Consider the following 57,671-nt stretch of genomic DNA (forward strand, 5'->3'; position numbering starts at 1 on the left):
CAATGCTGTACAGCAAAACTGAGCAGCATTGCTGTAGTGTTTGCGCTGTCGGGCTCAGCGCCAGCGCTGTCGCAGCCGGGCCACGGCACACGACAACGGGAAGGAACTCCCATGTCCGCAGAGGCAGTCGGAACCGTCGACACCACCATCGAGACCGTCACCGCCCGCCGGATTATCGACAGCCGGGGCAACCCCACGGTCGAGGTCGACGTCGTCCTCGTGGACGGGTCGCTGGGGCGCGCGGCGGTCCCCTCCGGCGCCTCCACCGGTGCCCGGGAAGCCGTAGAACTGCGTGACGGAGACTCCGCGCGGTGGCACGGCAAGGGCGTCGACCGCGCGGTGGCCCACGTCAACGGGGAGATCGCGGCGTCCGTGCGCGACCGGGACGCGGCGGACCAGGCGGGTCTCGACGCCGCGCTGGTCGCCCTCGACGGCACCGCCACGAAGTCCCGGCTCGGCGCCAACGCGATCCTCGGCGTCTCCCTCGCCGCTGCCAAGGCGGCCGCTGCGGCCCATCGCCGGCCCCTCTACCGCTACCTCGGCGGCGCCGACGCCCACCTGCTGCCGCTGCCGATGATGAACATCGTCAACGGCGGCGCCCACGCCGACAATCCGCTGGATTTCCAGGAGTTCATGATCGTGCCCGTGGGCGCGGACTCCTTCGCGGAAGCCGTCCGCATGGGCAGCGAGGTCTTCCACACGCTGCGCCGCGATCTGCTGGCCGCCGGGCACTCCACCGGCGTCGGTGACGAGGGTGGTTTCGCGCCCGCGCTGCGTACCGCCGAGGAGGCGCTCGACTTCGTGATGACCGCCATCGAGCGCACCGGTTACCGCCCCGGCACGGACATCGGCCTGGTCATGGACCCGGCGTCGTCGGAGTTCTTCCGCGACGGCGTGTACGACTACGCTGGCGAGGGGGTGCGCCGCACCCCATCCGAGCACGCCGACTACCTGGCCGAGCTCATCGACGCCTACCCGGTCGTCTCCATCGAGGACCCGATGGCGGAGAACGACCTGGACGGCTGGCGCGAGCTGACCGCACGCGTCGGCGACCGCTGTCAGCTCACCGGCGACGACGTGTTCTGCACCAACGAGGCGCTGCTGCGCGAGGGCATCCGCACCGGCGTCGGCAACTCGGTGCTGGTCAAGGTCAATCAGATCGGCACCCTGACGGAGGCGCTGGCCGCGGTGGCGACGGCCCACCAGGCGGGCTGGACGGCGGTCATGTCGCACCGCTCGGGCGAGACGGAGGACACCACCATCGCGGATCTGGCGGTGGCGACCGGCTGCGGTCAGATCAAGACCGGTTCGCTCTCCCGCTCCGACCGCACGGCGAAGTACAACCAACTGATCCGGATCGAAGAGGAGTTGGGCGACTCGGCGCGCTTCGCGGGCCGCGCCGCACTCCGCCGGGCGTGAACGGCAGGCTGAGCTGGAGACCTTGCGGGCCCCCTATCGGTTGGGGGCCCGCACGCGTACCTCGCACCATCCCTGGCGCGGCTTCGGGCGCAACGGCATCGCCCGTTACTTGAAATGTGGCGTGCCGGTCGCGGAGTTGTTGCGGGTGCTCGGGTGCTCGGGCGCTCCGTGCAGCGGATGCGATCCTGTGATCGCCGCCCGGCCCCTGGGGCGGACAAGTGTTACGCCCGCGGGCTGTCGTCGGCGGTGACCGCTGCGGCGACCTCCTCGGCGGGGAGGACCAGGCGCAGGGCTGCGTAGTAGACGGCCAGGCTGAAGGCGGTCACGGCGACCATGTCCCACCAGTCGGGGAGCAGGTTGGTGCCGCCGTAGCGGCCGATGGCGCCGAGGAGCGTCAGCCCGGTGAGCCAGGGCCATACCCACAGGGCGGACCTCGACCGGAGTGCCGGGCGCTCCTGGCGGGGGAGCCGGGCCCGGGTCAGGCCGAACACGGCGAGTCCCAGGAGCAGACTGGCGTTGATCTTCCACTCCGCCTGGAAGCCGGACCAGTAGATGATGAGGTTCGCGCAGACGAAGGCGGACGGGCAGAGCAGTCGCCAGGCGGGCAGTTGATAGGGGCGTGGGCGGTCCGGGTTCCGCAGCCGGAGGGCGTGCAGGGCGACGGGTGCGTATCCGTACATCATCACGGTGGCGGAGCTCACCAGGCTCACCAGCGACTGCCAGCTCGGGAACGGAAGGATGGCGAGTTCGCCGACCACGAGGGCGAGGATGACGGATACCAAGGGCACGCCGCGCAGGCTGACCCGGCCGAGGGACCTGGGCAGTGCCTTGTCGGTGGCCATCGCGTAGGAGATGCGGGAGGAGGTTCCGAGGTAGACGAGTCCGGTGGCGCTCGGGGAGATCACGGCGTCGATGTAGAGCGTCACGGCCAGCCATCCGGCGCCTGCCGCGCTGGCGAGTTGGGCGTAGGGGCCAAAACCGCCGGCGCCGATCGGGCTGGCCCAGCCGTGGAGGAGTTGGCCCGGGTCCAGGGCTCCGATGAAGGCGACCTCGAGGGCGAGGTAGATGATGGTGCCGATCACGGTCGAGACGATGACGGCCCGGGAGATGTCCTTCTGCGGGTTGCGGGCCTCACCCGCCATCTGGATGGCCTGTTCGAAGCCTTGCAGGGCGAAGACCACTCCTGCGGGCAGGGCCGCGAAGACGCCGTGCGCGCCGTACGGGGCGAAGCCTCCGCCGGCGGTGAAGTTGCCGGCGTGGAAGGTCAAGAGCAGCAGGACGACCACGGTCAGGAGCGGGACGAGGGTCTTCCACAGCATGGCGACCGTGTTGGAGTCGGCCAGCAGGCTGACGCCCGCGATGTTGACCAGGGTGAACAGCAGCATGAAGACGCTGGCGATGCCGATGCCCGACGTGGTGAGTGTTCCGTCGGAGTGAAGGATCGTCACATTACGGCTGACCCAGCTGAGGTGGGCGGTGTAGGAGAGGGTCGCCTCGACCTCGATGGGGGCGATCGTGACGGCCTGCAGCCAGGACATCCAGCCCGCGGTGAAGCCGGCGAGCGGTCCGAAGGCGAAGTGCGGGTAGCGGGCCGTGCCGCCCGCCATCGGGTAGGCGGCGCCGAGTTCGGCGTGGACCAGCGCGAGCAGGAGCAGCATTCCTGCCGCGAGGACCCAGGAGACGATCGAGGCGGGGCCGGCGATGCTCGCGGCGGTCAGCGCGCCCAGCAGCCAGCCGGAGCCGATGATCGAGCCCAGGGAGACGAACATCAGTCCCCAGAAGCCGACGTCGCGTTGCAGAACTCTCGACCCGGTGGTGCCCGTGGTCGAGGTGGATGCCAGTGTCATGTGTGCTCCTGCCCGTGTGCTGTGGGTGGTGGGTGTGCCGTGGGGGCTCGTGTGGGTTCTGTTGGGGTCACCACCAGCGGACGTCCCTGCGCAGGAGGTCGTCGTAGGTCTCTCGGCGCACGGCCACGCGGGCCTCGCCGTCGCGGCACAGGACCACCGGGGGGCGGCGGGCGCCGTTGTAGTTGCTGGAGACGGAGTAGGAGTAGGCCCCGGTCACCGGGACGGCCACCAGGTCTCCGGGTCGGGGGTCGCGCAGTGCGACGCCCGCGATCAGCCGGTCGCCGGACTCGCAGTGTCGGCCGACCAGGTCGCAGAGCTCGCCGCCGCCCACGCGGTCAGTGATGGTGGCCTCGAAACGCTGGCCGTAGACCATGGGTTCGAGGTTGTCGGCCATGCCGCCGTCGACGGCCACGAAGGTCTTCACCCCGCGCTTGACCGTGACCACCCGGTACAGGCTCAGCGCCGAGGTGGCCACCAGGGAGCGTCCCGGTTCGATCAGGAGCTTGGCGTCGGCGGGAAGGTGGCGGCGTGCCGCGTCGGTCAGGGTGTCGAGGTACTCGTCGAGGGAGGGCGGCTGCTCCTTGTAGGTGTAGCGCACGCCGAGGCCGCCGCCCAGGTCGTAGACGGCGAACTCGCCGAGTGCGGCGATGGCCTCCACCGCCCGTGCGAACGGATCGGTGTGCAGGACCTGCGAGCCCACGTGCATGTGCACGCCGTCCAGGCGCAGCCGGTCGCTGCCGCGCATCCGGGCGATGGCCTTGCGCGCCTGTGCGAGCGGCAGGCCGAACTTGGAGTCGTCCTGGCCGGTGGCCACCGCGTCGTGGGTGCCGGGGTGCACTCCGGGGATGACCCGGACCAGGACGCCCTGCTCGTCGGTCACGATCCGTTCGAGCCGGTCGATGTCGTCGAAGTTGTCGATGACGACCGTGCCGACGCCGGCGCGGACGGCCATCTCGATCTCTTCGTCGGTCTTGGCGTTGCCGTGCAGGACGATCCGTGCCGGGTCCGCCTGAGCCGCCAGTGCGGCGGCCAGTTCACCGCCGCCGGCGACGTCGATCGACAGGCCCTCTTCGGCGGCGATCCGGCAGATCGCGGTGGAGGGGAATGCCTTGGAGGCGAACGCGACATCGGCCAGTGGCCAGCGCGAGCGCAGCCCCTGCAGGTAGGCGCGCGCCTGGGCGCGCAGCGCGGTCTCGTTCACGACGAGCGTGGGTGTGCCGTGCGCCTCGGCGATGTCGCTGAGGCGCACGCCCGCGGTGACCAGTTCGCCGTCGTCGGTGAGCCCGGTGCCGGGCGGGAAGAGGCCCAGAAGGTCTTGCCGGTTGGCCTGGAGGGCAATGGTGTTCGTCACGGGAGCTCCGGTCGAGGAGGGGTGCGGGCTTGGCGGCTTCAGCGCCGAGGGCACGATGGTCCACGTTTCGGGCGGTTCTGATCTGAGGGAAAGCGCCTAAGCTGACTCAATGACCTTGGCCGATCGGACAAAGACGGCGGACGAGGCGGTGACCCTCGGCACGCTCGTGGACGCGGTGGGACCGACCGCCGTGTCGGTACTCGTGGCACCCCGCGGGCTCGACGTCCCGGTGCGCGCGATCAGCCTGCACGACTGCGCGGACCAGCTGGCCCTCCCGGAAGCGAACGGGACCGTCCTGCTGGCCGTCGGCGCCCAGGTCGACGGCCCGGAGCTGCTCGACCTGTTCCAGCGCGCCTCCACGTCCGGCTGCTGTGCCGTCGTCCTCAAGCTCCGCGCCGGCAGTTCCGCCGCCGCCGTGGCGGCGGCCGGCGGGCTGGGTCTGGCGCTGCTCGCCGCCCCCGACGCAATGCCCTGGCGGGATCTGGACGCGGCGCTCGCCTCGGCTCTGGCGACGCAGGGCCTGACCATGCTGACTACCGTCGACCCCCGGGACGACCTGTTCGCCATCGCCAACACCATTGCCGTGGCCCTGGGGGGATCGGTCGCGATCGAGGATCTGGGCCAGCGGATCCTGGCCTACTCCTCGGTCCCGGGCCAGCGGGTCGACGAAATCCGCGAACGCGGCATCCTGGACCGGCGGGTGCCCGACGACGACGTCGGGCAGCCGGCCCAGTACCGAGCGGTGCTCGCTGCGTCGGGCGTCGTACGCTTCCCGCAGCACGGCGAGGAACTGCCGCGAGCGGCAGTCGCAGTACGCGCCGGTGCGCTGCCGCTCGGCACCATCTGGGCCATCGAAGCACCGGCGGGCGTCGACCCCGACGGTGAGCAGCTACTGCTCGACGGCGCGCGGATAGCGGCCCGCCACCTGCTGAGCGCAAGCGACGCCGAGGACCGCTCACGGCACATGCGCAACCAGACCCTCCGCGCGCTCCTCGACACCAGCAGGACCGCGCCCGACGCCGCTGAACGGCTCGGCCTGCCGCGTCGCTCCAGCATCACCCTGACCGGCTTCACCTTCACCGGGGCGGACCAGCCCGGCCCGTCGGTGGTGTGCCACCTCGGTACGGCGCTGCGCCAGTGGTACGCGGCCTTCCACCCCCGCGCCACGATCACAACCACCGAGGTCGCTGCCTATGCACTGGTGCCGGGGGACGACCCGGCCGCCACGGTCCGCCTCGCCGCCCGCGCCCTGCAGAGCGTGCGCCGGGTCTTCGCCACGCCCGTCCGCGCCGCAGTCAGCGCTCCCGGCTCGAAGCCGGGCGACATCGCCGCAATGCGTGAGGAGATCGACGAGATCCTGCGTGTACTGGCCACTGCTCCGCAGCGTTCCTTCGATGGAGGCGTGGATGTCGCCACCGTCGAGGACGTGCACAGCCGACTCGTCCTGAGCCGTTTCGGCAGCCTTCTGGCCCAGGACCCCCGCCTGCGACACCCGGGCGTCAACCGTGTCCTCGAGTACGACCGGACTCATCGCACCGACTACGCCGCCACCCTCCTCGCCTGGCTCGACGCCGTCGGCGACATCGCAGACGCCGCCAGGAACCTGCGGCTCCACCCCAACAGCATCCGCTACCGCCTGCGGCGCGCCGAAGAGCTATTCAGCCTCGACCTGGCCGACCCGGACACCCGGCTCTCGGTCTGGCTGCAACTGCGACTGACATCGAGGCGAACGACAGAGAGCGGCTCTGTCAATCGGTGAACGTGCGAGTCCGGCCGATGGTGACAGATTTGGCATGTGCCAGTCGATGAGACGGACTGTCAGTAGTCCATGGATTGCCGGAATATAGGAGTCCGGAAGGGTCGAGGTCACCAGCAGCCGGGAGAGCAGGAAATGCCTACACGTATGACTGGCCAGGCAGATGACATGCCGGGAGCTCCGGAGTCACGGGGGGCTGAACCGCATCCCGCGGGAGCGGTCAGGGAGTCCGAGGAGCTCGCGGCGAACCTGAGGTCCGCACTCGCCCGTCATGACATCACCCTGCCCTCACTGCGCCCCGGCTTTCCCATCGGCAGCGCGCCCCTCATCGACCTCGGTCGCTGCAACCGGGAGACGACACTGAGGCTCACCATGATTCTCAACGCGCTTGCTGATGACCGGCAGTCACCTGCGTGATCAAGGATTCGTGGAGACCGCCGCCTTTTCGTCGATCCATGAGTGAGTCGTAGGTGGGTGCCACGGGGCTCCGGCCCCGCGTGCCCGGGGAGGGGCGGGGCCGGAGGCGTGGAGTGGATCAGCCGGTGTAGGCGGCCATGGTCTGGCCGTACTGTCCGGCTGTCTGGAGGACGGAGGAGCAGGTGGGGTCGGTGTAGGTGATCGCTCCGCCGGAGCACTGGCTGTCGCGGGTGGCGGACCAGAAGGAGAGCCAGGCCAGGTGCTCGGTCTTGGCGAAGTTCACCAGGGTGGTGGCGTCTGCGAGGCTGAAGGTCTCGCTGGTGTCGTCGTTGAGACCGATCATCGGGGTGACCGCGACCATGCTCCAGGCCTGGGCATCGGTCAGATTGGTCCATACCGACTTGATCTGCGCCTGGGTGGCGGTGGCGGCGTCGACGGCGTCCTGGCCCATGTCGCTGGAGAAGGAGGAGCCGTAGTCCATGGCCATGACGTTGACGGCGTCGAGGGTGACGCCGTCCGTCTTCGCGTCGGTGAGGAGGTTGACGCCGTCCTGGGTGAGGCCGGTGGGCAGGACCGGCAGGGTGTAGGAGATCTTCAGGCTCGGGTTGTTCCGCTCCAGGATCGCCAGCGCCTGGTTGCGGCGGTCGATGGTGGCGGTGTCGGCGATCGCGCCGCCTTCGATGTCGAAGTCGATGTGGGTGAGCTGGTACTGGTTGATGACGCTCTGGTAGGCGGCGGCCAGGGTGCTCGGGCTGGAGCAGTTCGCCGCGATCTCGGTGCCGTTCTCGCCGCCGAAGGAGACGCGGACGTCGCCGCCCGCAGCGCGCAGCGCGGCGATGTTGGCACTGGTGGTGGGGTCGTTGACGGCGGTGACGCCGGCCCACTCGGGATCGCAGGTGCCGCCGTCGGTGATGAACGCGAGGTTGAAGTACTTGGTGCCTTCGGTCGTGGCGCCCGTGGCGAGGTTGTAGGGCGGCCATACGGACAGGTCCGCCGAGGGTGGCGACGAGAGCGCCGCCGCTGAGGACGAGCGCAGCTGCGGCCGCGAGGGTGCGGCTGCCGGTGGTGTGGGGGAACGTGCGCTGGGGCATGCCTTGACTCCTGGGTGGGGAGAACAACCCGAATGGGTGGGGGAGCCCCGCCGCCTCCGGAGACGGCTCGGGGCGGTTCCGCGGAGTGGTCGTCACTTTGGTCTGGACCAATGTTCCGTGTCAAGGCCATGTGTCACGAACTCCGGTTGTCTGCAGGAAGTTTGAGCGAGCGCCCAGGGTGTGATGCGCATGGCGGGACGTCGCGCTCTGAGGCGCATCCGAACGTTCTCTGTCGCGGGGCGGGCTGCCGGAGAATGCGATCAGCGAACGATCGTTCGCGTCGGCGGGACAGGTACACAGGTAAGACCCTCTCCCACTGAGTGCCACTTTCATGCAAGAGTGCTTCCGAATGTGCACCACAACGAGCGGGAGCGGCAGTGGTCGGACCAGTGATCATCGGGAGCGAGCGCAGCGGGACAGGGCTACATGCCCGGGTGGTGCTGTGAGGATCTACCTCTCCTCGGACATGGAGGGCGCCGCCGGAGTCGTCGAGTGGGAGCAGTGCCGCCCGACCGGTCCTGACTACCCGTACTACCGTGACCTGCTCCAGCAGGAGGTGAGCGCCGCCATCGAGGGCGCACGCGACGCCGGAGCGACCGAGTTCCTTGTGAACGACTCGCACGGGCGCATGGCCAACCTGCGCCCGGGCGAACTGCCCAGCGGGACCCGGTATCTGTCGGGGCGCCACAAGCCTCTGTACATGATGCAGGGGCTGGACGCCTCCTTCGACGCCGTCTTCCTCATCTCCTACCACGGCTCGATGTCCGGCTGCGCGGCCACCCTCTCCCACACCTACAACCCGCTTGCGATCGCCGAGGTCAGGCTGAACGGTGTGGTCGCCGGCGAGAGCGCGATCAACGCGCTGGTCGCACTGGGCCACCGAGTTCCGGTCGTACTCATCACCGGTGACCGCACCACGGCGGAGGAGCTGCGTCCCTTCTGCCCGCAGGCGCGCGCTGCGGTGGTCAAGGAGTCGGTCAACCGCTTCGCGGCGGAGAGCCTGCACCCGCAGGACGCACGGGAGCTGATCCGGGAACAGGCCCGTCTCGCGGTCGCGGCACTGGCCGCCGACCCCGGCACGTGGGAGCTCCCCGCGATCGACCTTCCGGCCACGCTCACAGTCCGGTTCCGCAACCCCGATCTGGCGGAGATGGCGACCTGGATCACCGGAGTGGAGCGCGGCGGCATCGGCACGGACAAGGACGACCCGTCCATGGTCCGGCTCACGGATGACGACCCCATCCGCCTGTACCGGACCTTCGTCACCCTCGTACTCCTGACCCGCGGCATCGCGGAGTAGGAGGAGCATGAGCGGAAGGCCGGTACCCGCCATGCGCGCAGGCCGTACCCGACGTCACGTCGTGACGGGAGCTCCGCCGCCTGATCCGCCTCAGGCGGTGTCGGCCGGACCGGCTCGATGGTCCCCGGTGAACGCGACGCCGTCACCGGAACGCCACGGCCACTGCTGCCCACTGGGCGGTGGTGGTTCCGGTGGCGGCGCACGACTGCGCGGCGGGGACCACGCGGTAGGCGGTCGAGAGTCGGTAGGAGGAGAGTTTCAGTTCCGGGAGCTGGTGCCACTCGGCGGTGAAGTCGGGTTCGCTGCCGGTGTTGGCGCCCACGGCCCCCACCAGCAGCTCGCCCGCCGTGCAGTCGAGCTGGACCGAGTCGGTGCTGAACGCGGTGTGGCCGGATTCGCCATACGCCTGGGCATGGCCGGTGGCCGCGCTGATCCCGCGGTACTCGTCGACCGCCACGTGGTACTTGCTCGCGTGGGGGTACACGACGTGGATCGAGTCGGCCGTGCCGAGGGCGTGGACGTGGAAGGCCGCGATGACCAGGGTTCGGTGGTGGCTGGAGTCGGTCTCGTCGCCCACCACGTTGTAGGCGTCCCCCTGACTGTCGGTCACGGTGACCCGGCCGGGACAGGTGGCGGTCAGCATGATGCTGACGACGAGCGAGTCTCCCGCCTTCACGGGGTTCAGGATCGGCAGGACCACGTCGGTGCCGGAGAGGATCTGCGCGTCCGAGGTGGCCCGGCCCACCCAGCTGGGCAGTTGACCGCTCGGGGTGGGACTCCCGACCTCGGGCCCGGTGACCGGACTCTGGCCTGCGGGGAGCGACGGGCAGACCTGCTCCTCGACCGGGTAGCCGATCTGCACGCCGCTCTGCGGCCGTGCCACCGGTACGCCGTGAGCGATCCCGTGAGCGATCCCGAGCGTGATACCGACGGCCAGCGCGACTCCGTGCGTCAGCACCAGGAGCGCCGAGCGCACGCCCCGTCTGCGGAATGCGCCGCGCAGACGCGTCAGCCGTGCGCCGGTCACAGCGGCTGCCCCCAGCGGGCTTCCGGTCGCGTCGCCGGACGGCGGTCGCACACCGAGGTCCGCAGCCGGATGCCCGGCCGGGGGCAGGTCGGCGTCGCCTACCGGGCCCGGTTCAGCGGCGGCGCCGGGCGTGTCCGTTTCCCCGAGCGCCGAGACCGGGCTCGGGTTCGCGCCCAGCACGATCCGGGCCCACGCCCGCTGCCACGACGGAAGTGAAGCCTCGGGCACACCGCAGGCCGGCAACAGGGCCGCGACGCGCTCCCACGGCGGCAGCGTCGCCCGCTTCGCGTCGAGGGCGTGCGCGATGGTGCTCCTCGGCAGCCCGCTGAGCCGTTGCAGTTCACGCAGGGAAAGGCCGGAGACCGCCTTGAGGTCCCGCAGCGCCCCGACGAACTCCGAAGCAGTGGTCAACGACTGGGGCTCCATACGAGCACGAGGGCCCCCACTCGATCTGCCCGCTTCCACGCCGACCACCACCCCCGTTGCTCGGGCCGCCTCGGCCCGGACCGTCCGAGAGTGTCCCACGGCGTCCAATATTGGCCAAGATTCCCGATGGCGCAGGCCCGCAGGGCCCAGGCGAACTGTCGATCCCACGGAGGCGGCCACGAAGCCGCAGTTCACGTTCGTCCCGGCTTGTCCAAAGACGTTGCCGCCGCGGCGGTGGACCTCGAAACTCGGGCGGGGCGTCAACCGCCGTGTCACCGCCGGAGTTGCAGACGACAACGTCGGTTCGCCCCCAGGTCTGGCTCCTTGCCGGGGAGGGAGCCAGACCGAAGCGTTCCTGCGGGCGAAGCGTCCCTGCGGGGCGGGGGTACCCGCGGACGGAACGGCCTCACGCGAGGCCCATCGGCGCAGCTGCCCCCGGTTGTCGGTCTTGTTCCGCACGCGACGGCGGAGGCGACGAAGAGAAAGTTGACGGGAGCAGGCGTGGAGCCACTGGAAGCTGACGATCCGGCAGTGATCGGTCCCTACCGGCTCGTCGCCCGACTGGGCGCCGGGGGCATGGGGCGGGTCTACCTGGCGCGCAGCGCGGGCGGCCGGACCGTGGCGGTGAAGGTGGTACGCCCGGAGCTGGCGGGTGACGCGGACTTCAGGGCGCGGTTCCGCCGCGAGGTCGCGTCCGCGCAGTCGGTCTCCGGTGCGTTCACCGCGCCGGTGGTCGACGCGGACCGGGATTCGGCGTCGCCGTGGCTGGCGACCGCCTACGTTCCCGGGCCGTCGCTGGCGCAGGCGGTGGTCGGCTACGGTCCCCTCCCCGCGCGCAGCGTACGGATCCTGGGGGCGGTGCTGGCTGAGGCGTTGCGGGCGGTCCACGGGGCCGGTCTGGTCCACCGGGACCTGAAGCCGTCGAACGTGCTGCTGGCGGTGGACGGGCCGCGGGTGATCGACTTCGGGATCGCCCGAGCGCTGGACGAGTCGGGTCTGACCAGCAGCGGCGTGGTCGTCGGCTCGCCCGGGTTCATGTCGCCCGAGCAGGCGTCCGGACGGCCGGTGGGGCCTGCGGGGGACGTGTTCGCCTTGGGGGCGGTGCTGGTGTTCGCGGCGACGGGACGGGGGCCGTTCGGCCACGAATCCGCCGCGTCGTTGCTGTACCGGGTCGTCCACGAGGCACCCGACCTGACCGGCCTGCCGAGTGAGCTGGTGCCTGCGGTCACCGCGTGTCTCGCCAAGGATCCGGAGTCGCGGCCCACCCCGGACCGGGTGCTTGCCCTGCTGGCTCCGGACGGGGTCACCGCACTGGTGGGCGGAGCGTGGCTGCCAGCCGAGGTCGCCTCCGCGATCGCCCAACACGCCGCCACGGTCATGGAGATGGAGACTCCCGCGCCTCGGCCCGCGCCAGGCGGCGACCCCCGCGTGCAAGGTGCCGGCTCTCCGTCGCAGGCGGACCGTGGAGACGACGGCACCGTCCTGCTCGGCGGCCGGCGCGTCGTCGCCGGGGCCAGTGCGGACACCGGTGGCTCAACCACCGGCGTGGGCGACGGTGTTCGGGCGGCGGCTGCTGCTCCCGGATCCCAGGCGGCGTTGTCCCGCCGGAGGCTGCTCTACGCCGGGCTCGGTGTCGTCGCCCTCGGCGCGGCCGGTGGTGGGACCGCGCTCGCCCTCAGCCACGGCCACGGCACGCCCACCCCGAACCCCGGCGTGAGCGGATCCGGTGGCCCCACCGCCGCGCCGTCGGTGACCGCGACCCGCCCGCCAGGGGTCCCGCCGCAGCCGCTGTGGACCTACACCACCACTCAGCCGGTCCGCAGCCCGGCACTGGTCGTGGACGGCCTGGTGCTGGTGGCCGACCAGGAACTCGTCGCGCTGAAGGCGAGATCCGGCGCCGTGCAGTGGACGGGCCCGCAGGTCGCGTCCACCTATCAGCAGCAGCCCGCCGTCCTGGGCGGGGGAGTGGTCGTCACACTGCCGCAGAACGGGGCCCCGGCCCTGTCCGGCTTCGACCCGGCCACCGGCGCCCAGCGCTGGACCCTTCCCGAACCGGCCCAGTACGCCTTCACCAGTCTGCTGGGGGCCGACGACCAGGCCGTCTTCCTGATCGGCAACCAGTACAAGCTCGACGCCCACGGACTGCCGATCATCGTGCTCGGCGACGACAGCACCCAGGTCGTCATGGCCGTGGACCTGCACACCCGTCAGGTCCTGTGGACCCAGCACCGGACCGTCCCGAACGGCTGGGACGTGCTGGGCCTGGCCACCGACAAGTACGTGATCTACACCAACGCCAAAAACAACATCGTGGTCCGCGACACCCGCACCGGCAACCAGGTCTGGTCCCAGGACTACGGCGACCCCGCCTGGCAGGACACCGCGATGCCGGTGATCGGCGGCGACACCCTGTACCTGCCCGGCCCCCAACTCCTGGGCTACGGACTGGACAAGGGCGACACCCGGCTCACCACCGCGAAACTCACCAAAGGCGACTACCAGTCGCTCGTCTACGCGGACGGACACCTCTACCTGACCCGCAGCGACGACACCGTCCTGTGCCTGGACCCACGCACGGGGGCTCAGATCTGGACCAGCGCCGTCGATCTGACCGTCAGCTCCACGCCTCTGGCCGTCGTCGGCAGCACCGTGTTCTGCCCGATCCTGATCAACGGCGAGACCAGCGGCATCAGCGCCCTGGACGCCACCACCGGCAAGCTCCTGTGGACCTTCCAGGACGGCGACACCTCCTCCGACGAGTGGTGGCTATCCACCGACGGCACCCAGCTCTACGCGGTTCACAACAGCCGCGTGTACGCCCTTCCTTCCCGCTGAGGTCCCGCCACCGCGTCGCCGCCGTCGCTTCACGGCCGGCCGTGCGAGGTCCGTGAACGCGGTCGGAGGACACGACCCCGCTGACGGTTACGACGGTGACCAAGTCGCCGATGGCATCTCAGCCACGGCGACTTGGTCGGAGTCGACGGTGTCCGCCCTACAGCACCTTGGAGAGGAACGCCTGGGTGCGTTCGTGCTGTGGGTTGGTGAGTACCTCGCGGGGGTGGCCGGACTCGACGACGACGCCGTCGTCCATGAAGACCAGCGCGTCGCCGACCTCGCGGGCGAAACCCATCTCGTGGGTGACGACGATCATGGTCATCCCGTCCTCGGCCAGTCGGCGCATGACGTCGAGGACGTCGCCGACCAGCTCCGGGTCGAGCGCCGAGGTGGGCTCGTCGAAGAGCATCAGCTTGGGCTCCATGGCCAGCGCGCGGGCGATCGCGACGCGCTGCTGCTGCCCGCCGGAGAGCTGGGCGGGGTAGTTGCCGGCCTTGTCGGCCAAGCCGACCCGGGCCAGCAACTCCTCTGCCTTGGCCCGCGCGTCGGGCTTGGCCATGCCCTTGACCTGGATCGGCGCTTCGGTGATGTTCTCCAGTGCGGTCTTGTGCGGGAAGAGGTTGAACCGCTGGAAGACCATGCCGATGTCGCGGCGTTTGCGGGCGACCTCGCGGTCGGGCAGCTCGTGGAGCTTGCCGCCCTTCTCCTTGTAGCCGACCAGGTCGCCGTCGACGTAGAGCCGTCCGGCGTTGATCTTCTCCAGGTGGTTGATGCAGCGCAGGAAGGTCGACTTGCCCGAGCCGGACGGGCCGACCAGGCAGAACACCTGGCCCTGCTGCACCTGAAGGTCGATGCCCTTGAGCACCTCGACCTGGCCGTAGGACTTGTGGACCTGCTCGGCCCGGACCATGGGTTCGACGGTCACACCGCACCTCCGACGCGCTTGGGGCTCAGCACGTTCTTCCGGACCTTCTGCCAGGGCGTCTCCGGCAGTACGCGGTTGCTGCCGCGCGCGTAGTACCGCTCGATGTAGAACTGGCCGACCGAGAGGATCGAGGTCATCAGCAGGTACCAGAAGCTGACGGCGACCAGCGCCGGGATCTCGTAGAAGGTGCGCGAGGCGATGTCCTGACCGGCGCGGGTCAGTTCCTCCAGAGCGATCGCCGAGACGAGAGAGGTGGTCTTCAGCATCGAGATGGTCTCGTTGCCCGCGGGCGGGATGATGACCCGCATCGCCTGCGGCAGCACGATCCGCCACAGCGTCTTGCCCCGGCCGAGGCCCAGCGAACAGGCGGCTTCGTTCTGGCCCTCGTCGACGGAGAGGATGCCCGCGCGGACGATCTCCGCGAAGTACGCGGCCTCGTTGAGCCCGAGCGCCAGCGTCGCCGCGGTGAAGAGCCCGACCAGGTCGTTGTAGTTCCACGACACGAAGGTCGGCCCGAACGGGATGCCGATGCCCACCTTGGGAATCAGCGCGCCGAGGAAGTTCCAGACGTACAACTGCACCAGCACGGGCGTGCCGCGGAAGACCCAGACGTAGATCCAGGAGGCCCCGGAGAGCACTGGGTTCTTCGACAACCGCATCACAGCGAGCGCGATGCCGCCGACGATGCCGATCACCATGGCCAGCACGGTCAGCTCCAGCGTCCTCACGACGCCCACGAGCACGGTGTGGTAGGTGAAGATCTGGCCGACCACGTCCCAGTGCAGGACGCTGCCGGTGACCAGGAGGTGGCCGAACATGGCCGCGAGCACCGCGATCACGGCGACGGCGACCCACCGGCCGCGATGACGGACCGCGACGGCCCGTATCTCCTCCGGTCTGGCCGGGGAGGTGTGTTGATTGGTCATATCAGGGGAGTCCGGTGTTCTGAGGTGTGGTCAGCTGGCGGCGGCGTTGATGAGGACCTTGTCGGCGGTCAGTGCGCCCGAGTCGACACCCCACTTGGTCAGGATCTGCCCGTACGTCCCGTCCTTGATCAGGTCCTTGATCGCGCCCTGGATCGCCTGCGCCAGTTGGCCGTCGTTCTTCGGGACGGCGATGCCGTAGGGGGCGGTGTTGTAGTCCTGGCCGATCTTCATCAGCTGGCCCTGACTCTGCTTCACCGCGTAGTCGATGACCGGGGAGTCGGCCATCATCGCCTGGTCGCGCTTGGCGATCAGGGCGGAGGTGCTGTCGGTCTGCGCGGTGAACTGGTCGCCGTTGTCGGGGATCTGGGCCTTGCCCGCCTTCTTGCAGGCCGGGTTGAGGGTCTGCACGATCTCGCTGGACTCGATGGTGTTGGCCTGCACGGAGACCTTGAAGCCGCACAGGTCGGCGGCGACACCGGTCAGCTTGTAGGGGTTGCCGGTGAGGGTGGCGATGGCCTCGCCCGCGTTGTAGTACTGCACCATGTCGACCTGCTGCTCGCGGGCCTTGGTGTCGGTGAAGGAGGACAGGCTCAGGTCGTACTTCTTGGCCGTGATGCCGACCAGGATGCTGCCGAAGTCGGCGCTCTGCCAGCTGGCTTCGAGCCCGAGCTTCTTCATGATCGCGTTGCCGAGGTCGACATCCATCCCGACGATGTCGCCGCTGGCGTCCTTGAACTCGGACGGCGCGTAGGTCGAGTCGGTGGCGATGTCGACGGTGCCCTTGGACTTGAGCGCGGCCGGGACCATGGCGACCAGCGCGGGGTCCGTGCCCTCGCTGTTCACGGTCTGCGAGGCGTCGGGAGCGGCACCGGAGTTGCCGCCGATCTTGGAACTGCCGCAGCCGGTCAGCAGCAGCGACCCGGCCGCAGCGAGACCGAGGGCGGCGAAGGCAGGACGAACAGGGGGTCTTCTGCGCATGCGATTCTCCCGGAAGGTGGAAGGTGGAAGGTTGGGGACACGGCGGGGGTGGGCCCGCGTGGTCAGTGGTCTGATTCGGTCTCGATGACGACCCGCACCGCGCTCACGGTGGGGTCGATCGCGCCGCGCACGTGTCCGTGCGGCACAGCCGTGGTGCGCTGGAGGAAGTCGACCAGCTCGGCGGTGATCCGCTCGCCCGGCAGGATGTTCGGAATCCCCGGCGGATAGGCGGCGAGCGTGTCGGCCGAGACCCGGCCCACGGCGTGCTCCGCCAGGGCGACTTCGCTGGGCGCGAGGAAGGCCTGACGCGGCGACATGGCCACCGGGCCGGGCTCGGGGAGCCGCAGCGGGGCGCGCCGCTCACGGTCGGAAGCGGTGGCGGGAAGCTGGTGGAGAGCGTCGACGAAGCGGTCGGCGTCGTGTTCCGCTCCCGCCCCGACGACCGCGACGACGGCGGCGTCCGTCGCGACCTCGACCAGCACACCGTGCTCGCGCATGAGCAGCCAGCGCGCCTCGTGACCGGAGATGCCGCCGGCGCGCACGTCCACGGCCACCCGCAGCGGGTCGGCGCCCACGATGTCGGCGAACCTGCGGAACCCGTCGCTGACGATGCCGAAACGGGCACCGGAGCGAATCCCCTGGCGCATGGCCTCCGCCGCTTCGAGGGATCGGCCGATGCGCTCGTTGCCGGTGACCAGCGCACGCCGGGCCAGATCGAGCGAGCTCAGCAGGAGCGCACTCGCGCTGGTCGACTGGGTGAGGTGGAAGGCCCGGTCCAGCAGGGGCTCCAGCCGCGCGGCGAACGGACCTTCGCCCAGATGGAGCATTGCCGACTGGGTCAGGCTGCCGCCCAGCTTGTGCGTACTGGAGACGACGAGGTCGGCTCCCTGAGCCAGAGCGCCCGCCGGCAAGGCGCCGTGGAAGCCGAAGTGCGAACCCCACGCCTCGTCCACGATCAGGGGAACGCCACGCCCGTGCGCGATCTCGGCGATCTCCCGGACATCGGCGACAGCTCCGAAGTAGCTGGGGGTGACGACGTAGGCGGCCACGGCGTCCGGATGCTCGTCGAGAGCCCGGGCCACTGAACGAGCGGTGACGCCGTGGGCGATGCCGAGCTCCGCGTCGACCGAGGGGAGGACGAACGCGGCCCGCAGCCCCGAGAGGACCAGTCCGTCGACGACGCTTGAGTGGACGCTGCGCTGCACCACGATCTCGCTGCCCAGCGAGGCCAGCGCGAGAGTGACGACGCGGTTGCCCTGGGAGGCCCCGTTGGTGAGGAACCAGGTCCGCCGCGCCCCCCAGGCGTCAGCGGCGAGGCCGAGCGCCTGGTCGAGCGGGCTGTCCGGCCCCAGGTCGACGCCGTCCAGGAGCGGGGGCAGATCCAGTCGCAGCGGGGCGTCTCCGAGCAGCCCGGCCAGATCCGCGAACGCCTCGGGTGCCGCAGAGTGCCCGGGCACGTTGAGGCGTTGCCAGGACCGCGCGCCGAAGGCGCGCACCGCGTCCGCATACGGCGCACGGGCGTGGGGAGTGGGGGCGGTGGAGCTGGTGAGGGGAGTTGTCTTGCACACGAAGTGGAGCATGCCAGTCCCTTCTCGCCAGCAGAAGGGTGCATTTCTCTGAAGATCTCCATACTCTGGCTATAGCTCCATCTTCGATCCCTGGAGGGCCGGGTCCTGTGTTCGAACTGCGCCACTTCGAAGTTCTTCGGGCCATCGCACGTGAGGGGTCCCTCGCCGCGGCGGGCCGAGCACTGGGCTTCAGTCAGCCCACGATCACCCACCACCTGACCGCTATGGAGTCCCAGGCAGGCACCACCCTGGTTCGGCGGGGCGCGCGCGGGGCAGCGCTCACGCCCGCGGGCGATCTGCTCCTCGCGCACGGCGCGGCGGTGCTGGAACGCGTCCGCCTCGCCGAGCACGAACTGCGCGCTCTCCTGGAACGAGGCGTCACCGCGCTGAGGATCGGCACCTTCCCGACCGCCGGGGCGCTGCTGCTGCCTCCCGCTGTGAAACACCTGCACCGACTCGGCATCGAGGTGTCCTTGACGGAAGGAGAACTCCCGCTTCTCGTGGATGAGTTGCACGCTCGACGGCTCGACGCGGCCCTCGTCTTCTCACAGCCCGGCGAAGGGCTCGACCTCGGCGGGTCGTTCGAAGTCCACCCACTGCTGGACGACCCTCTCCAACTGGTCCTGCCCGCCGACCACCCGCTCGCGGCACAGCACACGGTCCCGATCACGACCCTCCGCGAAGAAGGCTGGATCATGGGGCACTCCGACTGGGACCCCGTCGATCGTGTCCTGACCTGGGTCTGTGCCAAGGCGGACTTCGAACCCGTGCGCGTCATGCGCACCGACGACTACGCCGTCCTCCAGGGCTTCGTCGCCGCAGGCGTGGGCATCGCCCTCCTCCCCCGTCTCGGAATCGCCGCGAACCGCACCGACCTCGCCGTCCGCCCGATCGACATCCCCGGGAAAGCCGACGGACTCACCCCGGCAAGGAAGATCAGCCTGGCCGTCCCGCTCGACACTCCCAACCCGGGCACCGAGCAGCTCCTACGGGCACTCCAGGCCCAGGCGCAGCGCCTGTTGAAGGCATGGGAACTGCCCCGAACGTCCGCGTCCTGACGCTCGCTCAGGCAACCAGCCCTGCGATGCGACGGCCGGGGACCCTGCGGTCACGCGTTCTTGAAGCCGATGAGCCGCTTGACCGCCTCGCGCAGGCGGCGGTCGGCGGCGGTGAGCGGCAGGCGCTCGCGGTAGTAGGCCGGGGAGAAGACCGGCCGCGCGCCGAAGCTCTCCTTGAACCGTGCCAGGGAGGACCCGGGTCTGGCGTCTCCCATGTCGTACAGGTGGCACCCGGCCGCGCACGCGTCCTCAATGGCGAGCCGCTGCAGCATGTGGTTGGCGTGGACCGGCGCGGCCAGGCTCCGGTCCATGGCCCCACGCCAGTACTTGGCGTGGGTGCCGTGCCGCAGCACCACGATCGCGGCGGCGGGCCGGCCCTCGCGGCTGGCCAGCCAGATCGCGCAGTCGGCGCCGAACCGTTCGGCGACCGACGCCACCAGACGGGGCGGGTCCTCGCGCCGTCGGCGCCAGCGTGCCAGCGCGAGCGGCTCGTGCTGCTGCTCGGCCCAGCGCACCATGGACTCCTCGTAGAGCTGCTGGAACTGCGGCACGAAGCGCCCGGTGCGGTCCACCTCGAACGTGACCTGCGCCCGCTCGGCGCGGCGGACGCCCTGGCGCACGGACGGGTGGAAGCGGTGCGCCCAGATCCCCTCGAAGCCGCCCGTCAGATCCAGCAGGTAGGTGGTGCGCTCGACGGATGTGAACCCGTCCGGGACGCCGGCGTCCCATACAGACGTCCCGCCCAACTGCCCGCGCGGGCTGAACCGGACCGCGACCCGCAGCGCGGGCCGGGATGCGAGATCGTCGAAGACCAGCCGTGCCTCGTCGGCGTCCGGAGCGCCGTCCGGCACGACGGCCCCGCCCACACCCCAGCCGGGCCACGACTCCTCCGTCAGCAGCCGCCCCGGCCAGGCACGACGCCGCACCATCGGGACCACCAGCTGTGCGCCCGACGCGAACCGGTAGTACCGGCTCGCGTCCTCCAGTGGCCAGGCGTCGCAGAGGCAGTCGAGCCAGGTCGGCGTCTGGGTGACGAGTGCGTTCCGGTCGCGGCCCACCAGCTCCCACCACAGCTCCCTGGGTGCGGGGCTGATGACCTCGACGCCGCCGGACTGGATACTGGGCACGATTGTCTCCGATTCGCGCTGTATGTGGCTTTTATGGCATATGGTCAAATTTAGCGTGTTCGTCGTCCGTCGGAGGCCGTGTGCCCACCCATCCCGAGGTTGTCAGTCCGGCGCCGAGGTCCGAGTGGAACCGGCTGCTGGCGAGTGACCCGGCCGCGTCGGTCTTCCAGACCCCGGCCTGGTTCGACGCGGTGGTCCGGCTGACGGGCGGGCGCGATGCCAGCCGTCTCTACACGACCGGGGACGGCCGGCGCCTGCTGCTCCCTCTGGTGCGGCGCACACCGCTGCCCGGGATCGCGCTCGACGCCGCGTATCCGCACCGCATGGGCCCCGGAGGGCTGCTGGCGACCGGGGGACTGCGGCCGGCGGACGTGGAGCTGGTCCTCTCCGACCTGCTCGGAGTGGGGTTCGGAGCGCCGCGCGGGGCGCGATCCGTCGGGGTCCGGATCTCGGCGATGCACGACGTGACCGACCGCTGGGAACAGGGCCTGGCGCTCGGCGCGGCACCGGGCGTCGACGTGATCCGCTCGCGCGTGCACGTGCTCGACCTGGACGGCGGTTTCGCCCGGGTCCGGGACGACCGGTTCCATGCCTCCACCAGGAAGAACGTGCGCAAGGCAGAACGCTCGGGCCTCACCGTCGAGCGGGATGTGACGGGCCGGTCGGTCCCCGCGTTCTACGACCTCTACCTGCGCTGGTCGGCGGAGCGCGCCCGGAAGTCGGGCCTGCCCTGGCCGCTCGCGGCCGCTCTGGCACGCCGTCGGGAACCGCTGCCGATGTTCCGGACCCTGGCGACGACGCTGGACGGCGCGTGCCGCATCTGGCTGGCACGCTACGACGACGAGCCGGTGGCGGGGCTGATGACGTTCGTTCACCGGAACCACGCCATCTCCTTCCGGAGCTACGCGGTCAAGGAGCTCGCGTCGCTGCGGGCCGGGCTGCTGCTCCAGCGGACGGCGATCGAGGACGCCTGCGAGCAGGGCTGCCGCTTCTACAGCATGGGCATGTCCGGCGGTGTCGAGGGGATCGAGGCGCACAAGGAGTCGATGGGCGCGACTCCCCGGACGGTGCTCGAATGCCGCAGGGAACGCCTGCCGCTGACCCGTGTCGAGGAGCTGAGGAGCAGCCTTGTGTCCACCGCCGCCCGGATCCTGGCCGACCTCCGCGGTGACGCGGCCGGTCGGACCTGAGGGCATCGGGCGTAAGGCATAAAATGGGCGGAGCTGATCCGGTCGAGGACGGGAGCTCGCCGGTGGTGAGCACCGGAGCCAGCAGGTCGGGCGCCGCCACGCGCTCGCTGCGGTCGCGCGGCAGGGCGCTGCTGGCCGCTGCGGCCCGGTACGACCCGCTGCTGCGCAACGCCCACCTGCTGACCCTCTCGTCCGTGCTGACCTCTCTCTTCGGCGCGCTCTACTGGGCGCTCGGAGCCCACTGGTACAGCCCCGACGAGGTCGGCAGGAACACTGCCGCCGTCTCCGCGATGATGTTCCTCGGGGGAGTCGGTCAGCTGAACCTGGCCAACGCGATGGTCCGCTTCGTCCCGTCGGCCGGGCCGCGCACCGGACGGCTGGTCGGCCGCGCGTACGTCGTGGCCGCCGCCGTGACGCTGTTCCTGACCGCCGGGTTCGTGCTGCTGATCCCGAAGCTGTCGCCCGGACTGGACTTCCTGCACACCCGGGGCCTCGGCGCCGCGTTCGTCCTCGCGACCGGCTGCTACGCCATCTTCAACCTCCAGGACGGCGTGCTCACCGGCCTGCGCCGGGCCGACTGGGTGGCGCTGGAGAACGGGGTGTTCGCGGTCGAGAAGATCGGCCTGCTGGCCCTCTTCGCCGCCGTCGGCACCGCGAGCGGCATCCTCGTCTCCTGGATGGTCGGCCTCGTCCTCTCGCTCGCGCTCACCAACAGCTACCTCTTCGCCCGCGCCCTGCCCCGGCACGCCCGCGCGGACCCCGACGCGGCCGCGGACACCTCCCGGCTCACCCTCGGCTACGTCTCGGCCGACTACCTGGGCGCGATGTGCTGGCTGGCGGCGGTCAACCTGCCGCCGGTGATCGTGCTCAACCGGCTCGGCGCGGCCGACGCCGCGTACTTCTCGCTCGCCTGGCTGGCACCCCTGGCGCTGTACGCGTTCAGCTCCAACATGGGCTACTCGCTGGTCGTCGAGTCCGCGCGGGACATCACCCGGCTTGACGCGTACCGTCGGGTGCTGCGCCACGCGGGCCGGGTGCTGGTGTTCGCGGTGGCGGCGGTGCTGGCCGTCTCACCCTGGGTGCTGCGGCTCTTCGGCCCGGCCTACGCCGCCCACGGCACGGTGGTGCTGTGGCTGCTCACGCTCTCCGCGCTGCCGAACCTGCTCAACACGACCGTGGTCGCACTGTCCCGCGCGAGGCGGCGGATGCGCGTGGTGGTGGGGGTGCTGAGCGCTCTCGCGGTGCTTGTGCTGGGCCTGACCGAGGCGCTGCTTCCGGTCATGGGCATCACGGGTGCGGGAGCAGCGTGGCTGATCGGCCAGAGTGTGGTCGCTGCCGTGCTGCTGTGGCGGCGCGACTGGTGGCTGCCGATCGCGCCACACGCGAGCTAGCTCGCGTGTGCCTTGGAGCGCCCTGAGGTGCCCGCCGTGTCGGGCGGGTGCACCCTGGAACGAAGAGCGCGCGGAGGAGGCGGCCCCCCGTATCGACCGGCATCCCGGGAGCCAGATGATGAGCGCCACCAGGAGCGAGGCCGACGACTCGGCTGCGCTCGGGAACGTGTCCGGTCCGGTTCCGGACCCCTTCGCCACCCTGGACGAGACGCTCGCCGGACTGGGCCGCGCTCTGGCCACAGACGAGTGGCTCGACGCGTTCCTGTGGGCGGCGGGCGCGCTGCAGATCGTCGAGGACCGGATCGACAGCGTCTCGTGGCCGCCCCGTCGCCTGTTGGCCCACCTCGCCAAGCGCGACGGCGACAGCTCCGCGCTGAGCATCGGCTTCGGGTTGCTCGACGCGGCGGAGGTTGCGTATCGCGCGTCGCCGCCGGCCCGTGCCCTGCGCGCCTGGGCGGCCGACGCGGCGGCGCTGACCCTCGCGCTCGCCGGACTGGTCCTGGGGGACGACTCCGCGTGCGCGCCGCAGTCCGCCGTCGCGGGGCGGGTGCTCGCCGGGCCGGGGCGCGGGTCCCGGCGGCTGGTCGGGCGGGACCTGCTGCGACCGCCTGCCTGCTTCCGCAGCTTCGACCAGCACCCCGCCGACGTGGTCGCGCTCGCCCGCCGCTTCTCCGAGGCGTACCCGGCCCGTGAACCGCCGCTGCTGGTGCTGGGAATCCGGACCTCCGGGAGTTATCTCGCGCCGTTGCTCGCCGCCGCGCTGCGCCGCGACGGGCACACGCGCGTCGACTGGGCCACGACGCGTCCCGGTGCGCCGCTGCCCGGACGTGCCGCTCTCGCTGTGGCCGCACGCGTGCTGCTCGTGGACGACCCGCCCGTGACGGGCGGGTCGCTGGCCGACGTGGCAGCGGACCTGGTGCGCGAGGGCGTTCCGGGACCGGCCGTCGTCCCTGTCTTCGCCTGCTTCGACGACCCGCCGGTCGTGCCGGAGCGGCTGGCCGGGTACGGCTGCGTGACGCTGCCCGGATCCGTCTGGCACGTACGGGAGTTGCTCTCGCCGCGAGCGTTGCAGGACGCGGCTGAACGCCTGGTGACAGGTGGTCATGTCCTCGACGTGCGCGTGCCCGAACCGGGCCCTGTCTCGCGGGCGGGGCATCTCAGAGTGCCGTTCGACGTCGCGGTCGCGGGTCCCGGTGGCGGGCGCGACGAGCTGGCGCTGTGCGCCGAATGGACCGGTGTCGGGAGGTTCGGCCGACTCGCCGTGGCCACGGCGGACGCGCTCGACGGCCTGGTTCCGCGCATCCGCGGCTTCGCCGACGGTGTGCTCCTTCGCGACCGCCTGGACGATGCGACCGCGACAACCTCACCGGTCACGCCGGGCGAGGTCGCCGCGTACGTGGCGCGGCGGGAGGACCGGCTGGGGCTGCGGGAGGACCGGAGCCGGCACTTGGGCGGGCGCGACCCGGTCTGGGAGTCCGCCGCGCGGACGCTCGCCCCGGTCCTGGGCCGCGCGGGCGTGCTGCTGCGGCCCACCCTCGTCCAGCCGTTGACACGGCGCCTGCTGGCCGCCGCGCCGCGCCCGTACCTCGTCGACGGCCGCACCGCACCGTGGCACTGGGCGGCAGGCACCAGCGGCGCGCCGCGCAAGCTGGACTGGGCCGAGGGCGGCTTCGCCAGCCTCGACCTGGCCTGCTACGACGCGGCCTACGACCTCGCGGGGTTCGTCGCCCACGTCGACGTCGACGGCGACGGCGACGACGCGGCCGAGCGGGAACTGCTGGACGCGTACCGTGATCTGACGGGACGTCGTATCGAGCCTGCGCGATGGTTCCTGTTCCAGTTGGTCCAGGCCGGCAACGCGGTGCGGCTCGCCCAGGGCCGCGACGACGTGACGGCCCTGCGCGCCCGCGCCCGTCGGGCGAAGGCCAGAGCGGCGCAACGGTTCCTCGCCGGAGCCCTGCTGGCGGACCTCGACGCCACGCCTGCCGACGCCTCCGCCTCCGATGCGTCCGTCACCGAAGCTGACGCTGTCGAAGCACCCGGCCCGTGGGTGGTGCTGGACATCGACGGTGTGCTGGAGACCGACGCCCTCGGCTTCCCCGCCTCGACGCCGCTCGGGATGCTCTCCCTCCGCGCCCTGCGGGCGCACGGCTTCCGGACCGTGCTGGCCACCGGCCGCTCACTGGCAGAGGTCCGCGACCGGTGCGCGGCCTACGGGTTGGCGGGGGGAGTGGGCGAGTACGGCGCCGTCTGCTTCGACGCGGTGAGCGATCGTCACCGCGTCGTCCTCGACGACGCGCGGCGCGCCCAGGGTGACGGGGGACTGGCCGCCCTGCTGGCGTCCAGGCCCGGCCATGAGACCGACCTGCTGTCGCGCTGGTGCGTCCGGGCGTCGGTCCGCCGCCGGGACGGCCGACGCACCGGGCTGCCGGAGGCGGAGACCGAGGAACTGCTGCGGCGCGAGCCCTTCGCGCGCCTCTTCGGGGCCGTGCCCGGCGACGCGCAGACGGACTTCGTCCCGCGCGGGGCGGACAAGGCCGTCGGGGTGCGTGCGCTGTTCGCCCTCATGGGCGAGCCCGCTGCGCCGCCACTGCTCGCGGTGGGTGACGGACCGGTCGACCTGCCGTTGCTGCGCTGGTCCCGGCACGGGGCCGTACCCGCGCACGCGCGGCGGCTGGCGGGCCGGGCACCGGCGGGCGACGGGATCCGGGTGACCCGGGGCGCGTACCAGGCGGGGCTGGCCGAGGCGGTCGCCACGCTGCTCGGCCACCGTCCGGGGCGCTGCCCGGTCTGCCGTCCGCCCGCGCTTCCGGCGGAGACGCGAGCCGTGCTCGACGTCCTCGCCCTGCCGGAGGCGGGCCGCAGCGGGGCCCTGGCGCGGCTCATGCGGCTCGCGCTGGCGGACGCGGGTCTGGTGGCGCGCCACGAGGCCGAGTTGCTGCAGCACGCCCACCGTCCGTTCGGTGACACCCCGCGGCTGGTCACGGCCGTCGGCCTCCACCCGCAGTCCGCCCCGGCGGAACGGCCGACGCCGAGGAGCCGGGCCGCATGAGCGCGCAGAGGGGCTCGGGTGGCTCGCCTGGCTCGGGTCGCGGAAGTGCCAAGGCGGGCTCTGCCGACCACAGGGGCGTGACGCTCCGGGAGCAGGTGCGCGGGTTCCTGCCGGTGCGGCGGCCGACGGTGCTGCGGGTGCCCGTGGAGCGCCGTGAGGCCCGGCGGCTGGCCCGGCGGTTCCGACCGGAGCAGCCACCGGCCGCCCGCCGCCGTGGCAGTGGGCTCGCCGATGTGCTGGTCCTGCAGCTCGATGTGCCGGACGGGGGAAGCGTCGTGCTGAAGCATGCGCACAGCGCGCCCGCGGCCCGGGCGCTCGACCGGGAGTGGGCGGTGCTGGCGTGTCTTCAGCAGGACCAGCGGCTCGGCGAGTGGCGACGGCTGGTCCCCGCACCGCTCGACCGGCACCTGGACGGTCCGCTGCCGATGATCATCGAGACCCGACTGCCCGGCCGTGACGCCGCCACGATCCTGCGCGCCTACCCGGAAGCCGCCGACCCCGTCGCGCGCCTCGCGCTGGACGCGCTCGCCGTGCTCCACCGCGCCACCGCCCGGCCCGAGCCCGCCGCTCGCAGCACCGACGCGTGGGTGGCGGAACCGTTGGCCGCCGTGCGCGGCGACGTGCCCTGGTGCCGCACCGGCCCGGGAGCGGCCGGGCTGACCGCCGTCGGCGCAAGACTGCGGAGCGCCCTGGACGGTCGCACGGTCGCGGTCGGCTGGACCCACGGCGACTACCACCCCGGAAACGTGCTGCTGGACGAGCGGGCCGGCCGGGTCACCGGCATCGTCGACTGGGGTGAGGCGCGCGCGGACGGCCCGGTGGCCGTCGACGCCGCCACCTTCGTGCTCATGCTGCGCTGCCTGCGCACCGGCGCCGACCTGGGCCCCGTCGTGGCGGGCATCCTCCGCCACGGCGCACTCGACCCGGCCGACGCGCGTCTGCTCGCGGGACAGGACGCCGCCGACGCCGCCGACCTGGACTTCGTGCTGCTGGCCTGGCTGTGGCACGTGGCCGCGAACGTCTCCAAGTCGCCGCGCTACGGGCGCAGCCGGATCTGGTACCGCCGCGCCGTCGCGCCGGTGCTCGCGGAGGCGGTGCGATGGCCGGCGCTGTGAGCGTGAGCGCGGTGAGCGTCGGGGTGCGGCGGTACGCGCCCTGCGCGCCGTTGCCCGTGGCAATGGTGCTGTGGCTGCTGTCGCTGCGGAATGTCGACTTGGGCGGGATGGGCGCCCTCGGGCTGCTCCAGGTGCTGCCGGCGTTGTACTGGATCGCGGTCATCGTGCTGACGGTCGGCTTCGTGGTGACGCTCCGTACGCCCCGGCTGGGTCAGGGCTGGCTCGCGGGCTACGTGCTCGCGCTGATCGCGATCATCCACGCCACGCCGACACTGCTCTACCCGACCCTGCGCTACGCCTGGGCGTGGAAGCACGTCGCGATCGTCGACGCGATGCTGCACCACAACGGCCTGGTGCCGAACGCGGGGGACCTGGACATCTACAACCAGTGGCCGGGCTTCTTCCTGCTCAACGTCGCCGTGCTCAAGGTGCTCGGCCTCTCCTCCCCGGTGGCCTACGCGGCGTGGACGCCGCCCTTCGCCAACGCCCTGATGCTGGTGCCGCTGCTGCTGATCTACCGATCCGTCACCACCGACCGGCGGATCGTCTGGACCGGCGTGTGGATCTACTACTCGGTCTCGTGGATCGGTCAGGACTACTTCTCGCCGCAGGCCTTCGCGTTCCTCCTGTACGCCTGGCTGATGGCCCTGGTGCTGCGGCGGCTCCCGGCCCTGGCCAGGGCGCCGGGCGAGCCCGCGCCCGGCCGTCCACCGGACCGGTCCGCGCACGGCGCCCGCTGGCACGGGGGCTGGGGCTGGTCGCTGGTACCGGTGCTGCTGCTGGACGCCGTGATCGTCAGCTCGCACCAGCTCACCCCGCTGATGGTGATCAGCGGCCTGGCCCTGCTGATGATCCCGCGCCGCAACCGGCGGGTGGTGCTGCCGCCGCTCGTCGGTGCGCTGGTGCTGACGGCCGTCTGGGGCGCGACGGTCGCCCGGCCGTACCTGTCGGCGAACCTCGGCACGTTCGTGTCGTCGCTGGCCAGCCCGGACGGCAACGTGGCCTCCGGCTTCCGCAGCCTCGGCTCGGCCGCGCCCGAGCAGGTGCTGGTCGGCTTTGTGGACCGGGGACTGTCGGGCACCGTGCTGCTGCTCGCTGTCGCCTGCCTGGTGCTGCGGCGCTGGACCCGGCATACCCCCTTCTTCTGGCTGTTCTTCTCGCCGCTGCCGCTGCTGGCGGCCAACGCCTACGGCGGCGAGATGCTCTTCCGGGCGTACATGTTCTCGCTCCCTGCTGCGGGCTTCCTGATCGGCGCACTGGTCCATCCGAACCGACGCGGTCGGGAGGCGGCCCCGACGCGCTGGTCGGGACCGCGTAAGGCCCTGCTCCCTGTGCTGATGCTGGCCCTGCTGGCCGGGCTGTTCTTCAGCTACGACAGCAAGGAGGCGATGAACTACTACACCAGCGACGAGGTGGCCGCCGCGAGCTGGATGATCAGGAACGCGCCGCCCGGGGCGGCGATCGTGGCCGTGACCGGGGCCGTGCCCGGCCTCGACGAGCGCTACTACGAGCACTACGAGGTGGTCCTGGTCTCCACCCCGCCCGCGATCCAGCAACTGCTGGTCGCCGACCCGCGGAGCGCGCTGTTCTACAGCGTCGGTTTCGTGAAACCGGGCACGCCCGCGTACCTGATCCTCAGCCGCGCGCAGACGTGGGAACTGCGGCTGACCGGCGAGCTACCCGCCGACACCGTCGCCCGACTGGGGGATGCCGTGTCGGTCACCCCCGGATTCACACTGGTGTACCGCAATGCCGACGCGTCGGTCTACCGGTTCGTCGTCAGCTGAGGAGGTGGCCCGGATGCGAACGTCGAGGTGGCTGCGGGTCGCGGCGGGGATGCTGGTCCTGGGCCTCACGGCGGCCTGTGGCGGTGGGGGCACACCGCACGCCGGACCGGCCGGCACCTCGCGGTCCGCGCCCGGGGGCTCCGCGAGCAGTTCCGCGTCCGCACCGGCGACGGCGAGCCCGACCGCCCCCGGGCCCTGGAACCTCGTCCTCTCCGACGACTTCACGGGCGGCTCCCTCGACACCGCGCGCTGGGCGACCTGCTACGACTGGAACCTCGACGGCTGCACCAACGCCGGGAACCACGAGCTGGAGTGGTACCTGCCGGGTCAGGTCTCCGTCGGGGCCGGTTCACTGCAGCTGAACGCCCAGCGGCAGCCGACCGCGGGCAGCGACGGGCACACCTACCCGTGGACCTCCGGCATGGTCACCACCGGCCGGGACAGCTGGAACGGGCAGCCCCGGCAGACCTTCCAGTACGGCTACTTCGCCGCTGCGCTGCGCATACCCGCGCAGGCCGGGATGTTCCCGGCTTTCTGGCTGCTCCCCGCCGCGCACGACGTCCCTCAGGAGATCGACATCGCCGAGTTCGCGGGCACCACCCAGGCCGTGCAGAACACGCTCCACTGGCAACGCGCCGACGGCACTCCCGACCAGCAGCAGCACTGGTACGGTCCGGTGAACTTCCCCGCCGGGTTCCACGTCTTCGCGGTCGACTGGGAGCCCACCTCGGTCACCTGGTACGTCGACGGCCACGCCGTCTGGAAGATCACCGACCGCGCGGACATCCCCTCGCTGCCCATGGAGCTGATCCTCAACCTGGCGGTCGGCTACCCGTACGCGCCGCCGGCGAGCGTGGACAAGGCCCAGCTGCAGGTGGAGTGGGTGCGCGTATGGCAGCACTGAGGGGCCGACGTGGTCGATCCCGGCGGCATCAGCTCGTCGGAATCGTCACCGCCGGACTACTGGTCGCCCTCGCCGCCTGCGGCGGAGCCGGTGCCGGTCCGGCGGAATCCCTGCCGAGCCTGCCGTCCGGCGTTCCCGGGCCGTGGCACCTGGTCTTCGGCGACGGCTTCACCGGCTCCTCGCTCGACACCGGCAAGTGGGCCACCTGCTACGACTGGAACGTCAACGGCTGTACCAACGCGAGCAACAACGAGCAGGAGTGGTACCTGCCGGGCCAGGTCACCGTCGGGGGCGGCGCCTTGCAGCTGACCGCGCGGCGGCAGGCGACCACCGGCGGTGACGGGCACACCTATCCGTGGACCTCCGGCATGGTCACCACCGGCCGGGACTCCTGGAACGCCACCCCACGCCACACCTTCACGTACGGCTATGTCGCCGCCGCGATCCGGATTCCCGCCGAAGCGGGAATGTTCCCGGCTTTCTGGCTGCTCCCGGCCGCGCACGACGTCCCCCAGGAGATCGACATCGCCGAGTTCATCGGCAGCACGCAGAACGTCCAGATGACCCTGCACTGGCAGCCGCCGAACGGCTCGCGCGAGTTCCAGCGGCAGGGCTGGGGGCCGGTTGACTTCCCTTCGGCGGTGCACGTCTTTGCGGTGGACTGGGAGCCGAACTCGGTCACCTGGTACGTCGACGGCGTCGAGCGCTTCCGCATCTCCGACCCGTCGAAGGTGCCGCAGCTGCCGATGGAGGTGATCCTCAACCTGGCCGTCGGCTACCCCTCCGCACCGCCCAGCGGCGTCAACCACGCGGTGATGACGGTCGACTGGGTGGGCGTCTGGCAGCACTGAGCGGACCGAGTCAGGGACAGGGGGAAGCTCAGTCGTCCGGACGGTCCGGGGGCTGGTCGGTGAAACGTGCGCGGGCGCGGCGGTAGAGCCTCCAGCCGCGGGTGGACCAGGCATCGCGGGCGGGCGCGTTGGGCGCGCCCTCACCGCGCAGCCAGGCGCGGAAGACGGAACGCGGGGTGTCCGAGCGGACGGTGAGCCGGGCCAGCCGCAGCGTGTCGTCGGTGGTGGAGCTGAACGCGTTGACGACCGCGCACGCGGAGTCCCACCCGGCCCGCTGCACCTTGCGGCGTACCGCCGCGCTGTTGTAGCCGTGCGGGTAGGCGTAGCTGGCGACGGAGTGCCCGAGCGCGTCCTCGAGTTCGTGCTTGCAGAGCACCACCTCGTCGGAGAGGTCCTGGTTGGTGAGTGTGTCCAGGTGCGGATGGGTGCGCGAGTGGCCGCCGATCTCGACGCCGTAGGCGTCCAGCCCCGCGACCTGACGCCAGTTCAGCATGTCGGCCGGGGGCAGCACGCTGCCGTTGGGACGGCCGCCGGGCGGGTGGATCGCGCCGGTGGTGACGAAGAGGGTGGCGGGGAGTTCGCGCTCGCCCAGCAGCGGGGCGACGGTCCAGTAGAAGTCGGCGAAGCCGTCGTCGAAGGTCAGCACCGCCGCGCGCGGCGGCAGCGGGGGTCCACCGCGGATCGCCGCCACCAGGCGGCGCAGCGGGACGACGGTCATCTCCGCGCGGACCAGGTCGTCGAGCTGCTCGGCGAAGACGCGCGGCCGGACGGTGAAGGGGGCGATCCAGTCGGGCGGGTCCTCCGAGACGGAGTGGTAGAGCAGGACCGGGACTGCGCTCATCGCTCCACCCCCGCACCCCGCGTCGACTCCGCTTCGCTGCCCTGTTCCCCGGCGCGGTCGGTCAGGTGCGGCCGACCGCCGGTACATCCCCATGCGTAGCCGCAGACCGTCGCGGTGACGCCGAGGCAGAGGGCTGCCGCGCGCTGCGTCCGGCCGCCGGTCAGGGCGGTCAGCAGGGCGTGCGGGACGGTTCGACGCAGGTAGGCGCGTTCGCTGGCGAGCGCGGGGCCGTGTCCCGCATGGCGGGCGACGGTGGCCTTGGACAGGCCCTCCGCGTAGCAACGCGAGCGGAAGTAGCGCCAGGTGGCACGCTGCGGCGGGACGTGGTGCCGCACCGCCGCCGCGGGTTCGGCCCACAGGACCGAGCCCGGCAGGGCGGCGGCGAGCCGCAGGCACAGTTCGGTCTCCTCGCACCCCAGTGGACGGGACCCGACCCGGCCCAGATCCGTGCGGAAGCCGCCTGCGGCCAGCAGCGCGGAGCGGCGGAACGACATGTTGGCCCCGATGAAGTTCCGTACCCGGGCCGGGTGTTCGGGCAGTCCCCGGTAGGAGCAGCCGACCACCCAGTCGAACTCCTTCGGGAACCAGCCGGGGCGTCCGGCCTCCCAGCGGGCGTGGACCGCGCCGCCGACGCCCATGACCGAGGGCGGCGCGTATCCGGCCAACAGCGCCTGCGCCCAGCCGGGTTCGGCTGCGGCGTCGTCGTCGAGGAAGGCGACGACGTCCCCGTGCACGTGGTCCACCCCGGTGTTGCGCCCGCCGGACAGTCCGCGCGGCCCGGCGTTGGCGACCACCTGCACGTGGTCCGGAGGGCCGGGACCGGTGAACTCGGCGCGGGCGCGCTGCTCCAGCGCCGGATTGTGGTCCACCACCAGCACCGTCTCCCGCACGCCGGGCTGGCGGGCCGCGGAGACGGAGGCGACGGCTTCGCGCACGTCGTCCCAACGGTCCATGGTCCAGCAGCAGATGACGACGGAGAGAGTCGTCTCGCTCCCCGCCTTCGGGTCGGGGACGCGCAGCGGCATCGGGACGGGCGGCGGCTGGGGCATCGGCACCGGCTCCGGGACCGGGATCGGGTCGGGCACCGGGATCGGCGGCGGCATGGGCGGCGGCTGTGGGATCGGCTCGGGGACCGGCGCCGGGACAGGCTCGGTCAGGCGCGGCCGGGGGGCCCGGGTGGCGGTCATGGTGGGCACCTGCCGTAAGGCAGCCCGGACGGCGTCCGTGACGCGATGTGCGGGATACCGTCGCGCCGGGCGCGCAGCGAGCTGCGCAGGTAACCGAACGGGCCGTAGGCGAGGCCGCGCAGCTCGAGCCGGGCCAGGTGACTGCGGGTCTGGCGTCCCGCGCCCGGAACCGTGGGCGCGGGACGGCTGCGGGCCCGGCGCACGGCCTGGCCGAGACCGAGCGGGACGCGGCGCAGCAGGGCGGGCAGCATGGCGGGCTCGTGGGCGACCGCCGCCGTCAGGTACGCGCCGAAGCCGACGCCGTAGCCGTAGGCCTGCGCGGGCAGGGCGTCCATGGTGCGGTGGTGGTGGTGCCAGACGATCGCGTCGGGCTGGTAGACCAGCGTCGCTCCGGCGGTCAGGGTGCGGAAGAAGGCCAGCAGGTCGTCCCCGCCACGGGCGGGCGTGCCGGTGCCGGTCGCCGGGTCGAAGCCGCCGAGGCGGTGCAGCAGGTCGGCGCGGAAGGCCATGTTCGCGCCGGAGCCGAACCGCCCGCTCGCGAACGGGAAGAGCGGCTCGTCCGGCGTCGCGGCGACCGACCAGCGCTGCTCGGTGAAGCCCTTGGTGTAGCCGCCGTGCTTCTCCAGCGCCAGTTGCGCCGGCGTCTCCAGCTCGGCGGCGAGGATCAGGCCGGTGACGCAGCCGACGGCCGGGTCCGCGGCGAAGGTCGCCACGAGGGTGCGCGGCCAGCCGAGGTCGACGACGGTGTCGTCGTCGGTGAAGGCGACCAGCGTGCCGCGCGCGGCGGCCAGGCCACGGTTGTGGGCCCGCGCCAGGCCGGGGATCGGCTCGCGCAGGTAGCGGACGGACGGCGGATACTCCGTCAGCACCAGCGTGCGGGCGGCGTCGTCGGCGGGCGCGTTGTCGACCACGACCACGTCCAGCTGCGGATGGCCGGTCCGCAGCAGTGAGTCGAGGCAGCGGCGCAGCGACTCGGGCCTGTTGTGGGTGGCCACGACGACGCTCAGCACCGGCGCGGGGGTCGGCTCGGTGCGGGCGGCGGGCAGGCCCGGCGTGGGCAGCTCCGACGTGGGCGGAAGAGCTCCTAGTTCCTTGTGGGCGGCGGCGACCAGCGCACGGCGCAGTCCGGCGGAGTCGCCGGGTCGGCCGGTGGCGTGGACCAGTCCGAGCGGGTGTCCGTGCAGCCGCACCAACGCCAACACGCGGCCGTTCGGGACGACCGGGCTTGCACCGCCGGGCGAGCGAAGCTCGTTCGGACGGTCCAGGTCCAGCTCCACGACGTGCACGGGGGTGTAGAGCGATTCGCGGGCGGCGGAGCAGGGACAGGCCGCGGCGGAGCGCCGGTCGCGCCCGCTCATCGAGAACCGCCCACCAAGGTCGTGGCCGTACCCGTGGCGGGAGCGTCGGTCGGTGTCTCCCGGCGTCCGGTCCTCGGCCGTTCGGCGACCAGGGTGCGCAGCACCCGACGTCCGTCGGCGATCGCGTGCAGGTGCGAGCGGCCGTGGCGGCGCGGGAGTTCGAGGCTGGGGACCTCGGCCACGCGCAGGCCGGAGCGGAGTGCGTGGGCGATCATCTCGGTCTCGATCTCGAAGCCCGGCGCATGCAGGTCGAGCGAGTCCAGGAAGCTGCGTCGGAAGGCGCAGAAGCCGTAGCACAGGTCCGTCAACGAGGCGTGGTAGAGCGCCTTGACGGCAACCAGCAGCGCCCGGTTGCCGAGCGCACGGACGGGCGTGAGGTCCTGTGAGCCGCCGCCCGCGACGAACCGGGAGCCCTTGACGAAGTCGTAGCCGTGGTCCAGGAAGTGCAGGTAGTGCGGGATCTCACCGGGCCACATGCTGCCGTCGGCGTCCATCATCACGACGTAGTCGCAGCGGGCGGCGGCGAAGCCGGTACGCAGCGCGTCGCCCTTGCCGTGGCCGGGCTGCGCCAGCAGCCGGACCGACGGGCGGCACAGCTCGGCCATCCGCGCCGTGGCGTCGCTGGACCAGCCGTCGACGACCAGTACCTCGTCGACGCAGCTCGGCACCTGCTCCAGCACCCAGGCGATGTTGCGGGCCTCGTTCTGCGCGGGGATCACCAGACTGACGGTGTGTCGGACCCTGGCGGCGTCGGAGGCGCGCCGGAGCCGGGGCTCGGCCGCGGCCTGCGGCTGATGCCGCGTCGGAGATGGTGGCGCGGGCCCACCGGAGGGAAGCGGTGCGTACGGCGACGGACCGGGTGCCGACGGAGGGGAGAAGGCGGTGAGAGGGAGGGAGGAGAGCGCGGGTGGAGGGAAGGGGGAATTCATTTGGAGAGACCTCTCTGGAGAACACGCGGGAACGCCGCAGCAAGTCGTGAACGACAGCGGGCCGTCAACGACCGATGCGCGAGCAGGCGCACGAATCAAACAAGGATCGTCCGGGCGGTGTGCCCAGCCCTGACTCCGAAGCCCGCCCCGAGCCTCGCCCCCGGACCGCCGGTCGATCACGGACGCCCCGGGCGGTTGCTGAACGCCCCATGGCGTCGACCACCACAGTGGCAGTTTCCCCTGCGGGTCTGCCAGTGCCTCATCCTCTGTGCGGGCGGACGCTGGAGTCAAGGGATTTGGGCGGGAGTAGTACGTTTCTCGCTCATTTGCGGGACTTGCCGGATTCATCCGCCCGGATTCGTCTGCGTCGGCCTGCGGCTACGTCGGGTCCGCGAGCGGGCTCGGCGCGCCACTCTTCTCGTCGGTGGCGCCAGCCAGGATCAGCGCCTCCAGCCGTTCCGGCGCGGTGGGTCGGCCGAAGTGCCAGCCCTGGCCCCAGTCGCAGCCCAGTACGCGCAGGCGTTCGGCGGTCTCCGGTGTCTCGACGCCCTCCGCGGTCAGCGTCAGACCGAGGCTGCTCGAGAGCGAGACCAGCCCGCTGATGATCCGCCAGCTCACGTCCTCGTCTCCCGCCGTGGCGGGGTCGGGCACGAAGGAGCTGGAGAGTTTGAGCCCGGAGATCGGCAGGTCGCGCAGGTAGGCCAGGTTGGACCAGCCGGTGCCGAAGTCGTCCACGGCCAGGGTGACGCCCCGGTCCACCAGGCCGTGCAGCACCCGCTGCGACTCGTCCAGCGGGCCCAGGGCCGTGCCCTCGGTGATCTCCAGTTGCAGCAGGCACGGGTCGAGTCCGGTGTCGGCCAGGATCCGGCCGACATCGGCGACCAGGCGTTTGTTGCGTGCCTGACGGGCCGTGATGTTGACGTTGAGCTGCGGTGCGAGCGGACCGAACCGGCGCTGCCAGTCGGCCGCCTGCGCGCACGACTGCTCCAGCACCCAGCGGCCCAGCGACAGGATCAGCCCGGTCTCCTCGGCGGCGGCCACGAACTCGTCCGGGCCGAGCACCCCGAGTCGCGGATGCCGCCAGCGCACCAGCGCCTCGACCGCCGCGAGCGAGCCGTCGGCGAGCGCGCAGAGGGGTTGGTACTCGACGAAGAACTCGCCCCGGTCCAGGGCGACCGGCATCCGTACCGAGACCGAGTAGCGGCTGACGGCCGCCGCGTTGGTCCGGGCGTCGTAGAGCGTCCACCGGCCGCCACCCGCCTCCTTGGCGCGGTAGAGGGTCAGGTCGGCGGCGCGGACCGCCGCGCCGGGCGTGATGGTGCCGACCGGCCGCTCCAGCACGCCGATGCTCGCGCCGACGGCCAGCCGGTGGTCCTCGATGTCGATCGGCTCGGACAACGCCGCCAGCACCGCACGCGCCGCCGCGACGGCCTCGTGCTCGCCCTGGCACCGCTCCAGCAGCACCACGAACTCGTCGCCGCCCAGCCGGGCGACCATGTGCCCGAGCGGCGTCAGCGCGGCCGCCAGCCGGCTTGCGACGGCGACCAGCAGCTGGTCGCCGGTGTCGTGGCCGAGGCTGTCGTTGACGATCTTGAACCGGTCCAGGTCGATGTAGCAGAGCCCGAACCGGGCGTCCGCGCCCGCCTCGGCGAAGAGCGCCTCCAGGCGTTCGAAGAACGCGGCCCGGTTGGGCAGGCCGGTCAGCGGGTCGTGGGTGGCCTGGTGGCGCAGCCGCTCCTGGAGGCGGTAGCGGTCGGTGATGTCCTCCAGCATCGCCACCTGGTACTTCGGGTCGCCGTCCTCGTCGCGGATCAGCGAGACGGTCAGGTGGGTCCAGACCACCTCGCCGTCCTGTCTGTAGTAGGGCTTGTCGCACTGGAAGCTCTCCCGCCGGCCCGCGATCAGGTCCTCGTAGGCGGTCCAGACCTCGGGGCTGTCCTCCGGGTGCACCAGGTCGGTGACCTGACGGCCCTGGAGGGTGTCCAGCCCGGCGCCGAACATCTCCAGGAGCGCGCGGTTGGCGGCCAGGATCTCCCCGCGCACGCTGCCGACGCCGATACCGACTGCGGCGTTCTCGAACAGCGCCCGGAACCGCGCCTCGGACGCGTGCAGCGCCTGCTCCGCCTCGCGCCGCGCCGAGTCGGCGGCGGTGTGGATCGACTCCTGCTGGCGCAGGGTCTTCTCGCGCAGCGCGGCGGCCCAGGCGGCGGCGAACATCCCGGCGCTGCCGGGCACCCGGGAGGGCGCGGTGCGCAACAGCTCCACCGCGCCGACCAGCAGCTCCGGGTCGGTGAAGTGCGCGTTGAGCAGCGCGGACGCGGCCTGGTCCGCATGGCCGTCGCGGATGAGGGCGGTGGTGCGCGCGGCGAGCGCGTCGATCTTCAGCGGGTGCAGCGGGCTGCCGTGCGCGCGCAGCAGCCGTGCCCAGCGCGCCGTGAACTCCGTCTCGGACGACGCGGCCGTCACGGAGCGGCTCCCGGTCCGGCCTGCGGCGGACCTGCCGGTGGCACCCTCATGGCAGACGCCCCACCCCGACCAGGCCCGCCATCCGCTCCGGGTGCGGGCCGACCGTGCCGGGGCTGTCCGGGCGCCACTCGGGCAGGTAGACGATCCCCGGATCGACCAGCTCGAAGCCGTCGAAGAAGGCCGTGATCTCCTCGTGGCTGCGCATCGTGATCGGGGTGCTGGTGCGCTGGTAGATGTCCTGGTGCGAGCCGACCTGGTCGGGACGGCCCTCGCGGCAGGCATGGCAGATCACGATGGCGCTGCCGGGCGGCAACGCGTCCCGCAGCCGGGCGACCAGCTTGTGCGGTCCGGCCTCGTCCCGCACGAAGTGCAGCACGGCGACCAGCAGCAGCGCGACGGGTGCCGAGTCGTCGAGCAGGTCGGCGACCTCCGGGGTGGCCAGCAGCTCGTCCGGACGGGTCAGGTCCGCCTGCACCACGTGGCTGAGCGGGTCGTCGACGAGCAGCGGCAGGCTGTGCGCGACCGCCACCGGGTCGCGGTCCACATAGACGACCCGGGCCTCGGGCTGCACCTCGCGGGCCACCTCGTGGACCGGGCCGACGGTCGGGATGCCCGAGCCGATGTCGAGGAAACGGGTGAAGCCCTCACCGGCCAGGTACTGCACCGAGCGGCGGAGGAAGGCGCGGTTGGCGCGCATGATCTGCGGCAGCTCGGGCCACAGTTCCACGGCCTTGCGCGCCATCTCGCGGTCCGCGGCGAAGTTGTGGCTGCCTCCGAGGTAGTAGTCGTAGACCCGGGCCGCGTTGGGTTTCTCCAGGTCGATCCAACTCGGTGACCAACTCTCACGTCGCACGGGAAGCTCCCTCCGCCCGGGAAGGACAGGCATCGGCGGGGTCCCATACTATGACAAAAGCCACATAGTCACCGGGGATTGCAGAGCGGCATGGCTGGATGATGGCGGGACGCATCGAGGAGTACGCGCTGATCGGCGACCTGGGAACGGCCGCGCTGGTCGGCGCGGACGGTTCGGTCGACTGGCTGTGCCTGCCCCGGTTCGACTCGCCCTCCTGCTTCGCCGCGCTGCTCGGCGAGGAGCGGCACGGTCACTGGCGACTCGCCCCCGCGGCGCCCGACGCCGCCCTGGTCGACCGCCGCTACCTTGACGACACCCTCGTCCTGGCCACCCACTGGCGGACCTCGCGCGGGGAGGCGCGGGTGCTGGACTTCATGCCGCGCCGTACCCGCGAGCCACGCCTGGTCCGGATCGTCGAAGGGCTCTCCGGCAGCGTCGAGATGCGCGGCGAGCTGCGGGCCCGGTTCCACTACGGCCGGGTCATGCCGTGGGTGCGGCGCACCGGTCACCACCGGGTCGCCGTGGCCGGACCCGACTCGCTCTGGCTCAGCGTCCCGACCGGCGTGCACACCTACGGCGCGGGCGCGGGGGCCGACGGCTGCACCCGCTCCGAGTTCGTGGTCGCGGCCGGGCAGCGGACCGTCTTCGTGCTGACCTGGCAGCCCTCGCACGTCGCCACCCCCACCCGCTTCGACGCGGGCAAGAGCCTGCGGCAGACCGTCGCGGGCTGGGAGCGCTGGTCGGCCGCCTGCCGCTACCAGGGCCCCTGGCGGGCGGAGGTGATGCGCTCGCTGCTGACGCTCAAGGCGCTGAGCTACGAGCCCACCGGAGGCATCGTCGCCGCGCCCACCACCTCGCTGCCCGAGTGGATCGGCGGCGAGCGCAACTGGGACTACCGGTTCTGCTGGCTGCGCGACTCCAGCCTGACCCTGGCCGCGCTGCTGCGCGGCGGCTACCGCGAGGAGGCCGCGTCCTGGCGACGCTGGCTGCTGCGCGCCATCGCGGGCGACCCGGCCAGGCTCCAGGCGCTCTACGGCGTCGCGGGCGAACGGGCGTTGCCGGAGTCGGTCGCCGACTGGCTGCCCGGCTACCGGGGGTCGCGGCCAGTCCGGGTCGGCAATGCCGCCGTCGGGCAGATGCAACTGGACGTCTACGGCGAGGTCGCCGACACGCTGCACCGCGCGCTGGCCGCCGGGATCCCGATGGAGCGCCAGGTCTGGAGCCTGTTCCGGTCGTTGATGACCGCGGTCGCCGAACGCTGGCGGGAACCGGACGAGGGCCTGTGGGAGGTCCGGTCCGAGCGACGGCAGTTCACCCACTCCAAGGTGATGTGCTGGGTCGCCGCCGACCGTGCCGTCCGGATGGCCGAGCAGACCGGCCTGCCCGCCCCCGTCGACCAGTGGCGCGAACTGCGCGACACGATCCACGCCGACGTCTGCGCCCACGGCTACGACGCCAGGCGCGGGGTCTTCACACAGTGCTACGGCAGTCGCCAACTGGACGCTTCTGCACTGTTGTTGGCGCAGACCGGGTTCCTGCCGCCGACCGACCCCCGGGTGGTGCGCACCGTCGACGCGATCCGGCAGGACCTGGCCGTCGACGGCTTCGTCCGCCGCTACGACGTCCGGGAGCCGGACGTCCCCGGCTCCTCCCCGGATCTGACGGGGGGTGAGGCCGGTGACGGGCTGCACGGCACCGAGGGCGCCTTCCTGGCCTGCAACTTCTGGCTCGCCGAGGCGCTGGCGCTGGGCGGGCGGCCGGAGGAGGGCGCCGAGGTCTTCGCCCGCACCGCCGCCGTGGGCGGCGAACTCGGCCTGCTCAGCGAGCAGTGGGACCCGGCGACCGGCTCCCAGCTCGGCAACGCGCCGCAGGCGTTCACCCATGTCGCCCTGGTCAACGCGGCGTTCGCGCTGGCGGACGTCGCCGCTGCCGGGCGAGCTCCGGGGTGAGCTCCAGGATGAGCTCCGGTCCGTCGCAGACGGCCTTTCGGCGCATTTCCTTGGCCACGCGCCCTCGGTTCATGGTGCGCGCCCTACTCTGTGTCACTCTGCTTGCGCACTCTGTGATGGGAGTGCTAGCAATTGTCACTGAACGCACCTGCCTAGGGATCCCCCTGACCATGCGGCTCACCTTCCTCGGGACCACCTCGAACAACGGCAACTGCCCCACCCTGTACGCGACCGACCGGGGCACCCTGGTGGTCCAGGGCTACGTCGTGACCGACCCGAACGCACGCGACCAGCTGCGGGACCTGCTGCCGGGTGAGGACGCCGTCGAGATCCCGACGGAACTGCTGAGGTTCCTCGGCTGATCTTCCGCACGCGGCCCCAGGGGGTGGCCAGGGCGACGCGGTCCGGGGCAGTGTGGTCCGGTGCGCCGACGGCGGGGGAGGGGCCTGGCCATGACGGACTTTCAGCGCGAGCGCGAGGCGCTCGGCGCCTGGCTGCACCGGCTCCGCCGGGACGCCGGGCTCAACGGCAAGGAGCTGGCCACCCGGCTGGGCTGGGCCGCGTCCAAGGTGTCCCGGATCGAGCACGGTCGGCAGACCCCGACCACCCCGGACGTCGAGGCCTGGTCACGGGCCTGCGGTCGCCCTGACGAGGCGGCCGGGCTCGCCGCCCGGCTGCTCGCGCTGGACAGCCACTACGTCTCCTGGCGCCGCTCGCTGCGCGCGGGCCACGCGCCCCGGCAGCGGGTCGCCGTCGAGCTGGACCGGGAGACGCAACTGCTGCGCGTCTTCGAGTCCGCCATGGTCCCCGGTCTGCTGCAGACCGCCGAGTACGCGCGGTCCGTCTTCTCCAGCCTGATCGCGCTCCAGGGCACCCCGAACGACGTGCCGCAGGCGGTCGAGGCCCGGATGGAGCGTCAACGCGCCCTCTACCAGCCCGATCACGAGTTCCACTTCGTGCTGACCACCGCCGCGCTGCGGGCCCGGCTCTGCCCGCCCGAGGCGCACCGGGGGCAGCTCGACCGGCTGCTCGCCGTCTCCTCACTGCCCGGCGTCCGGCTCGGCGTGATCCCTGACGGGATCGCGCTTCCGCTGGCGCCGCTGCACTCGTTCTGGGCCTTCGACGAGCGGCTGGTCCAGGTCGAGACCTGGACCGCCGAGATCAACGTCACCGACGCCGCCGAGATCGAGCTCTACCTGCGCGTCTTCGAGCACTACGCGGACGCGGCCCGGTATGGCGCGGGCGCCCGGCAGGTCCTCGGCACGGTCCTGGCGGAACTCGGCGGCGGCCCGGCGGACGGGGACCCTGCGGACGGGGACGCGGACGGTCTGGACGGCGAGGGTCTGGACGGCGAGCCCGATCTGATCGACGGGCGAGCGATCCCGCGCACGCCGTGGCTCGACTGAGGCGTTGCGAACGTTGCAGACGTTGCGGACGGGCATCTGACGCATGTTCGCGCAGATGTCCCATAACCCTGCCCTCGAACCGGTGACCGTTACCGGTGAGTTTGCAGCACACGCGGCACTTGATTCGCAATAACGCGCAATCGGGCTCCCCGGGCAGCCTGCGTTTCCCTACCCTTCCCCCTATGGCGGACAGCTCCCCGGCACTCGGCTGGTTGCTCCGTGCCGCGCCCGTCCCCGGCTTCACCCTGGCCGAGTGGAACGGCCGTCCGGACGGCAGCGCCGAACTCGCCGTAGGCGTCGTCTGGGACGCGGTCCGCGCCCAGACAGAACTCGGTATCGAAGCCCTCGACCGGCTCCGCCTCGCCGGATACGCGGGGCCGGCGCTCTGCGCGGTCCCCGAGGGCCTGGTCTCCGTGCTCGTCCCCGTCGGCACGGCGAGCTCCTGGGCGGAGCCGATCGCGGGCGTCTGCGTGGTCGGGCGGGGCGAGTCGCTGCGGGTACCGGTGCCGCGCTGCTCGCACGGCCCGTACCACTGGCTGATCCCGCCCGACGGGAGCGGTGCCCTCACCGACCCCTGCCGACTGCACCGGGCGCTGCTCCACGCGTCCGACGTCTACGCGGCGGTGCGCGGATGAGCCCCGCGGGTGCTCGGGTTCAAGAGCCCAACGGCCCAAGGGCCCAGCAGCTCAATACCGCACCGTGATCCGCCGGGCCGGGCCGTCCACACGGATCTCGCCGCCGTAGGGGAGCAGCACCTGCGGATCGGTGTGGCCGAAGTCGACGTCGAAGACGGCCGTCGTCTGCGGCGCGTACGTCTCCAACGCCCGTAGCACCGCCGCCCGTTGGTCCGCCCGGTAGCGGGCACGCCGCTCGGCGGGGACGGGCGCGAAGAAGTTCTGCGCCTTGGCCCGCGCCATCAGCAGCGCCGGGAACTGACGCAGCAGGCCGCGCTCGCCCATGTTGCGCAGGATGCGGAAAACGGTCGTGGCATCCGGTTGCTCCTCCGAGGTCTCCAGGAGCAGCACGCCGCCCGCGTATCGCTCGGGGGGAAGGATCTCGCGGTCGGCCATCAGCAGCCAGGAGAGGATCTCCAGATTCCCGCCCCAACTCCGGCCGGTGACGACCCGGTCCGCGTTGTGCCAGTGCCACGGCGAGGCCGGCTCCGACTGCGGCTCGGCCGCGAAGGTGGACTCCTCCGCCCAGCTGCCGGTGATGTCGCCGAAGCGGCCCGGCTCGGGGAGCGCGTACTCGCCCGGCTGGCCCGACTCGCCCGGCTTGCCCGAACCGAACAGCGCGGCGCGCCACGACTCCGCCGTCAGCGGGTGCATGGCCCCCGGGCGGCCCAGCTCGCACATCACCGAGCCGCCGTGGTAGCTGACGATGCCGAGGTTGTGGAGCAGCACCAGCAGGTTGGTGTTGTCGCTGTACCCGAGGAACGGCTTCGGGTTGGCCCGCAGCAACTCGCGGTCGAGCAGCGGAAGCACCGTCAACTGGTCGTCGCCACCGATGCTGGAGATCACCGCCTTGACGGTGGGGTCCCCGAAGGCCGCATGGAGGTCGTCGGCGCGCTGCTGCGGCGTCGAGCCCATCCGCCGGGTGCTCGGGTACTCCACCGGCTCGAGCTTGAACTCGTCCCGGAGCCGCTGCAGCCCGAGCTCGTACGGGCGCGGGAAGAGCCCCGGCAGCCCGGAGGAGGCGGAGACCACCGCGACGCGGTCGCCGGGCACAGGCTTCGGCGGATAACGAAGATCGTCCATGCCCGCGGAGCGTAGCCCGGCGAGGCCGGGCCACGCTCCCGGTTTTCCTACGGCAGGAAGAAGGTCAGTTCCCGCCCGCGCGGCGGGCGGCCTGCTCGCGCTCGGCCTGCTGCTTCTCCTTGATCCGCACGGCCTCCTTGCGGACCTCCAGCTGGTTGGCGCGCTCGTGCTGGAGCCAGAGCGGGTTCTCGGCCTTGAGGGCGTCGATCTCCTCGGTGGTCAGCGCCTCGGTCACCCCGCCGCGGGCCAGGCCGGAGATGGAGATGCCGAGCTTGGTCGCGATCACCGGACGCGGGTGCGGCCCGTTGCGGCGCAGGTCGGCCAGCCACTGCGGCGGGTTGGCCTGGAGCGCGTTCAGCTCGTCCCGGGAGACGACCCCCTCCTGGAACTCGGCGGGCGTGGCGGGCAGGTACACGCCGAGCTTCTTCGCCGCCGTGGCGGGCTTCATCGTCTGGGTCGTCGTGGGCTTGCTGTCAGTCATGGCACAAGGGTAGCGAGCGGAAAGCCTGCCTGATCACAGCCGGTGATCACAGCCGGTAACCTGGGCCCGTGACAGACTCGCCCGCAACCGCTCCCTTCCGGCTCGCCTACGTCCCGGGGGTGACGCCCGCCAAGTGGGTGCGCGTCTGGAACGAACGGGTTCCCGAGACCCCGATCGCCCTCCAGCTGGTCCCGGCGGGTGAGGGTGAGGCGACTCTCCACGGCGGCGGCGCGGACGCCGGGCTGGTTCGGCTGCCGGTGGACAAGACGCACCTCAGCGCGATCCCGCTCTACACGGAGACCACCGTCGTGGTCGTCCCCAAGGAGCACGAGCTGGCCGACGCGGAGGAGGTCTCCGTCGCGGAACTGGCCGAGGTGGTCGTGCTCCATCCGCTCGACGACGTCCTCGGCTGGGATGAGGGCACGCCCGGCGAGCCCGCGTTCGAGCGTCCGGCGACGACTGCGGACGCGGTGGACCTGGTCTCGGCGGGCATCGGCGTGCTGATCGTCCCTCAGTCCCTGGCCCGGCTGCACCACCGGCGCGACCTCACCTACCGGCCGCTGACGGACGCGCCGCAGTCGCAGATCGCGCTCTCCTGGCTGCAGGACCGGACGACCGACCTGGTCGAGGAGTTCATCGGCATCGTGCGCGGTCGCACGGTGAACAGCTCGCGCGGCCGCAGCCAGGCCGAGACGCCCGCCACAAAGGAGTCCAAGGCGACGGCGGCCAAGGCGACGGCGGCGAAGAAGAAGCAGCCGAAGTCCCAGCCGCAGAAGCAGTCCGGCCGTCCCCGTTCGGGCGGGGGCGGCGCTGCGGCCGGCGGCGCGCGGAAGCAGACGCCACGGCGCGGCAAGCCGCGCCGCTGAGGCCGCTGCTCACACCGCGACCGGCTCCGCCACGTACGGCGCGAGTACCAGCCGGATGACCTCCTCCAGCCGCGCGAACGCGTCGCCCAGCGTGGAGCGGCCGGTCACCCAGTCGACCAGTTCGCTGTGCCACGCCGCGTCGATGATGTGCGGAACGACGTTCCTCGCGGTCGGCGGCACCTCCGGCATCAGCGCGAGCAGCTTGGCTCGGCCGGAGTTGCCCATGGCCTCGACCACCTCGCTGGCGAAGGGGTCCGTGGACACGGCGACCGAGACCAGCAGCCGGGCCAGGTTGGGCTGTCGCTGCAGTGCCCGCATCCCGCGGTGCACGAAGCGCACCACCCGGTCCGACCCGCTGCCCCGCTCGGCCAGGGCCGCGGGCGAGCCCCGCACCTCGGTCGCCAGGTCGTCCATGAGCATCGCCCGCCAGTCCGACGCGGCGGCGGCCAGCAGGTGGTCCTTGGACGAGAAGTAGCGGTAGGTCGTCCCGAGCGCCACCCCGGAGCGTTCGCTTACCTGCTTCATCTGCAGCCGTTCGACCCCGCCTTCCGCGACCAGCGCGAGGGCGGCGTCGATCAGGTGTTTCCGGCGTTCCAGTTGGCGGGGAGACATGGTCTCGACCGGCCTGGGGGACAGGTCTACCTTGGACACCCGGCCATCCTACCGGGAACCGCGTTGCACGTGTATGACGCCTCATCAGCTGATCCGACCACCACCGACCTGCACAGACGGCAGTATCGGTGGAACAGCGTTCTCGCCCTGAGGACATCGGGCGCCGGGCCCTACGGCTTCTCCTTCTGCTACTCGAACTCGAAGCCCACGCGGCGCTGGACCGCTGCGCGCTAGAGGCCGCCGCCCTCGTGCTCCTCGCCGTCCGCCGCGCAGCGTTGGAGGCTCTCGCCGCGGGCGACCCGGGCTCCGACGTCGGAGGCCTCGCGCTCCCAGCGGTTGCCGGGATCGCTGAGGCCGGCGGGCGCGTCGTGCTGGGTGGTGTGGTGGATCTCGTGGGCCATCGTCTCGACGTCGCGCAGAACGCTCGCGTTCTGGACGACGATGTTGTTGCCGACGGTGTACGCCCTGGCGTTGATGCTCGCGGCGGCCTGCTCGTCGACCGAGACCCTGACGTGGTCGAGACTGGTGCCGAAGGCCTGCTCCATGGTCGTGCGCACGCCGTTCGGCAGCCGGCTGCCGCCACGCCCGGCCGTCCTCGCGGCCTCCTGCACGGCGTTGTCGTCCTGCACGGCGTTGTCGCCGTGGCCGGCGCCCTCCTGGTTCCGCTCGCGCCCGATCATCCGGGCGACGGCGGCGTTCCCGACCGCGCGTTGCAGGGCGCCCAGCGAGCCCGCCTGAAGCGGTCCGCCGCGCCCGGCGGCGGCCATGGCGGCACCGAAGGCCGGAAGCGTGCCGGGACTCCGAACGGGGCCGCGTGGCGTGGCCGAGTCGCGGTCGCTGCCGGCGTTCTGGTGGGGCTCCGTGGTGTGCCGCATGGAGGTATCCGTTCTGACGAGATCTCTGACATCGCCTCGGAATTCGACTCTGTCGCAGTAACTGCGGGGAAGCAAGGGCACGTTGGGCTGTAGTGCGCCAATTCGGGCGGCCCGAGGGCTCATCCGACCGCAGCTTGGGCCGTGTCCGCGGGCAGCGGCAGGCGGGCGGTGACCTGGAAGCCGCCGTCGGAGTGGGGGCCCGCGGTGAGGGTGCCGCCGAGGAGGGCGGTGCGTTCGCGCATGCCGGTGATGCCGAAGCCCGCGCCGACGCCGTTGGGGCTGTTGGGACTGTTCGGGGTGTTCAAGCCGGAGGTGCCGCGACCGGAGTCGAGGATCGTCAGCGTCAGGTCCTGTGCCCCGTAGGCGATGTCGACCGTGCAGCTCGGCGTGTCCGCGTGGCGGACGACGTTGGTCACCGCCTCCTGGACGATGCGATAGGCGGAGAGCTCGATGTCCGGCGGCAGCGGGCGTGCCTCGCCGACGCGGCGGAGCGTGACCCGGACGCCTGCCGCCGCCGTCGCCTCGGCGAGCCGGTCGAGGTCGGTGAGGGAGGGGGCGGGTGCGCTGAGGTCGGGGGATGACGCGGCCGTCGGGTCGGCGTCGGAGCGGCGCAGGGCGACGAGGGTGCGACGGAGTCCGGCCAGGGTCTCGCGGCTGGTGGTCTCGATGATGCTGAGCGCGGCCTGCGCCTCGGCGGGCTGGGTGTGGACCACCCGGCTCCCCATGCCTGCCTGGATGGCGATGATGCCGATGCTGTGCGCGACCATGTCGTGCAACTCGCGGGCGATCCGGAGCCGCTCGGCGGTGACCGCCTCGGCGACCGCCTGCGCGCGCGTCGCCTCCGCGTGCTCGCGGCGCTCCCGGGCCAGCAGGCCCATGGTGTAGGCGGTGGCGATTCCGAGGGCGACCAACACCTCGGTGCTGATGAAGGCGTCGGGCCCCCGCGAGAACGCGGCCACCATCAGCACCTGGACCACCAGACTCACGACCGCCGCCCAGACGCCCGTACTCCGGCGGCAGCGGCCCACGATGACGCCGAGCAGGATGTCCGGGACCACGAACAGCAGGAACACCAGCGGCGTCCGGTCCCGTCCGGGGATGGCCGCGATCATCAGGCAGACCAGGGGCAGCGTGACGCCGAGTGTCAGCACCGGACGCCGACGGGCCGCAGGGACCAGCAGGAACATGGTCAGCAGCGCGCCCAGGAACAGGGCGCCCCATTCCGCGCGGGCGGCGATGCCGTAGAGCAGTACCAGCATGGCAATCGGGTAGGCCACCAGGCCCAGCCATGTCGAGACGTGATCTCGCCGACGACTGTGGGCGGTGCTCTCGGCACGGGGCGGCGGGGCTGCGGTGTCCATGCGGCCGAGCGTAGGGGGAGGACCTCAACACCGCATCGACCTGCGGGATTACGCCCACGGGCGGATCGGACGCACGGCGAGGGGGCTGCTCACGGAGCGGGGTGCGGGCGCTCCCGGATCAGTGCCTCCTGGACGACGGACGCGACCAACTGTCCCTCGCGGGTGTAGAACTCGCCCTGGGCCAGCCCGCGACCGTCCGACGAGCTCGGGCTGCGTTGGGCGAAGAGCAGCCACTCGTCGGCGCGGAACGGGCGGTGGAACCACATCGCGTGGTCCAGCGAGGCCAGGCTGATGTGGGACGGCTCGGTGCGCTCGGCGCGCGGGAGTTGGAGGTGGAGCGCCGCCGTCGAGGCCAGCGTCAGATCGGAGAGGTAGGCCAGCGCGCAGACGTGCATCAGCGGCTCGTCGGCGGGCAGCTTCTGCGCCGACTTCAGCCAGACGAACTGCTGCGCGACGCCCGGCAACTCCTGCGGCTGTCCGGGCAGGTCGCGCGGGACGATGCGCATGTCCAGGGTGAGCCGGCCGGTGGACCCCCAGTAGTTCTCCGGGCCGCCCGCCGCCCAGGCGGCGTACGGGTCCGGCAGGTTCTCCGGGCCGGGGAGGTTCGGCATGACCGCCTGCCGGTCGGGGCTCTCCTCGGGGCGCTTGAAGGACGCGGACAGGGTGAAGACCGCCTCGCCGCGCTGGATCGCGGTGACCCGGCGGGTGGAGTAGGAGCCGCCGTCGCGCAGCGCGTCGACCTCGTAGACCAGCGGGCGGCGCGGATCGCCGGGTCTCATGAAGTAGCCGTGCAGCGAGTGCACCTGGCGTCCCTCGGCCACCGTCCGCCCGGCGGCGACCAGCGCCTGGGCGGCCACCTGCCCGCCGAAGGCGCGCAACGGCGCGCCCGCATGACACCAGCCCCGGAACAGGCCCTTGTCGATCTCGTCGAGGCTGAGCAGGTCGACGAAGCTGGTGATGGCGGTGGGCTGGGGCGTTGCGGCGGTCACCGGTACATCGTTTCAGACGCCAACCACCGTGTGCCTGTGACATGTGCGACATTGCCTGCGGCCAGGAGCTGGAGCCTGGTTCAAGGGAGCTTTGCCGTGCTGGGGACTCGGATCGAGTGCCCGCCTGCGGTCCCGTGGGGATCGTTGCGGAACGTGTGATGACGCGGCCCGGGGCAGACGGCGTGGTCAATAGGGCGTCAAGGCAAGCCACCCGGACATCAGGGAAGCGTCAAGGGATTTCGCAGGCAATCTCCCATGGTGTCCAATGAATCCAAGAGAGATCACTCCGATAGCCAGGAACGTCGATAGCTTTTGGGGATTCTCGCCAACGAATGCCAATCCGACCCGTACCGGTCGGCAGTGTCAGCGAAAGAAGCGAAGCATCATGGCCCAGAACCGCGTCGTCGTGGGCGTCAACGGATCCGAGAGCAGCCTGGCCGCGCTGCACCGCGCCGCCGATGAGGCGCGCCGCCGGGGCGCCGTCCTGGTGCCGGTGCTGGTCTGGCACCCGGTCGGCGGCGAGATGGCCTACCGCAGCCACCCGTGTCCGCCGCTGCTGAAGCAGTGGGAGCAGGCCGCCTGCGACCGCCTCGACGCCGCCTTCGACCAGGCCTTCGGCGGTTGCCCGGCCGACCTGAAGGTCGAACCCCTGGTCGTCCGAGCCGAGCGGCCCGGTCCAGCCCTGGTGGAGATCGCCGACCGGCCCAGCGACCTGCTCGTGGTCAGCACGGGCAAGCAGGGCCGACTGGCCCGCCTGTTCCACGGCTCCGTCAGCCGCTACTGCCTGGCCCACGCGCGAGGTTCCGTCCTCGGCGTGTCCCCGACCGCCACGACGGAACCGACGCGCCCGGCCCAGGGCAGTGAGCCGTCGCGCCGCGCCACCTTGTCGACGGCTGCCTGACCCGGCCCCGAGCATGTGCTCGCCGTGGACCAGGCGGGGCTCCCGTCGCCTGGGGCGCAGGGAGCTGTACCACCGAGCGCAGGCTGAACCTCGTCAGGTTTCGAAGCGGTGGGCGTCCAGCGCCGGAGACCTGTGTCCGGGTGAGCTGAGCACTCCGCCGGAGGAATGCGGGAGCGGGCGACGGATTTTCGGGTTGCGGCTGGTCTGGATATCAATCGATCCGACCAGTCCAGTCGCCAGGAGAATCCGATGTCCGCTCCCCTTCAGACCGCACTCGTCACCGGCGCGAGCCGCGGCTTCGGCCGCGCCATCGCCGCCGCACTCGTCGCGGGCGGAGCCCGCGTCCTCGGGGTCGCCCGGAACGAGACCGAGCTCGCCACCGTGCGCGACGAGCTCGGCGCCAACTTCGTACCTGTCGTCGGCGACGCCACCAACGACGCGCTCGCCCACCGGATCCTGGGCGAGTACCGCCCCGACCTGCTCGTGCTCAACGCCGGCGCGGCGCCGCATCTCGGGGCCCTGCACGAGCAGACCTGGGAGACCTTCAACACCAACTGGAACGTCGACACCCGGCAGGCCTTCGCCTGGACCCGCGCCGCGCTGCGGGCGCCGCTGGCGCCCGGCAGCGTCGTGGTGGAGATGTCCAGTGGCGCCGCGCTCAAGGGCTCCCCGCTGAGCGGCGGTTACGCGGCCGCCAAGGCGGCGATCCGGTACATCAGCGGCTACGCCGCGGACGAGTCGGCGCGGGCCGGGCTCGGGATCCGGTTCGTCGCACTCCTGCCGCAGCTGACGCCGACGGGGATCGGGTCGGACGGGGTCGACGGGTACGCCGCGCGGGCGGGCGTCGACCGGGAGACGTTCGTGAAGGGCCTGGAGCCGATCCTGACGCCGGAGCTGGTCGGGAAGGCGGTCCTCCAGGTCGCGACGGATCCGGACAGCTCGGCCGAGTACGCGGTCAGCGGAGCGGGGCTGCGCCCGCTCGACCGATAGCGCCCCGCCGGACCGGCCCTAGAGTGGACGTCATGGTCTCGGACCTCCAGTTCGCCGCGCTGACCGAGCCGTTCCGGCCGGAGCTGCTCGCGCACTGCTACCGGATGCTCGGCTCGATCCACGACGCCGAGGACCTGGTGCAGGAGACGTATCTGCGGGCGTGGCGCGGCTTCGACCGGTTCGAGGGCCGCTCCTCCGTCCGGCGCTGGCTGTACAAGATCGCCACGATGGCCTGCCTGACCGCGCTGGAGACGCGCACCCGACGCCCGCTCCCGTCCGGGCTCGGCGCGCCGGAGGACGACCACCGGGTCGCGGTCGCGGACCGGGAGCCGAGCGTGCCGTGGCTGGAGCCGGCGCCGGACAGCCTGCTGGGCGGAGGCGGTGACGACCCGGCGGCGGTCGTCGCCGCACGCAGCGGCGTGCGCCTGGCGTTCATCGCCGCGCTCCAGTTCCTCTCGGCGCGCCAGCGGGCGGTGCTGACGCTGCGTGACGTGCTGGCGTTCCGGACCGCCGAGGTCGCCGAGATGCTCGACACGAGCGTCGCGGCCGTCGACAGCGCGCTGCGACGCGCCCGCGCGACGCTCGCCGACGCCGGGCCTGTCGCCGACGACCTCGCCGAACCGGACGAGCCGGCGAGGCGCTCCCTGCTCGACGACTACGTGGACGCCTTCACCCGGGCCGACGCCGACGCGCTGGTGCGGTTGCTTCGCGCCGACGTCGAGTTGGAGATGCCGCCGATCCCGACCTGGTTCACCGGCCGCGTGGCCGTCACCGGCTTCCTGTCCGCGCGCGTCCTGCGGCCGGGCCTGTGGCGGATGTACCCGACCCGCGCCAACGGCCAGCCGGCCGTCGTCATCCGCAAACGCGACGAGGACGGGGCCTACCAGCCCTACGGGGTCCAGGTCCTGACCCTGATCGGCGCCCGGGTCGCACGCATCACATCCTTCAACGACCCGAGCCTGGTCCCACTCTTCAGCGCGGCCCGTGCTGTCTAGGGGCGCGGGGCGCGAGGCTCTGCTTGAGGCTCGCACCGGCTTTTCTGGTCTTCACCCGGGCCGCGGGACGAGTGCCGCTCACGGCTCGACACAGCGACAGCAGGGCTGCGAGGAGGGATGGTCGGGCGGCTTCAGCGCGCGAAGTTGCCGCCGAGTTTGCGGAAGTCCCAGGAGGTGAGTGTCTCGGGCGTGAGCCGGAGCCAGGCGTGGCGGCCGTCGTGGAACATGGTCGCACCGAAGCCGTACTTGACCGCGAAGACCTTCTCCACCGCTTCCAATTCCGGCACCGGCGCGCCCGTGCCGGTGCGCGGTGCCTCGCCGACGCGTTCCACCCGGCCGGTGAGCTCGACGCCGCGCAGGTCGCCGTACTCCTCGCCGGTGTCGACGACGACGGCGATGCGTGGGTCACCCGCAAGTTCGGCCCAGCGGCGGCTGCGGGTGATCGAGTAGAGCCAGAGGCAGCCGCCGTCCCAGGCGAACCAGAGCGGGGTGGCGTGCGGGCGGCCGTCCACGGCGACGGTGGCGACCCGGCAGACGCGCTGCTCGGCGAGGAAGGCGTCGCGCTCCTCCGGGGACATCATGATGCGGCGTCCGTGTCGCTGGTCACGCATGCTGCGGCCCTTCCGTCCGTGCCTACAGGTGCGGGATGGTGGTGGTTGACGGTGCGTCAGACAGCAAGTAGAACCTGTTCTCGTTGAATGCGCCAGATCCTTCGAAGGCGCGGATTCCGACCACGACCGCGACCCGGGAGGCCGTGCATGGGACGCTTCGAGACGCTGGGATACGACCTCGGCACGGACGGTGTCGCCTGGGTGACCCTGGACCGGCCGGAGGTCCACAACGCCTTCGACGCCCGCATGCTCCGCGAACTGCGCACCCTGTGGCGCGAACTGCGCGAGGACGACGCGGTCCGGGTGGTCGTGCTGACCGGCGCGGGCGACCGCGCCTTCTGTACCGGCGTCGACCGCGGGGCGCTCGGCGACCCGGAACTCGCCATCGGACAACGCGGCGCGACGCCGCTGCACTTCGACGACCCCGGCGACTGGATCAGCCCGAAGACCGCGGGCGACCTGTGGAAGCCGGTCATCGCCGCCGTGAACGGCATGGCCTGCGGTGGCGCGTTCTACCTCCTCGGCCAAGTGGAGTTCATCATCGCCGCCGAGCACGCCACGTTCTTCGACCCGCACACCAGCTACGGCATGGCCTCCGTCTTCGAGTCGATGGCCATGCTGCAGCGCATGCCGCTCGGCGAGGTGATGCGGATGCAGCTGACCGGCAGTCACGAACGGCTCTCGGCACGGCGGGCGTACGAGATCGGGTTGGTGCAGGAGATCGTGCCGGGCGAGCGGCTGCGTGAGGCGGCGGCGCGCGTCGCGGCGGCGATCGCCTCGCAGCCGCCGCTCGCGGTCCAGGCGACGGTGCGGGCGGTCTGGTACGCGCAGGAGTTGGGGTACCGGCAGGCGCTGGAGGTGGCGAAGACGCTGATCCATGTCGGTAACGACCCGGCGTCACTGGCCGAGGGCCAGGCGGCGTTCGCCTCCGGCGCGCGGCTGCCGTGGCGACTGCGGTGACGGCTGCGCTGACGGATGCTTCTGCTGCCGCCGGACCCTGGTGAACGGTGGTACGCGGGACGTAGGTTGGCGATCATGACGGAGGAGTTCTCGTGGGAGACCGAAGCCGCCCGCTATGACGAGTCGCGTGGCGGGGAGGCGCGTGCGGAGTCGGCCGCGGCCGGGTTGGAGGCACTGCTGCCGGACGACGTGCGGCTGCTCGCGGACGTCGGCGGCGGGACAGGGATCATCGGCCGACGGCTGCGCAGGGACGGCCGGGACGGGCGCGGTAGCCGCGACGTGGTGGTCGTCGACCTGACGCACAACATGCTCGCCCAGGCCGCGCGGCGACTCCCCGGCGGCCGGGCGGTGCGCGCCTGCGCCGACCGCCTGCCTTTCGCGGACGGGACGTTGGACGCGGTCACCTGCGTCTGGCTGCTCCATCTGGTGCCCGACAGCGGCCCGTTGATCGCCGAGTTCGCCCGGGTGCTGCGGCCGGGCGGAGTGTTGGCGACCACGGTCGACAAGGACGCGTGCCACAACGTCGGCAGTGACATCGACGAGGTGCTCGGCGACCTTCGGCCGCATGTCGACAACGCCGTCGGTCGCGCCGAGCCGGACGCGCGGCACCGCGTCGTCTCCTTCGGTGCGGCGGTGGGCCTTGCGCCCGTGGGGGAGTCGTCCTTCGTTTCCCCGGGGCGCGGCCCGTCCCCGGCGGCGGTCGTGGACCTCATCCGCCGGGATCGGTACCAGTTCTGGGCGCGGCGTCTCGGTGCCGGGGACCGTGACACGATCCTCGACGGGCTGGCCGCCCTTCCCGACCAGGACCGCAGGCGTCCGGACCCGACGTTCCGGCTGCTCGCGCTGTGCAAGGCCGCCTGACCGATGTCGGGACCGGGTGTTCCGGCTAGACGGCTGCCATCATCTTCTGGATCGCCTGGCGGCTGACGCCCAACTCCCGGGCCACGTCGGCCTGGGAGAAGCCCTCGGCGAGGAGCCGGTCGATCAGCTTGCGCCGCTCGCGGCTCAACCGCAGGGCCTCGCTGTGGTGCTCGACGGCCTTGGCCCGAACCTGCTTGAGCTCTTCGAAGAGGTCCGCATGCGCTGCGGACTCGATCTGCTTCACCATGCGTCCAGTATGACAACCCCTGGTTGTCAGTGTCAACCAGGGGTTGTCAGGCCTGGCATGGTTGCGGGCCATGGCATGGGTTGCCGGTCAGACCGTGGGCGCGCCGACCTGGGTGTCGTCGTCCGGGTCGCGGTCCTCTGTCCGGTCCAGGACCTCGGTCTCCGCCGTCGGGTCGACCGTTCCGGCGGCGAGGGTACCGTCGTCCGCGCCCGAGGCGGCGACCGCTCGCCACCACGGGCGCTGCGGCAGTGGCTCGCCGGGCTCGAAGGGCTCGCCGGGACGTGGGGTGGCCAGCGGGACGTCGTGGGCGATCGCGGCGGCCAGGGTGCGCTCGGCCGGCTCCTCCCAGCTGTGCGGGGCCAGGTCGAAGGTGCACCAGTGGATCGGCAGCAGGACGCCGCCGCCCAGGTCGAGGTGGGCGCGGACGCCCTCCTCGGGCGTCATGTGGACCTGCGGCCAGAACTCGCCGTACGCGCCGACCTGGATCATCGCCGCGTCGAACGGCCCGTGCTGTGCGCCGATCCCGGCGAGGCCGGGGAAGTAGCCGGTGTCGCCGCTGTGGAAGACGCGGTGCTCGCCGCCGGCGACCACCCAGGACGCCCACAGGTGCAGCGGGCTGGGGCGCGGCCCGCGCGAGCAGTAGTGCCGGGCCGGCGTCGCGGTCAGCGTCAGCCCGGCGACCTCGGCGGACTCGTGCCAGTCCAGCTCCACGATCCGGTCCGCGGGGACGCCCCAGAACTCCAGGTGCGCGCCGACGCCCAGCGGCGCGGCGAAGACCGCGTCCGATCCGGCCAGCATCCGCACGGTGGGCATGTCGAGGTGGTCGTAGTGGTCGTGGGAGATCACCACGACGTCGACGGCGCCGAGCTCGGCCGGCGGGATCGGGTTCGGGTGCAGGCGACGCGGTCCGATGCCGGGGACGGGTGCGCAGCGCTCGCCGAAGACGGGGTCGAACAGGACGCGCCTGCCGCCGATCTCCGCCAGCACGCCCGCGTGGCCCAGCCAGGTCAGCCGCAGGCCGGTGACGGGTGGCACGGCCAGCTGCTCGGCGGTCAGCCGGTGCACGGGGATGGCCTGCGCCGGGCGGCGTCGGGCGCGGTTCTGCGTCATGGCCGCGCGGATGTTGTTGAAGCCCGAGCCGGGCAGCAGACGATCGGTGGGGACCGGGTTGCGGAAGGCACCGTCGACGAAGTTCGGCGAGCGCATGATCCGGGCCAGCCGTTCGCCGGTCGGTTCGGCGCCGAAGCCCTCCGGGCGGACCCGTCTGATCAGCGAGACCGAGAGCGAGCCGAGCGTGGACCGGTCGGTCGCTGAGATGGACCGGTCGGTCGGTGAAGCGGTGGACTCGGGACGGGCGGGACCGGGCACGGCACCTCCAGGCGACGCGCGAGGGACGCGCGATCCCTCTGGGCGATCTTTCGGGTCGATACGTCGGACGATCTGCAGTCTGCGCCTCGTTGCTACTCGAAGCTCACTCGAACGTCGAGTGGACGCCCGATGTGACGTCTGACTCGGCGGTCGCAGCAACGTGCGAAGCAAACGTTCGCGGCGCCTTACGCAGCGTACCCGGATGATCGCCCGCGTACCGGGGACGATCATCCGGACCCGGTGCCCGGTCCCGGCGGGGTCACCGCCGGGTTGCCCGTCCGTCAGGCGTAGAAACGGGTGATGGTGTCCGCGACACAGTGCGGCTTGCCGCCGTCCTTGCCGCTGATCGTGAAGCGGACCACGGCCTGGAGCCCGCCGGTGACCTCGGTCGCGGAGACCAGTTCGGCGGTCGCCCGAACGGACGAGCCCACCGGGACCGGGGCCGGGAAGCGGACCTTGTCCGAGCCGTAGTTCACGGCCATCCGGATGCCCTCGACGCCGTAGCACTCCTTCGCCAGCACGGGGATCAGGGAGAGCGTCAGGTAGCCGTGCGCGATCGTGGTCCCGAACGGCCCGTCCTTGGCGCGCTCCGGGTCGACGTGGATCCACTGGTGGTCGCCGGTGGCCTCGGCGAACAGGTCGACCCGCTTCTGGTCGACGACGTGCCATTCGCTGGTGCCGAGTTCGGTGCCGACGGCTGCGGCGAGGTCTGCGAGGGACGCGAAGATGGTCATGGAACCGGAGCGTAGCCCTCGGTCACGGCCACCTGAATGTGGCGCAGCTCACATGCGCGGGCGGCACGTGCGCCCCCTCGATGCACACGGCGTACGCCGCCAGCCGCGGACGCATCCGCGCACCTTCCCGCACGCCTTCGCTCGGACCGCACGCCACCATCCGGGGTTTTCCCTCCGGGCCAGGGGGTACAGGGAGCTGGCAGGCGGATGTGGCTGGTGGGAACCGGTGCGAGGACGCGCGGTGGCCGGTCGGTGTCCGCGGGGGCCTGCGGATCTGACGGTGGAAAACCGACGGCAGCGGTGCCTCGAACGACGGGTCCGACCCGGCGCCGGGCTTGGGGGTGTGGTGGATCTCGCGGTGGAGCTGGTGCTCCTGGGGGCGGAGTGCCCGGACGAGCGTGCGTTCGGCGGGTCGCTGGGCGCTGCCGAGGGTGCGCAGCGCTTCTGGCGTGCGGTGACCGGCACACTGCTGGACGCCGGGCCGGGCCGCTGCCGGGTCACCTCCGTCCATCCCGAGGCGGACGCCAACGCGATGCTGTCGGCGCTCAAGGAGGCGGCCTCGCGCGGCGGACGGCTGCTGGTGGTCTACCTCGGCGGTCAGTTGGCCTGGGACGAGCGCAGGCGGCGTCCCGCGCTGGTGACGGCGGGCAGCCTGCGGGAGAACGCGGCCCGGCGCGGCCTGCCGTGCGACTGGGTCACCAGCGCGATGGCGCACGGCACGCAGCAGGAGGCACTGCTGGTGCTGGACCTGGCCGCCGATTCGGTCGCCTGGCAGGAGTGGCCCGCCTGGGCGGAAGCCGAGCTGGAGGTTCCCGCCTGGGGTCGGGTCGTCCGCTACGACGCGCATCGGCGGGGGCGCGGGGCCGAGGACATGTGCGCCGGGGCGCTCGCGGAGGAGCTCACCGAGCTGCTGGACGCAGGCGCGCCCGGTGCGCCCGCCGCGCTCGACGTGCGGGAGCTCGACGCGCGGCTGGAGCTTCTCGGATGCCTGGGCGCGCGTCCGGAAAGGCGCGTTTCGCACGCGCGTGAGCGGGGCGCGCGGGTGGCGGGCGCTCCGATCCATCACATCGGCCCGCCGGGGGAGTGCAGGTTGTTGCTGCGCAACCGGTCGGTGCTGCGCGGGGCGCTGCGCTCCGTCTCGCGGTGAACGGAAGCGAAAATGCCCCGGGGCATTGACGTGCGCATTACGACGGGGAGAATTTCAGCCACATCCGGGGACAGCGGACGCTGTGAGGCATAGGGTGCTGAACACCGTCAATCTGGGAATCGACGGCAAGGGGGGAGCCATGCGGCGCCTGGGTACCGTGCTCCGAAACCGCCCTTCACACCGCGTCTCTGACGACACGTCAACTGGGGCCGCACGCCCGCGCGGACCGGTTCCCGCCGCGGTCAAGGCCGTGGTCGCCGCCTCGGCTGCGTTCTCCGTGGCCGTGCTCGCCGGCTGCGGCAGCGGTGGCAGCGCGGAGACGCTGAACGGCGCGCCCTCGAAGGAGGCCACGCCCCCCGCACCCGCCGGGCTTGCCGCGCCCAGCGTCGCCGGGCCCGACGCGGACTTCGTGCTCCGCGCCTACGCGGGCTACTGGGCGGCCCAGGTGCGCGCCATGTCCACCGGCCAGGCGGACGGGAGCGACCTGTCCACCTACGCCACCGGCGAGGCGCTGAGCGACAGTTACGCCGACGTGGTCCGGCTCGTCGGCGGCGGCCTGCGGATGCGCGGAGCTCCGGTCTCCGAC

Annotated in this window: 49 protein-coding genes (1 of these 49 only partly in view); 24 read left to right on the top strand and 25 right to left on the bottom strand. The window is 72.0% G+C overall.

Annotation, left to right across the window (positions count from 1 at the left end):
* The first annotated feature begins 111 nt into the window (after window positions 1-111).
* Window positions 112-1,419 carry a phosphopyruvate hydratase gene (eno, locus tag ABH928_RS03935; RefSeq protein ID WP_370062022.1) on the top strand — a complete coding sequence of 436 codons (1,308 nt, stop codon included), beginning with the start codon at window positions 112-114 and terminating at the stop codon, window positions 1,417-1,419.
* 221 nt (window positions 1,420-1,640) lie between these two features.
* Here eno and ABH928_RS03940 read toward each other — a convergent pair whose 3' ends face one another.
* Both ABH928_RS03940 and lysA read right to left on the bottom strand, forming a co-directional pair.
* Window positions 1,641-3,266, bottom strand: a complete 1,626-nt coding sequence (locus tag ABH928_RS03940; protein ID WP_370062024.1) for an APC family permease — start codon at window positions 3,264-3,266, stop codon at window positions 1,641-1,643.
* Between the two features lie 67 nt (window positions 3,267-3,333).
* Window positions 3,334-4,617, bottom strand: a complete 1,284-nt coding sequence (gene lysA, locus ABH928_RS03945) for a diaminopimelate decarboxylase (RefSeq protein ID WP_370062026.1) — start codon at window positions 4,615-4,617, stop codon at window positions 3,334-3,336.
* A 109-nt stretch (window positions 4,618-4,726) separates the two neighbouring features.
* On the opposite strand from lysA, the gene ABH928_RS03950 reads away from it, so the two are divergent.
* Entirely contained in the window at window positions 4,727-6,376 is a 1,650-nt protein-coding gene (locus tag ABH928_RS03950) for a PucR family transcriptional regulator (protein WP_370062028.1), read from the top strand.
* 532 nt (window positions 6,377-6,908) lie between these two features.
* Here the strand turns inward: ABH928_RS03950 and ABH928_RS03955 are convergent.
* Window positions 6,909-7,826 carry a chitinase gene (locus ABH928_RS03955; protein WP_370062961.1) on the bottom strand — a complete coding sequence of 306 codons (918 nt, stop codon included), beginning with the start codon at window positions 7,824-7,826 and terminating at the stop codon, window positions 6,909-6,911.
* A gap of 497 nt (window positions 7,827-8,323) precedes the next feature.
* Here ABH928_RS03955 and ABH928_RS03960 point away from each other — a divergent pair, with 497 nt between their 5' ends.
* Complete coding sequence (locus ABH928_RS03960) at window positions 8,324-9,181, top strand: M55 family metallopeptidase (RefSeq protein ID WP_370062030.1); 858 nt, start codon at window positions 8,324-8,326, stop codon at window positions 9,179-9,181.
* A gap of 142 nt (window positions 9,182-9,323) precedes the next feature.
* Here the strand turns inward: ABH928_RS03960 and ABH928_RS03965 are convergent, their stop codons facing one another.
* The gene (locus ABH928_RS03965; protein WP_370062032.1) at window positions 9,324-10,619 is read right to left on the bottom strand and encodes a helix-turn-helix domain-containing protein; all 1,296 of its coding nucleotides are present in this window, start codon (window positions 10,617-10,619) and stop codon (window positions 9,324-9,326) included.
* A 516-nt stretch (window positions 10,620-11,135) separates the two neighbouring features.
* On the opposite strand from ABH928_RS03965, the gene ABH928_RS03970 reads away from it, so the two are divergent.
* Window positions 11,136-13,469 (top strand): PQQ-binding-like beta-propeller repeat protein, encoded by a 2,334-nt coding sequence (locus ABH928_RS03970; protein ID WP_370062034.1) that lies wholly within the window; start codon window positions 11,136-11,138, stop codon window positions 13,467-13,469.
* A gap of 157 nt (window positions 13,470-13,626) precedes the next feature.
* Here the strand turns inward: ABH928_RS03970 and ABH928_RS03975 are convergent, their stop codons facing one another.
* The 4 genes from ABH928_RS03975 to ABH928_RS03990 all read right to left on the bottom strand — a co-directional run bounded on the left by ABH928_RS03975 (window position 13,627) and on the right by ABH928_RS03990 (window position 17,878).
* Window positions 13,627-14,379 carry an amino acid ABC transporter ATP-binding protein gene (locus ABH928_RS03975; RefSeq protein ID WP_370062963.1) on the bottom strand — a complete coding sequence of 251 codons (753 nt, stop codon included), beginning with the start codon at window positions 14,377-14,379 and terminating at the stop codon, window positions 13,627-13,629.
* An 11-nt stretch (window positions 14,380-14,390) separates the two neighbouring features.
* Window positions 14,391-15,320 (bottom strand): amino acid ABC transporter permease, encoded by a 930-nt coding sequence (locus ABH928_RS03980; RefSeq protein WP_370062036.1) that lies wholly within the window; start codon window positions 15,318-15,320, stop codon window positions 14,391-14,393.
* A 30-nt stretch (window positions 15,321-15,350) separates the two neighbouring features.
* On the bottom strand, window positions 15,351-16,298 hold the full coding sequence (locus ABH928_RS03985) for an ABC transporter substrate-binding protein (protein ID WP_370062038.1): 948 nt from the start codon (window positions 16,296-16,298) through the stop codon (window positions 15,351-15,353).
* A gap of 62 nt (window positions 16,299-16,360) precedes the next feature.
* On the bottom strand, window positions 16,361-17,878 hold the full coding sequence (locus ABH928_RS03990) for an aminotransferase class I/II-fold pyridoxal phosphate-dependent enzyme (RefSeq protein ID WP_370062040.1): 1,518 nt from the start codon (window positions 17,876-17,878) through the stop codon (window positions 16,361-16,363).
* Window positions 17,879-17,973: 95 nt separating this feature from the next.
* Between ABH928_RS03990 and ABH928_RS03995 the strand changes: the two genes are divergently transcribed.
* Window positions 17,974-18,924, top strand: coding sequence for a LysR substrate-binding domain-containing protein (locus ABH928_RS03995; RefSeq protein ID WP_370062042.1), 951 nt, complete (start codon window positions 17,974-17,976; stop codon window positions 18,922-18,924).
* A gap of 50 nt (window positions 18,925-18,974) precedes the next feature.
* On the opposite strand, the gene ABH928_RS04000 is transcribed toward ABH928_RS03995, so the two are convergent.
* A complete protein-coding gene (locus ABH928_RS04000) occupies window positions 18,975-20,051 on the bottom strand; it encodes a GNAT family N-acetyltransferase (protein ID WP_370062044.1) in 1,077 nt (358 codons plus the stop codon).
* Window positions 20,052-20,131: 80 nt separating this feature from the next.
* Between ABH928_RS04000 and ABH928_RS04005 the strand changes: the two genes are divergently transcribed.
* From ABH928_RS04005 to ABH928_RS04035, 7 genes are all read left to right on the top strand, one after another.
* Window positions 20,132-21,241, top strand: a complete 1,110-nt coding sequence (locus ABH928_RS04005; protein ID WP_370062046.1) for a GNAT family N-acetyltransferase — start codon at window positions 20,132-20,134, stop codon at window positions 21,239-21,241.
* Window positions 21,242-21,306: 65 nt separating this feature from the next.
* A complete protein-coding gene (locus ABH928_RS04010) occupies window positions 21,307-22,632 on the top strand; it encodes a lipopolysaccharide biosynthesis protein (protein ID WP_370062048.1) in 1,326 nt (441 codons plus the stop codon).
* 118 nt (window positions 22,633-22,750) lie between these two features.
* Entirely contained in the window at window positions 22,751-25,684 is a 2,934-nt protein-coding gene (locus ABH928_RS04015; protein WP_370062050.1) for an HAD family hydrolase, read from the top strand.
* Complete coding sequence (locus ABH928_RS04020) at window positions 25,681-26,799, top strand: phosphotransferase family protein (RefSeq protein ID WP_370062052.1); 1,119 nt, start codon at window positions 25,681-25,683, stop codon at window positions 26,797-26,799. Before ABH928_RS04015 ends, ABH928_RS04020 begins: the two co-directional genes overlap by 4 nt.
* Entirely contained in the window at window positions 26,784-28,586 is a 1,803-nt protein-coding gene (locus tag ABH928_RS04025) for a glycosyltransferase (RefSeq protein WP_370062054.1), read from the top strand. The genes ABH928_RS04020 and ABH928_RS04025 overlap by 16 nt, the downstream gene beginning before the upstream one ends.
* A 13-nt stretch (window positions 28,587-28,599) precedes the next feature.
* Complete coding sequence (locus ABH928_RS04030) at window positions 28,600-29,490, top strand: family 16 glycosylhydrolase (RefSeq protein ID WP_370062056.1); 891 nt, start codon at window positions 28,600-28,602, stop codon at window positions 29,488-29,490.
* A complete protein-coding gene (locus tag ABH928_RS04035; protein ID WP_370062058.1) occupies window positions 29,478-30,341 on the top strand; it encodes a family 16 glycosylhydrolase in 864 nt (287 codons plus the stop codon). Before ABH928_RS04030 ends, ABH928_RS04035 begins: the two co-directional genes overlap by 13 nt.
* A 28-nt stretch (window positions 30,342-30,369) precedes the next feature.
* On the opposite strand, the gene ABH928_RS04040 is transcribed toward ABH928_RS04035, so the two are convergent.
* The 6 genes from ABH928_RS04040 to ABH928_RS04065 all read right to left on the bottom strand — a co-directional run bounded on the left by ABH928_RS04040 (window position 30,370) and on the right by ABH928_RS04065 (window position 37,975).
* A complete protein-coding gene (locus tag ABH928_RS04040) occupies window positions 30,370-31,182 on the bottom strand; it encodes a polysaccharide deacetylase family protein (RefSeq protein WP_370062060.1) in 813 nt (270 codons plus the stop codon).
* Window positions 31,179-32,369 (bottom strand): glycosyltransferase family 2 protein, encoded by a 1,191-nt coding sequence (locus tag ABH928_RS04045; RefSeq protein ID WP_370062062.1) that lies wholly within the window; start codon window positions 32,367-32,369, stop codon window positions 31,179-31,181. Before ABH928_RS04045 ends, ABH928_RS04040 begins: the two co-directional genes overlap by 4 nt.
* Window positions 32,366-33,727: a glycosyltransferase family 2 protein gene (locus ABH928_RS04050; protein WP_370062064.1), complete on the bottom strand. Its 1,362-nt coding sequence runs from the start codon at window positions 33,725-33,727 to the stop codon at window positions 32,366-32,368. The genes ABH928_RS04045 and ABH928_RS04050 overlap by 4 nt, the downstream gene beginning before the upstream one ends.
* Entirely contained in the window at window positions 33,724-34,446 is a 723-nt protein-coding gene (locus tag ABH928_RS04055; protein ID WP_370062066.1) for a glycosyltransferase family 2 protein, read from the bottom strand. The genes ABH928_RS04050 and ABH928_RS04055 overlap by 4 nt, the downstream gene beginning before the upstream one ends.
* 588 nt (window positions 34,447-35,034) lie before the next feature.
* Complete coding sequence (locus ABH928_RS04060; RefSeq protein ID WP_370062068.1) at window positions 35,035-37,122, bottom strand: putative bifunctional diguanylate cyclase/phosphodiesterase; 2,088 nt, start codon at window positions 37,120-37,122, stop codon at window positions 35,035-35,037.
* Window positions 37,123-37,168: 46 nt separating this feature from the next.
* Window positions 37,169-37,975, bottom strand: a complete 807-nt coding sequence (locus ABH928_RS04065) for an SAM-dependent methyltransferase (protein WP_370062070.1) — start codon at window positions 37,973-37,975, stop codon at window positions 37,169-37,171.
* A gap of 77 nt (window positions 37,976-38,052) precedes the next feature.
* Here ABH928_RS04065 and ABH928_RS04070 point away from each other — a divergent pair, with 77 nt between their 5' ends.
* The 4 genes from ABH928_RS04070 (at window position 38,053) to ABH928_RS04085 (ending at window position 41,965) form a co-directional block, all read left to right on the top strand.
* Window positions 38,053-39,924 (top strand): glycoside hydrolase family 15 protein, encoded by a 1,872-nt coding sequence (locus tag ABH928_RS04070; protein WP_370062965.1) that lies wholly within the window; start codon window positions 38,053-38,055, stop codon window positions 39,922-39,924.
* A gap of 170 nt (window positions 39,925-40,094) precedes the next feature.
* Window positions 40,095-40,286, top strand: coding sequence for a hypothetical protein (locus ABH928_RS04075; protein ID WP_370062072.1), 192 nt, complete (start codon window positions 40,095-40,097; stop codon window positions 40,284-40,286).
* A gap of 90 nt (window positions 40,287-40,376) precedes the next feature.
* Window positions 40,377-41,330, top strand: a complete 954-nt coding sequence (locus ABH928_RS04080; protein ID WP_370062074.1) for a helix-turn-helix domain-containing protein — start codon at window positions 40,377-40,379, stop codon at window positions 41,328-41,330.
* 182 nt (window positions 41,331-41,512) lie between these two features.
* Entirely contained in the window at window positions 41,513-41,965 is a 453-nt protein-coding gene (locus ABH928_RS04085) for a hypothetical protein (protein WP_370062076.1), read from the top strand.
* 51 nt (window positions 41,966-42,016) lie between these two features.
* On the opposite strand, the gene ABH928_RS04090 is transcribed toward ABH928_RS04085, so the two are convergent.
* The gene (locus ABH928_RS04090; protein ID WP_370062078.1) at window positions 42,017-43,087 is read right to left on the bottom strand and encodes a S66 peptidase family protein; all 1,071 of its coding nucleotides are present in this window, start codon (window positions 43,085-43,087) and stop codon (window positions 42,017-42,019) included.
* A 64-nt stretch (window positions 43,088-43,151) separates the two neighbouring features.
* Complete coding sequence (locus ABH928_RS04095; RefSeq protein ID WP_370062080.1) at window positions 43,152-43,568, bottom strand: DUF5997 family protein; 417 nt, start codon at window positions 43,566-43,568, stop codon at window positions 43,152-43,154.
* 68 nt (window positions 43,569-43,636) lie between these two features.
* On the opposite strand from ABH928_RS04095, the gene ABH928_RS04100 reads away from it, so the two are divergent.
* Window positions 43,637-44,434: a LysR family substrate-binding domain-containing protein gene (locus ABH928_RS04100; protein ID WP_370062082.1), complete on the top strand. Its 798-nt coding sequence runs from the start codon at window positions 43,637-43,639 to the stop codon at window positions 44,432-44,434.
* Window positions 44,435-44,443: 9 nt separating this feature from the next.
* Here ABH928_RS04100 and ABH928_RS04105 read toward each other — a convergent pair whose 3' ends face one another.
* From ABH928_RS04105 to ABH928_RS04120, 4 genes are all read right to left on the bottom strand, one after another.
* Complete coding sequence (locus tag ABH928_RS04105) at window positions 44,444-45,085, bottom strand: TetR/AcrR family transcriptional regulator (protein ID WP_370062084.1); 642 nt, start codon at window positions 45,083-45,085, stop codon at window positions 44,444-44,446.
* 191 nt (window positions 45,086-45,276) lie between these two features.
* A complete protein-coding gene (locus ABH928_RS04110) occupies window positions 45,277-45,921 on the bottom strand; it encodes a DUF4157 domain-containing protein (protein WP_370062085.1) in 645 nt (214 codons plus the stop codon).
* Window positions 45,922-46,040: 119 nt separating this feature from the next.
* The gene (locus ABH928_RS04115) at window positions 46,041-47,282 is read right to left on the bottom strand and encodes a sensor histidine kinase (RefSeq protein ID WP_370062086.1); all 1,242 of its coding nucleotides are present in this window, start codon (window positions 47,280-47,282) and stop codon (window positions 46,041-46,043) included.
* Between the two features lie 89 nt (window positions 47,283-47,371).
* Window positions 47,372-48,271, bottom strand: a complete 900-nt coding sequence (locus ABH928_RS04120) for an acyl-CoA thioesterase (protein WP_370062088.1) — start codon at window positions 48,269-48,271, stop codon at window positions 47,372-47,374.
* A gap of 385 nt (window positions 48,272-48,656) precedes the next feature.
* On the opposite strand from ABH928_RS04120, the gene ABH928_RS04125 reads away from it, so the two are divergent.
* From ABH928_RS04125 to ABH928_RS04135, 3 genes are all read left to right on the top strand, one after another.
* Window positions 48,657-49,172: a universal stress protein gene (locus ABH928_RS04125; protein WP_370062090.1), complete on the top strand. Its 516-nt coding sequence runs from the start codon at window positions 48,657-48,659 to the stop codon at window positions 49,170-49,172.
* 249 nt (window positions 49,173-49,421) lie between these two features.
* Entirely contained in the window at window positions 49,422-50,162 is a 741-nt protein-coding gene (locus ABH928_RS04130; protein ID WP_370062092.1) for an SDR family oxidoreductase, read from the top strand.
* 32 nt (window positions 50,163-50,194) lie between these two features.
* Entirely contained in the window at window positions 50,195-51,157 is a 963-nt protein-coding gene (locus tag ABH928_RS04135; RefSeq protein ID WP_370062094.1) for a sigma-70 family RNA polymerase sigma factor, read from the top strand.
* Between the two features lie 131 nt (window positions 51,158-51,288).
* Here ABH928_RS04135 and ABH928_RS04140 read toward each other — a convergent pair whose 3' ends face one another.
* On the bottom strand, window positions 51,289-51,768 hold the full coding sequence (locus ABH928_RS04140) for a pyridoxamine 5'-phosphate oxidase family protein (RefSeq protein ID WP_370062096.1): 480 nt from the start codon (window positions 51,766-51,768) through the stop codon (window positions 51,289-51,291).
* Window positions 51,769-51,915: 147 nt separating this feature from the next.
* Between ABH928_RS04140 and ABH928_RS04145 the strand changes: the two genes are divergently transcribed.
* Both ABH928_RS04145 and ABH928_RS04150 read left to right on the top strand, forming a co-directional pair.
* Window positions 51,916-52,728: an enoyl-CoA hydratase/isomerase family protein gene (locus tag ABH928_RS04145; protein WP_370062098.1), complete on the top strand. Its 813-nt coding sequence runs from the start codon at window positions 51,916-51,918 to the stop codon at window positions 52,726-52,728.
* A gap of 75 nt (window positions 52,729-52,803) precedes the next feature.
* Complete coding sequence (locus ABH928_RS04150) at window positions 52,804-53,589, top strand: methyltransferase domain-containing protein (RefSeq protein WP_370062100.1); 786 nt, start codon at window positions 52,804-52,806, stop codon at window positions 53,587-53,589.
* Window positions 53,590-53,614: 25 nt separating this feature from the next.
* Here the strand turns inward: ABH928_RS04150 and ABH928_RS04155 are convergent, their stop codons facing one another.
* From ABH928_RS04155 to ABH928_RS04165, 3 genes are all read right to left on the bottom strand, one after another.
* On the bottom strand, window positions 53,615-53,836 hold the full coding sequence (locus ABH928_RS04155) for a TrfB-related DNA-binding protein (RefSeq protein WP_370062102.1): 222 nt from the start codon (window positions 53,834-53,836) through the stop codon (window positions 53,615-53,617).
* An 87-nt stretch (window positions 53,837-53,923) separates the two neighbouring features.
* Window positions 53,924-55,105 carry an MBL fold metallo-hydrolase gene (locus ABH928_RS04160; RefSeq protein WP_370062967.1) on the bottom strand — a complete coding sequence of 394 codons (1,182 nt, stop codon included), beginning with the start codon at window positions 55,103-55,105 and terminating at the stop codon, window positions 53,924-53,926.
* A 380-nt stretch (window positions 55,106-55,485) separates the two neighbouring features.
* Window positions 55,486-55,938 (bottom strand): MaoC family dehydratase, encoded by a 453-nt coding sequence (locus tag ABH928_RS04165; protein WP_370062104.1) that lies wholly within the window; start codon window positions 55,936-55,938, stop codon window positions 55,486-55,488.
* 358 nt (window positions 55,939-56,296) lie between these two features.
* Between ABH928_RS04165 and ABH928_RS04170 the strand changes: the two genes are divergently transcribed.
* Both ABH928_RS04170 and ABH928_RS04175 read left to right on the top strand, forming a co-directional pair.
* Window positions 56,297-57,085, top strand: a complete 789-nt coding sequence (locus ABH928_RS04170; RefSeq protein WP_370062106.1) for a hypothetical protein — start codon at window positions 56,297-56,299, stop codon at window positions 57,083-57,085.
* Window positions 57,086-57,335: 250 nt separating this feature from the next.
* Window positions 57,336-57,671, top strand: partial view of a hypothetical protein gene (locus ABH928_RS04175; RefSeq protein ID WP_370062108.1) — the 5' portion only. Its footprint extends 228 nt past the window's final position; 336 of the gene's 564 nt are visible here — the first part of the coding sequence; it begins with the start codon at window positions 57,336-57,338; its stop codon lies off the right edge, out of view.

The organism is Streptacidiphilus sp. MAP5-3 (assembly GCF_041262505.1).
Classification (GTDB): Bacteria; Actinomycetota; Actinomycetes; order Streptomycetales; family Streptomycetaceae; genus Streptacidiphilus.

Coding starts and splice junctions, on each gene's coding strand:
- ABH928_RS03940 (WP_370062024.1), bottom strand. CDS start 3,266: ATGACACTGGCATCCACCTCGACCACGGGCACCACCGGGTCGAGAGTT.
- ABH928_RS04080 (WP_370062074.1), top strand. CDS start 40,377: ATGACGGACTTTCAGCGCGAGCGCGAGGCGCTCGGCGCCTGGCTGCAC.
- ABH928_RS04130 (WP_370062092.1), top strand. CDS start 49,422: ATGTCCGCTCCCCTTCAGACCGCACTCGTCACCGGCGCGAGCCGCGGC.
- ABH928_RS04040 (WP_370062060.1), bottom strand. CDS start 31,182: ATGAGCGCAGTCCCGGTCCTGCTCTACCACTCCGTCTCGGAGGACCCG.
- ABH928_RS04050 (WP_370062064.1), bottom strand. CDS start 33,727: ATGAGCGGGCGCGACCGGCGCTCCGCCGCGGCCTGTCCCTGCTCCGCC.
- ABH928_RS04155 (WP_370062102.1), bottom strand. CDS start 53,836: ATGGTGAAGCAGATCGAGTCCGCAGCGCATGCGGACCTCTTCGAAGAG.
- ABH928_RS04165 (WP_370062104.1), bottom strand. CDS start 55,938: ATGACCATCTTCGCGTCCCTCGCAGACCTCGCCGCAGCCGTCGGCACC.
- ABH928_RS04025 (WP_370062054.1), top strand. CDS start 26,784: ATGGCCGGCGCTGTGAGCGTGAGCGCGGTGAGCGTCGGGGTGCGGCGG.
- ABH928_RS04140 (WP_370062096.1), bottom strand. CDS start 51,768: ATGCGTGACCAGCGACACGGACGCCGCATCATGATGTCCCCGGAGGAG.
- ABH928_RS04145 (WP_370062098.1), top strand. CDS start 51,916: ATGGGACGCTTCGAGACGCTGGGATACGACCTCGGCACGGACGGTGTC.
- ABH928_RS04085 (WP_370062076.1), top strand. CDS start 41,513: ATGGCGGACAGCTCCCCGGCACTCGGCTGGTTGCTCCGTGCCGCGCCC.
- ABH928_RS03950 (WP_370062028.1), top strand. CDS start 4,727: ATGACCTTGGCCGATCGGACAAAGACGGCGGACGAGGCGGTGACCCTC.
- ABH928_RS04115 (WP_370062086.1), bottom strand. CDS start 47,282: ATGGACACCGCAGCCCCGCCGCCCCGTGCCGAGAGCACCGCCCACAGT.
- ABH928_RS04150 (WP_370062100.1), top strand. CDS start 52,804: ATGACGGAGGAGTTCTCGTGGGAGACCGAAGCCGCCCGCTATGACGAG.
- ABH928_RS04030 (WP_370062056.1), top strand. CDS start 28,600: ATGCGAACGTCGAGGTGGCTGCGGGTCGCGGCGGGGATGCTGGTCCTG.
- ABH928_RS03975 (WP_370062963.1), bottom strand. CDS start 14,379: ATGGTCCGGGCCGAGCAGGTCCACAAGTCCTACGGCCAGGTCGAGGTG.
- ABH928_RS04020 (WP_370062052.1), top strand. CDS start 25,681: ATGAGCGCGCAGAGGGGCTCGGGTGGCTCGCCTGGCTCGGGTCGCGGA.
- ABH928_RS04095 (WP_370062080.1), bottom strand. CDS start 43,568: ATGACTGACAGCAAGCCCACGACGACCCAGACGATGAAGCCCGCCACG.
- ABH928_RS04110 (WP_370062085.1), bottom strand. CDS start 45,921: ATGCGGCACACCACGGAGCCCCACCAGAACGCCGGCAGCGACCGCGAC.
- ABH928_RS04035 (WP_370062058.1), top strand. CDS start 29,478: ATGGCAGCACTGAGGGGCCGACGTGGTCGATCCCGGCGGCATCAGCTC.
- ABH928_RS03985 (WP_370062038.1), bottom strand. CDS start 16,298: ATGCGCAGAAGACCCCCTGTTCGTCCTGCCTTCGCCGCCCTCGGTCTC.
- ABH928_RS04135 (WP_370062094.1), top strand. CDS start 50,195: ATGGTCTCGGACCTCCAGTTCGCCGCGCTGACCGAGCCGTTCCGGCCG.
- ABH928_RS04015 (WP_370062050.1), top strand. CDS start 22,751: ATGAGCGCCACCAGGAGCGAGGCCGACGACTCGGCTGCGCTCGGGAAC.
- ABH928_RS03980 (WP_370062036.1), bottom strand. CDS start 15,320: ATGACCAATCAACACACCTCCCCGGCCAGACCGGAGGAGATACGGGCC.
- eno (WP_370062022.1), top strand. CDS start 112: ATGTCCGCAGAGGCAGTCGGAACCGTCGACACCACCATCGAGACCGTC.
- ABH928_RS03990 (WP_370062040.1), bottom strand. CDS start 17,878: ATGCTCCACTTCGTGTGCAAGACAACTCCCCTCACCAGCTCCACCGCC.
- ABH928_RS04090 (WP_370062078.1), bottom strand. CDS start 43,087: ATGGACGATCTTCGTTATCCGCCGAAGCCTGTGCCCGGCGACCGCGTC.
- ABH928_RS04125 (WP_370062090.1), top strand. CDS start 48,657: ATGGCCCAGAACCGCGTCGTCGTGGGCGTCAACGGATCCGAGAGCAGC.
- ABH928_RS04045 (WP_370062062.1), bottom strand. CDS start 32,369: ATGACCGCCACCCGGGCCCCCCGGCCGCGCCTGACCGAGCCTGTCCCG.
- ABH928_RS04075 (WP_370062072.1), top strand. CDS start 40,095: ATGCGGCTCACCTTCCTCGGGACCACCTCGAACAACGGCAACTGCCCC.